Below are 57,671 nucleotides of genomic sequence, written 5' to 3'. Positions count from 1 at the left end.
GCCGATCGCTTTCATAACACTGATCTCCCGATAATCTTCTTCAATCGTAGCCAGCATCGTGAACCGTATACAACAGATTGCGATCACAATTAGAATTAAACTGACCATGATAATTACTGCTGCAACAACCCCGTCTGTCAGTGCATTCAGCAATTGAAACAAACTATAGGTGACTAGTGGCCCTGAATTGGGTAGACCTGCATGTTGATAAGTCTGAATGAATTCGTTCGTTTTACTCGGATCTAGAAGTCGAAATTCAATGAGATACTCCGTCTCTCCAGTATTATGTTGAATCATTTGAAAGTCATGAGTGCTAATCACAAACCGTTTGGAATGAATTATTGAAGGATTCATCTGTGCATCTCGAACAAAATCTACGATTCGGAAGGATCGGTTGAACGTACCGTTTTGAATAACGACATGGTCTCCAAGTTGTAGCTGTTTCTCCTGTAGGTAATACACCGGGACGGCAATCTCCCCGTTATTCACCTGAACCTTTTCATTGTTCATATTAAGTAAATAATCAAAGTCCTTATTTTGAACAACAAAATCCATATCCATAATGCTGCCCTTCTCGGACTCTGCTCCAAAGTAAACATGGGAACCATCGACATTAATCATGTCTACAATCTGATATTGATCCACGAGTTCATTTGCTTGCGTCCACTCATTAACCTTGTACCTATCCAATTCCCCAGAATGCATCTGCACCACATGCGGAGTTTTGGATTGCGTAAATAGATGTTCGATTGAATGGGTTAACTCGATGATCATTCGGGTGCCGGAAGCGACTAATATGGCCGCCAATAGAACAAAAATAAATAAAGTCAGCGTAATTCCTTTTTTTCGCCTAAATTCATTTTGCAGCATCCGTGCTAGCATGATTGTTCATTTCTCCTTTGCCTGATTTCACGTAGATACTCGTTCGGAGCATGATATGTAACTTCTACGTTTATTCGCTGAACCACCTCGTTCCATTTGTAGTTATTTTCCAGTGTATCAATAAGAAGGAGAATTGAAATCAGTCTCCAGTCCAGGTTGATGATCATGCCTGAGGATGGCGGAGCATTGATTCGTGGGGGATCAGCTGAAGTTTAATCTGGTGATGCTATACGTTGAAAAGGCTCTTCTTATTGAGCTTCGCTTCAATCCTATGCTAAGATAATGGACATTCCTATGCGATATCATTGATTATGACTAAAACCAAGCGATAGAGAGGACACTATGAATCTTTCATCTATACATGACATGTTACATTCAATCATTCCTGCACTAGACCTGAGAAGCTGTCTCGTCAGTGTACAGGGAGAATTGATCTATCAGCATTATCGTAACGAAGAAGCCAAGACGCGTATAGCCAAAATTAATTCCTGCACGAAGAGTGTGCTCTCCGCACTCGTCTGCATGGCGATGGATCAGGGTAAGATTCCGGACGCATCAACCCCGCTCTCGTTCTTCTTCCCAGAAGTTCAGACTGATGCAGATGCAAGAAAACCACAGATCACACTTGAACAATTATTAACGATGACCGCTGGATTCAACTGGGATGAGTTCGGAGGACAGAATTCGTTTCCACGTATGACAAGGACGGATCATTGGGTTCATTTTGCATTGGAACAGACCTTAAGCCATACACCAGGTACACACATGGAATATAATTCTGGCGTATCCCAGATCTTATCAGCGATTCTGATGCAGCAAACCGGTATGAGCGTTAATACATTTGCTGAACGTTATTTATTTGACCCACTGGAGATTACTGACTATGAATGGGAGAGTGATCCTCAAGGCGTGCACACCGGTGGCTTCGGTCTTAAGATGCTTCCTGCGGATTTACTTAAGTTCGGTCAATTGTTCCTGCAGAAAGGTCAGTGGAATGGGACAACCTTGATCACGCATGATCTAGTGAATCGCTCTACTACACCTGCGATCGCGGTCTCCCCTCCTAATCACGGATATTATGCCTGGCATTGGTGGGTAGATACCTGTTCGGCAGAGTCTGCTCGGTTCATCGAGGATGTGCTTCCTACAGACATACAATCAACGACAGCAATTGCTCCTTCAGACCTTGCATTACCATCGTTGAACTACTATTACGCTCGAGGATTTGGCGGTCAATTCGTATATATCGTGCCAGCGCTTGAACTGGTTGTAGTGCTGACCAACGATAAACGCAAAAAAGAGAAGCCTCCTTTGGATGTGTTTCCAAGGTTGATTGCTCCTCAATTGTTGCGATATCTATAGAGACTGTTTCAAATGTTACTTACCATACAAAGAACCCTCAATCTCGTTAGGAATGACCTACTGGGTTGAGGGCTCTTCTGCTAAGTATGATATATATACGTTTTAGAACGAAATGATTTCTACTCCTATTATGCTCTCCATCAAACTAATAGTGATTCTTCAATAGCCAGCGTGACTGGGTATGGCCCCCACTCTTGATTTGATAATACAACGAGTTGAATGCCTTGTACTGGGTACACAGAAGACATGAATGACACCCCGGGATCGAATCCCATGACATGATACTTGAAGATGTCTTCCCCTTTCTGATCAATCCAGATTCCCCGTCCGTAATATTCTTCATCCTCTTGATGCGAATACGGAATGAGAAGTTTCCGAGTACTCTCCTCTGTTAATAACTTGTATCCTAACAACGCATGCCAGAAATGAATCATATCCTGCGCTGTAATATACGCCCCGCCATCAGACCCACCTTGGATCGGGATCGAGAAAATGTTCGTATTCCACGTACCTTCTTCCTGATCAACATAACCAATGGCCGTGTTAGGAGGTAACTGATCCGTCCGAAAATAACCAGAATCCTTCATGCCGCTTGGTTTGAAAATATGTGACTCCACATATTCAGTGAAGGATTGTCCGGATTGTTGTTCAACAATGAGTCCTAGCACAATATAACCGGCATTATTATAGTGGAAGCGTTCGCCCGGTGCAGATTTCATCGCTAAGTTCTGGAACATTGGCAAAAAGTCACGTAATTGTTGCATCATATAGACCGGCCGTTCCTGCCATAGCTCCGCGAAATCCTCCATGACTTCTTCATCGAAGTAATCAGGGATGCCCGCAGTATGGGTCAATAACTGATGAACTGTAATCTCTTTATCCCACAAAGGAAATTCAATGTTAAGTACATCTACTAGTCGACTCTCGTAGGAGAATTTCCCCTGCTCAATTAACTGACATATACTTACCGCGGTAAAAACTTTACATCCAGAGGCGATTCCGAATCGGGTATCACTTGTATTCGAGATCTGTTCGCTACGATTGGCATATCCGCGAGCCTTCGAGAAGAGTGTTTTCCCGTTTTGCTGTAATAACACTACACCGGAAAAATCTTTTTTCTCCATGACTTCCTCCACCTTACGTGCTACATCCGTTATACTAGTCATTTCATCATCCTCCAATCATCCTTTTCACACTCCAACTGCATCTCATTCATTCAACTACTCTGTCGTGTAGTTCTTGTGTTAATCAGATAATACAGTGTTGCATAGATGGTCAGAATAAACACGCCAAAGAACATACAGAAGGCTAGGGATGGACGGCTTACACTTTCTTGCATCAATGCGATGAGTGCGGAACGGTTCGTTAACGCATCCCAACTGTTTAATCTGTATACTCGTCCAAGGAGTACACCATAGCTTCCCAACGCACACCCTGCCAATACAAAGATCCAAGAAGCCATCCGCCCAACTCTCTTATAGATCACTTCCTGTAGCTGATACATGGAGAGGAATCCAAGCAATAGTCCAACCCAGACAAACATGAGCACCACAATCAAGTCGTACCAATACGTGAAGTTCAGACCATTACCACCATAATATCGCGAGCTTCGTGCCGTCAGGTGAACGAGATCTGTTACGATATAAGATGAATTCGGGAAAAATAACAGCCATAATAGACCACTTGCAATGGCAAGCCAGATCGCACCTTTCCATTTCACATAGCTGAACACATATGCTACATAGGAGAAGATAAACGGAATCCAGCCCAAAAATAGATTCCAGATCAAAAACCGAAAATATCTCTGATCAAGCCAAGCTGCAGTAGCGTAATGCAAACCTACCGTCACAACAGTAACTATACTTAGATAAATAAATATTTTGATGTAGTTCAGTTCTCTCAATGATCTTCCTCCACTTGACATTCAACTAAAATTTCAGAACTCTTCCAACAATGATTATGATTCCTCCTACAATACATAATTTGGCTGGAAATAAACATAATAGAATCATACCATTTCCCAAAGGAGAATTAAATTCACATGAATCAAAATCAAATCAATCCTACAAATCATGCTAACCCAGGGTTTATCCCTGCATTAAACCATGGCGGACATGAATTGTTTGATGTGCATGAAGTGTTAACCTGTGCGATTAACGTTCTAGATCAATACATGATCTTCAGAACATTTGTATTGGATACCGAATTGCTCGATATATTGGATCGCCAATACAACTTTATGTTGTCACAGTACAACTTGACCGCAGAATGCTTCGCTACAGGACAGAAACCTTCCCAAGAGACCGCAACCTATATGATTCCTAATATGACTCCGCCTGTGTATGGACTTAAGCCATCTGCACCTAAGAAACCCAACCAGTCCCTAGCCGATGTGAAAGATGCTGGAATTAGCAGTCACATGTTAGGTCTTATTAAATCTCACGCTTCATTGCTGGCGATGTCTTCCTCTGAAATTACTAACCCAACGGTACGACGTGTAGTTGCATCACAGGTACAGCAATTTGTTGAAATGGCTTATGAGATTTTTATGTATCAGAACCAACGTGGTTACTATCAAGTGCCACAACTTAACGCAAACGATACACAGCAGATGCTTCAAGCTTATGTACCTGCAACTGGGGCTCCACAAATGCCTCGTAGTAACAACGCACCACTCCAATAAATAGATAAATAATTAAATAAATAAATAATCAAAAGATAATAGTACAAATAACGAAAGAGCAGTCCACACAACCTCTAAGGTTGTCCGAGGGCTGCTCTTTTGTCTCTTTTCAGAAACGAGATCGTAGGTATAAAGAGTACGCACTTGATTGGTTTACCAAAAACTGGTTTAATCAAAGAAAACCATAAGCACTGCTTGAAGATTTGCTCCCCCCTAAGGTTTCCATACACAAAAATCTCGTTATTCATTCACACAATTTTCATCATGGGAGGTATTAGAGTGAAATTAAACGCTTCAATTAAACTGGGTATTCTTGCGCTAACTTTAGGATGTACCACTGTGGGTGCAGTACTGTCTACTCCACAAGCCGCATGGGCAGCACCCGTCCCAGATTCCAAAGCAGTATACCATCAGTTCCAGAAATATTGGAAAAATGCTGTGAAGTCATCAGCCAGTCTAATTCAGGCACGTAAATATCTGCTTAATCATGTACATGAGGTTAATACAAGGCAGGCTACCTTGATGACGATGCAACTGGAATCGGTTCAGACTATTAAATTGGCGGAAATCGATGAGAAAATATACACTGTGCCTGTGCAAACGGCTATCTCAGAAGCGCATGAAAATATAGGATATGATAAGAAACTAACTTACAGCAGCTTGCTCAAAGAGATCAAAGACCCAGCGACCCGTAAGTTATTACAGGAAGCTTCTGATCTCGGTTACAAACTCGAGACTAGTGAAGGCATTTATTATCCGATTATTAATTATGAAGCTTACAAAAAACTTCAACCTTACGTAACTTCCGACATCGCTGCATATATTAATATCATGGCTACTGAATCGAATCAGGCTTCGACCTCAGATGCTGCCCTCATCATCCCTTGGGGCGAACTGATCCAGCGCACATTAGCCATGGAGGCCTTTTTGAATGCATACCCACAATCCAGCCGCACGACACCGGTTGAGAATTTGTTATATTTGTATGTACATTTTTTATTTTATGGAAGTGATAATACACCGGCATACGACTGGTTCACCGAGGATGAGATCCGCACATTGATCCCTGAAGTGAAACAGGCATATGAGAAAGCATTAGCGAAAAGGGAACCTAACACAAAAAGCGAAATACTCGATAGTTTAGAACAGGTGCTGTTTCTTCTGGAACAACATAATGACAGGCTTACGCCTGACATCCAAGCTACGATAGAATCCATCCTGGATCGATATTCTCCAGAGTAACTACACATGGTTTGATGTAAAAAAAAGCGGCATAGACTCCACTCCAATTAAAATGGGTGAGTTGCCGCTTTCTTCAAATTTACACACAAACTTTCCAAGGCAATATGCTACCATGCTATATTTCATGCGCCTTCACAACAATCGACCTCAGCTTGTCCGGATTCACCATCAGGTACACTCCCCTAATCCGTTCTCCATTCGAGTCAAGCTCCAGACACAGCACTTCTGTTATTTGTCCATCGTCCAGTAAAGCTAACTGTAGCTCTCCATTTATTTGTGTGGGAACCCATTGTCGTGAACGTAAACGAGTCAGCACTCTGCGCGAAGTGAGCAGTGCCAGTACACCTTTGTAAACCTTCATCGATCTCATGACTGTATGCACACGTCCACCGCCATCCGCAGTAAACACAGGCTCTTCAGCAAGCATTTCCATCATTGCATGAACATCATAATTGAGAAAAGCGGTAGTAAAACGTGCAAGCATCTGCTCTTGAGCCTTGTTCGTCGTCTGTACTCTTGTCACAGAGGATAGATCCTGTGGTAAATTTCGCTTCGCACGGCTGAAAATCTGACGGCAGTTGCTTTCACTTTTACCAAGCCAATCTGCAATGGTCTGATAGTCGTACTGGAATGCCTCACGAAGTACAAAAACCGCACGCTCTATTGGCGAAAGACACTCTAACATGACGAGGTATGCGTATGAGATCATCTCTTTCTGCTCCACTGCCATTTCTAAGCCAGTTCCCAGATCCGAAAGTGGCTCGGGTAACCATTCTCCAATATAACTTTCGCGTTGATTGCGAGCAGAATTCAATACATTTAAGCTCCGGTTCACCACGAGTTTGGCTATATACGACTTCGGATTATGAATTACCGTGGAAGGTTGACTTTGAAGGCCAGTGAAACAATCATGCACAATGTCTTCGGCCTCAACAACACTGCCAAGCATACGATACGCGACTGCGAATGCATAAGATTTGTAACGTGCATACAGTTCACCAACTTCCAGAGAAGACACTTCTGGTTCATTGGGGAGTGGATTGGAATTCATATGAACGGCCTCCTCTGGCGGATGGTTTCAATATTCAAGTATCTCGTTTTAATTAAAGCATCCTGGGTACATTCCGGTTGTAATTGCAATTCGGTTCCAGCTATTAATTGTATTAATTGCCATGATGAGATCCACTAGTTCTGCTTCACTGAAGTGTTCTCGGACTTTATTAATCAACTCTGTTGGCACACCTTGATGCGAAATCTCAGTCACCGTTTCAGCAAGCTCCAGCATAACACGTTCTTTTTCTGTAAACAAAGGCACTTCGCGCCATACACTTAAGAGCAGAATATGATCTGCATAATCCCCCAATTTCAACAGGTCTTTAGCGTGCATATCTAGGCAAAAGGAACAACCATTCAGTTGAGATACCCGGATTTTTAGCAACTCGTATAAAACCTTGTCCTCTATTTGACCAGATACATACTGTTCAAGTGCCATCATCGCTTTATACGCACTTGGGTTCACTTTTCTATAGTTCAATCTTAATTTCATGTCATTCGCCTCCGTAAATTGGTGTACAACCTGAAGACAAATGAAGAGCTAAATCTGTGACAAAATTCTCAGTTTTTTATCAAAATGATGTGATCAGTACCTCCAACCGTTACCAATCAACTGCCGTTGCATCGTATATGGCGTATAGTTCGAAGTCGGCAACATATAAGACGCATTGGGCAGATGTTCATATGCTGGGTTCACAGCATCTCCGTACGAATGCTCTCCGTGAAGAGAAGTCTGTAATTGGACATAAGGCTGGACATTTACGTGAGGCGGGTTGTTTGGTTGGTTGTTCGGTTGCCATACAGGGTTGGAAGAGGTAGAGACATCTGCTACGCAATCTGCGGGTGGGCCAATAAATACGGTCTTCTGGATTGGAGCCAAGGTTGCCTGGACTTGTGCCTCATCTAGACAATACGTATGAGCAAGTACACTCGGAGGTGTAAGGCGTAGAATATCTGAACCAAAAATAGCTTCAGGCACCGGTGCATCAAAAATCGCCAGTAAGTGTGTATCATCTACAGTCGCAATTTCGTAGTGCCACCAGCCTTGCGGTACATTCGCCACTTGACCGGGAGTAATCGGAAAATTCAACAATTCGTTCGTAAATGGATTGATGAGGGAGACAACAGCTGCACCACTAATACAATAGACCAGTTCAGTTGCATTCTGATGAACATGAGGCTCTACCACGTTGCTCGTACTGAGAAAAATATCTAACAATGAGGTATTGCCGAGGGTATTTAACTGTTGAATGGAGAGGGAATTAATATAATTTTGTTCGTCTTTCTTAAATAGTAAATTTCGGTTCACATCATAGGTGAATTCAGTATTCGGTGACGTGTAATCCATATTAGAGGTTGCCAACATTTAACGCCTGCCCTTCATTCTACGGTTAGGTGAAAACCTATACGCCAGCTTATGTCATCAGCCTATATTCGTGAGCCCAATTCTGTCCGTTGAATAGAAACGACAAAACCCTCTGAATAGAACACGTCTATCAGAGGGTAGTTATGTTACTCTATTTCTTCTTCAGTCAGCAGAGCTTCTTCACTCAGACCAAGAGAATGTCCACTCAAGCTCACATGTTCTAACCAGTGCATCCGAGACACGACATCAGGGGTTCCTTCAATCAGACTATTGGTGATATTTAACAACTTCAGCTTCTTGAGATTCTCAAGCTCTGGAGGCAGCTCCCGAATACCTGAATAACTTATGCTCAAACTCACTAACTCTGTCAGATTACCAATCTCAGCAGGTAAATGTCTTAGCTCCAGTTCATGCTTAGGCTTGGGCTTCCATCCAGGTTCGACATGAAATGCACTGCCACCATATATGGTAAGCTCCTTGAGCTGAGTAAGCTTCCCAATATCTTGCGGGATGCCCTTCAGATCTGCCGTCATAATGGTCAACTTCTCTAGTGCGGTCAGTTCGAAGAATGCCGGGGGCAGCTCACTCACATGTTGTTCAAAAACTTCGAGTTCCTTCAATTGTGTGAGCTCACGAATGCGATCTGGAATTTCGGATAACAGATAGCCGGTAATATTTAGACGATCCGTCTGGTGTTGAATGGCGTCATCTAGGAAGCAATCAAACTGCTCATGCCTTTGTAATTTGAAAAATAAGCCGGGAATGCGCTCCATTAACTTGCTCGCTTCTTCCTCCGTAATTCCCATGCCATACATTCCTTCATGTGCTACGGTATAAAAGTAATCGCTGCCATCTTCTTTAAGAAAACAGAGATCATCAGGTAATGACGGATACAACCAATCTCCAAATCGAGTAGCCTCTTGCTTAAGCACCTGCCCAGACTCTGGGGTGCATGAATATATGTAATAACTGCCGCTGGAGTACATCGCATGACTATCTATCTTATTATTGTACATGAAACGCTCTCTTACCATGGCCTCATCCATTGTGAAAACTTCAATTAGATAGGGCTCCAATTGTTCTAAAACTTGAGCAACCCGTTTAGGAGGATCATCTATTGCATACCCTCGATCTACGATCAAGAAGCGATCGGTCTTCTCTATTAATTCATCAATGATTTGATCATAGGTATTTTCTCTTGGATCGGTATATAGGGATACAGTTGTCATTCAATTCCTCCTCCATTTTTTTGCTCGTACTGAAGTTTATTTAGTGTCATGAGCATGCACTCAGGCATAGGCTGATATCATCATTTAATTATTGGGAGGCACAAAACATGGCATACGATCCACGCTCTGTTCAGTACCCTGCACCTACAGGTTATCCTTATCCTTATTATCCACCAACTCCGCCGCCACCTTATCCATATCCTTATCCGTACCCACCCTTCTTCCCCATTCCGCTCCCTTATCCAATCGGAGGCGGTCCATGGTGGCACGGTGGTTATCCAGGCGGTGGGTATCCGGGTGGTCCTCACGGTGGAGGACCAGGCGGAGGCTACCCAGGGGGGCCTCATGGTGGGGGACCGGGCGGCGGCTACCCAGGAGGCCCTCATGGTGGGGGACCAGGCGGTTTCTACCCAGGGGGCCCTCATGGTGGAGGACCGGGTGGCGGCTACCCAGGGGGTCCTCATGGTGGAGGACCGGGCGGAGGATTTCACGGTCACCGCTTCTTCCAGTGGTAAAATAACCGATCGCTCACAGACAGGAGCTACTTGATGTAGCTCCTGTCTTCGTTCGTCAATAATCGACTTCATCCTTCAAACTGAGATTTCGATTGGATGCTTCAAGCAGTTCTTCGAATGATTCGTTAAGATAATAGACAAAATCCGGATCATGCACATACATAATAATCTGACCATACTTCCCCTTCTCTGTGGGATCAAAATCCAGCATGATGTACAGTGAACCACCTGCCATCGTTGCAAAGGGTATCCATTGTTTATGGAATAAAAATGGTTTGATCTCCGGGTCAAGCTTGCGAATCTCTTCCTCAGAGTAAAACTCCTCCAACTTTTCATCCACTTCACAAAAGTACCGCTTGGTCTCACGAATTTCATCCAAGGACATTAGATAAAATGGAGTACTCCGCTGTTCATCTGCATCCCCAGGATACAACATATGAAATCCGTAACCACTGCCATTTTTACGTTCATAAAATGCACGAAAATCCGCAGGAAATTTAATACTAAAATCCGCTTCAAATGCCTCCAAACTCTGCTTGGAGTCACCATCGATCTGTTTATACTGTTGGTACAATTCATTAATCTCTTCATCCACCACTTTAACATCTAACAATTGATGCAAAGCATCCATTAACCCGTCGATCCTAGATTGTACGTCTAATTTCAACAGAAGTCCTCCTTCTTCGTCCTACCAGCGCAGCGGTTCTTCTCCTCGCCATAACACATAACGCTCGCGTTCACGAATCGTGCCTGTGCCGATGCCGTAATCGTCCATTGCTTCTGAAGTTAAATCAAGGATATGCAGCATGCCACTGTATGTACCTACTGCAAGCTTGGATTGATCAGGCGATACCACGATGGACGAGATCGTGCCGCCTACAAAATGACGCCATATTTCCTGTCCCTGATTATCCACACAACGCAGATAACCATATGCATCTCCAATCACAATGCCTTGGTGAGTCTCCGCAGAGGCATACACACGCGCATTTTCATCCACAATAGGCCAATCTTCTTTCTTCTCATTGACCTCCACCTCGTCTAGTTTAACCTGGATCGTAGCACCGTTATAAAAGTGACATGCATTAAACCAAACGTTACGGTTATCTTTAGTGAAGATAGCATGATGCGGGTAACTCATTTCCGGATATAACGAATACGTATGATTCTGTTGTCGATCCAGGAGCATGTGGTTACTTACCTGACTGCCAAAGGCAATCCAGCGACCATTCTCTGAAACTGCCGCATGACCCATGTCGATTTGAGTATCTTCCAATTCATATTCTTGAATTTCCGACGGATCAGGGTGCAGCAGGGATACTTGGGATTGTTCGATGAGATGAACACCATATGTGGACAAAATAAGAAGAGATTGTCCTTCGTTGAATGGAATTAGCTCTATAAGTGAACGTTCAGGATATTCGCAATCTGCCAGCGACTCGATCTGAGGCAGCGTGTTATGAAGGCTAGACTGAATATCTTCCCAACGATACATAGCAAGCTCTTGGCCTTGTAGCTGACGATCAGGGCTTCGAATGATTCGAATAACTGCTTCATCTGCTAATGCATAATCCATGCCATTCGGGGAGCATCCCGCAAAATGATAATGAGGAGATGCAACTAGTCCTTGTGAATCCGCGGTGTAAACGACGCCGTTCTGCGTATGAGCCCCAATATTAAATACAACGCCATCTTGCGCAATAAATCCAACAACTTGCACGGCCTGCATCACAGACTGAAATTGTTCACTCATAGGCCATGAAGCAGGAGGCAATTCAGATCGTAGACGTAGCACATCCCCTTGCGCATTAGCCTGTTTTACCATCTCCCAGACTTTAGTACTAAGACTGGATCGATCATCATTCTCAAGCTCAGATTCATCTGGACTCTCACCAGCCATACTTTTGCGTACAAATTCATTTACAAGTTGTGCATATCGTCTACCTTCTTGACGCCACTGTTGTGCAATCTTCTCATCTAACCAACTCAAATGATCATTCCTCCACTCCACCTATATGTATAGGGCGACAATGATGTGCGATTAAGAACAAATGCAGGTCATGGTCTCTGCCCTCTGACTCACCTGTTTCTTCATAGAACATGGCGACTTCTCTGCCATAGGCATAATTAAAACGCAGATAACCACCAATAGATACCATAAATAATATACATCTATGCTCATTCTCCACTACAGCATCCCATTTGAACTCCTTTTTGCAGCATTGCGCCAATTCCAATAAGGACTTACCTTGCTCACCATCCTCAAAATGATAAAATGTATGGTGCCGTAATTCATTCCATGGTTCAAAATAATGCGGGGTTAATGGCTTGTCTTGTTGATAATAACCACAGTATATACGATCCAACAGCTCACTTAATTCTGCACCATCACCCTCACAAGCCCACAACGTGATATGTTCATCATGACGCGGAAGCCAAAGCAATCCCTCGACCTGAGGGTGAACTGCCAAGAAATCTCCATCCACTGAACTTCCGATACTAACGCATTCCTGCAGTTGGTGCTGACTTATTGGTGTCTCTTCTGTATGAATCCAGAAGTCATATTCAACAAAAGGAGCTAGCACGTCTTGATCGGGCCGCTGTATATTCATCCAGCCGGTGTAAGTACCCTCTCCATATTGCTCAAGCCATCTGCGATAGGATGAAGGTAATGAGATGTTATGTTGTTCTTCGAAATGGTTCAGTTCTTCAGCAGATACAGGCTTCATTGCTTGAGATACAATGTACATATGATACATCTCCCTATCATCAGATCATGCTATTTACGTAATAACATCCTAGGCCAATTCTTCTTGAACAATCTCCGTTGAGACCCCTTTGCGGTTAGTAATCTGAATGGCAAACGCGTCATATCCATTACGCTTGACTAACTCAAAATTCATGCGTTCTCCCGTAATCAGTTCATAGGTTCCATCTTCATGAACATCTTCCCCAAACTCATCATCATATGGAACATTGTAGTATGCGGTTAAGTACACTTCAAAAATATCCTCTCCTTCTACGTCCAGATAAGGACGCAAAGGCCTATTTATAAGTTTATCCTCAGCATACGTCTCACATAGCATGGCATCATATCCATGTTTGGCAGCATCAAATAACAGATAACGTTCTCCAGTTACAGTATGCTCTGCATATACAAGTAATGGTGTCGAATCATGCCAACTTATCAGATCATCATCGATCAAGTCACCATAATAAAAAATATGAAACTTGTCGTGACCATCTGGCGTTTGTACTTTTCCATTCCATTCTACTTCATGAGCTTGTTCCTTCTTCAATGTCTGTACCAACCCTTCGAGATAGGCTGGCCCTTGTTGTACTCCTAATTCATTCATGATCTCGCCTCCGGTTTATTCATTCGAATGGAAACAATCTTACGTTCCTCATCCACGGTTAATTGAATATCAATATGAAGTTGATCCCGGAACAATGCCGTTATATTAAGATACGGGTCACGGGCTGCCTTACTGCTTCCATTTCCGTTCGATCGGGTCATGCCTTGATGAATAATGGACTGAACCAGCCTGCCATCGCCTTTGCCTGTTTTTTCATATGTATAGATCAGTTGACCATCGTGATTGAACACCTTCACTATAGGTATGAAGTCATTGGCATTATGATATTGCTGCTCTTCGTTGACATAATTCATTGCGTCAGATGAATAGTTTATTTGTCCCGCCAGATAAGGGTTTGTATCATTCGCCTCAATCTCATATTCTTGGTAGGCTAATTGAAACAAATTTTGAAGACCACTTGCATCAATACGATAGTAAAATTGACGGTTCTCCTCAGCTTTGTCCATCGCAGCATAACCATTAATTAGTGGCCAAGTCGCATAAGATTTGCCGTTCACTTCAATAGCTAAGGCATAATCTGACAGCACTTTCTCTTTCTGAAAAACACCATAACTTTGCATGATAAAAAATGCTGGAATACATAACATAGCAAAAATAAAAACAAAAATAGACAGTGATACTCTTTTTTTCATTAGTAAACCTCCACCACAATATCTCTTGCAAGTTATCCTGTTTTATACTGCAGCTTCGTTAGTGTTCGAACAACCTGCTCTCGATTCTTAGCATTTTTCATATAAGCAGGGATCGCATGCGAGGCCGTTTTCATAGGTGAATTGGCAGGTTTCACTCGCAAATCTGCAGAGATATAAGCAATGAGATAATTCAAATGCTCGCGATTGACTGCCCAAACGTGCTTGCCTCTTACCTGATCGAGAAAGTACAGCTCCATACCAAAGATCGATTCTCGCCCTTCCCGAATTTCTGGATAATACCCTCGATGTGTCTCTCGACGATACAACAGAGCTTGATTGCCTTTACCACAATGCGGACACTCCACATGCGCTGATTGGTGAGGTGTTCTTTTCTCATCCGTGACTTGCACATTGAACCATCGTTCACATAAGACACAAGTTCCCTTGGCATCATAACGATAGCTTGGTTCTTCCGCACCTTGAGCATAACAATTGGAACACGCCCACACCAACCGATCATCTGACTTAGAAATAACCGCATGCCCACCACATTCCTTACATTTAACGTCGATCTGCTTCCCCCGATGAAGTAGATAATAAAAATTGTACTTATATGCACCTTCATCTTCGAAACGTTTCATTTCATTTCCACCTTTCACCAATTCTCTATTTAAATTATATGTAACTCAACTACGTAGTACAAGAAACGCCCTCTTCTAATTCAACTTTTTCTCTTTCTATGACTCAAGTGTGTTTCGTATCACACCCGTCCTGATCACATTTATGTACTCTATATATAAAAGAAAAATAATACTTCAAATTTTGTGAATTAAATCACTAGGACGCGTCTGAACAATCCGAAGGACGCAGATTTCGCCGAATTTTTGTTCCAAGCAAGGAAGGTTTCTGCAGGCGTGCCGAGGCACGTTAAGGGAAACTGACGCGGCAGGGGGCGAAAAGGTGGTGAAAGATGCACTTCAGAGCGTTTTGAGACACGTCCTAAGATAAGGTCGTGTTCCCATGTTCTCTTTATTCCATGTAATGAAATTGTCTTTGGTATTTGTCATATTCACAGCTACCCTCGCCCACTGTAGTTCAGACTCCGTCAAGCCTGATCATCACGCTGTAGAAACGACAACTCGAATCAGTCAAGAACCTGTAGATCCAATAATTAGACGCGAAGGGACGAACGTATACATTGAGATGACTGCTCAAGTCACCGATATCGAAATTTCCAAAGGCGTTATGTACAATGCTTGGACATTCAACGGAACCGTACCTGGCCCTGTCCTCCGAGTAACCGAAGGAGATACACTGATTTTCACATTGAAAAATAAAGATGCCAGCATGCCACATTCCATGGATTTTCATGCTGTGCATGCTGCTCCGAGCAGTAAATTTATTGATGTAATGCCCGGTGAGGCAGGAACATTCACATATCCTACATCCTCCCCTGGTGTATTCATGTATCACTGCGGAACGCAACCGGTTCTCGCTCATATTGCGAACGGCATGTATGGCATGATTATTGTTGAACCGAAGGCGGGATATCCTTCTGATCATCTCGTAGATCGGGAATATACCCTGGTTCAGAGCGAGTGGTACAAAGAACACGACTATGATGCTTTTATGAATGCAGAACCTAATTATGTTGTATTTAATGGCAATGACTATGGGCTAAAAGAACAGCCTTTACTAGCTCAAGTTGGTGATACGGTTCGAATCTATGTAAGTAATGTTGGGCCAAACGAAGTCTCATCCTTCCATATTGTCGGTACCATGATGGATCGTGTCTACACAGACGGCAATCCACGCAATATTCAATATGGCATACAGACCGTTATGCTACCCGCCAGCGGAGGTGCTGTCGTCGAATTTACCGTAACTGAAGAAGGCGATTATCCTATTGTAACGCACCAATTCAACCATGTTGCCAAAGGGGCATCTGGGGTTCTCCGTGTGACGAAGGACGGTACAGACCATGGTGGACCAGCGATGACACATTGAAGCAAGACATTTCGAACCCATTCTAAACCAATCGAGGTGTTTCACAAAATGATATGTGCACACGAAGATCAGGATGCCTGTTTCTCCAAAGTATCCCTGTTCCAACATCTTGACCCGACGGATTCCGAATTGCTGCTCTCTCTACTTCACTCTCGGCAATATAACAAAGGGGATTATATCGTCCAGGAAGGTGAGCGTTCAGATACGCTATATGTGGTTCATCAGGGGTGTGTGAAACTATCTAAATATACGGAGAATGGCAAAGAGCATATTGTTCGTTTCCTTTTTCCCGGAGATTTCTTCGGACAAGATTCCCTTCTTCACCAGAAACCACATCCTGCAAATGCGGAGGTTCTAGAGCCCTCTTCCATCTGCTCGATGAACAAACATGACTTTGATCAATTGCTCGAACATGATCCAAAGCTTGCTTATCATTTTCTACTTGCCGTCTCTGAGCTGCTGCGTGATACAGATGAATGGAACATTTCTCTTAGCGCGCTGACAACTGAACAGAAGATCGCCAAGCTGCTGTTGTATTTTCATAGTCGGAATCATGCACAACATGAGATTCGTTTGCCTGTCTTCAAAAAAGATATGGCTCTGCTACTCGGGATTACCCCTGAGACGCTTAGTCGGAAGCTTACCGTTATGCAGACACAAGGGCTCTTGCAGGTTACAGGAAACTGCATTCTCATCCTTCAATTAGAACAGCTCAAGGAGAAGTTACTACACTGAATAATAGAAGATTTGCGATTCAAACAAGTAATCTATTTCACATGGAATGTGAGTAACGTCACAGTATGCAGTTGCATTCCATTATACAGTTAAGAAAAGATCAGGAGGTTGACCACATGAGTACAAATACTGTTGTAAAATTAGATAAACAGCTTATCATGCACAAAATGCAAGAGCTATGCTCACTTCTATTGCAGGACGAGGGCTACAAAGAAATGCGTGACATGATTGATGAGTTTGCCGCTGATGAACAAGCGACAACCCAATATGAACGTTTTATGGAGAAACATCAAGCATTGGAAGAGAAAGAACGGCAAAATATCGAATTGTTGGATTCCGAGATTAAGGTGTATGAAGAGGAAGAGCGTGCGCTGTACGATAACCCTCTCATTCGTCGATTTATCTATGCGCAACGTGAGTTCAGTCAATTGCATCAGCAGATCAGCAACTATTTTACAAAGTCTGTTGAATTGAACCGCTTGCCTGAATCGAAAGAACTCGGCAAAGAAGCTTGTGGCTGCGGCGGAAGCTGCTCTGGTCACTAATTTCCCGTTAGATTCGATCTGAATTAACCTGCAAAAAGAGTATCCAAAACTCAGAATGATTCTGAGAGGATACTCTTTTTTTTACTTGATTTAACGTATTAGAGTTTGACGGAAACTGAGCATTTACAGAGTTATATACCCAACAGCAAGGACACAAGCAATCCCATCGATGCGATCAACCCTACAATAGGGCCTCCTTCTTCAAAAGCCTCAGGCATCATCGTTGAGCAGAGCATGGCTATAATGCCTCCTCCAGCAAAAGCACCGATCGCTGCCCCCATCTCCTTCGGAAGCTGTTCCAGAAACAGATACCCGCCCATAGCGGCAAGTGCAGAGATTAGCAATACACCAAGCCACATCAATAGAATTTTCCCTTTGCTATACTCGCTGTTCTTCAGCCCCGCCGTACTGGATAATCCTTCAGGAATATTGCTGACAAAAATAGATACCACCAGCACCACACTGACACCGTTACCTGCCAGCAAACTGGCACCCAGCATGATCGATTCGGGAATCGCATCCATCACCGTACCAGCAAAAATCCCGAGTCCGCTTTGCTGACTTGAACCTTTCTTGCTGGAACGTTTCCGATCTGACCCACCCTTGGCCGAGATAAGCAAATCAAACAGTGTATATACCACGGCTCCTGCGGTAAAACCGAGCGCCGTTGGCAGTATACCTCCATCGTTCAATGCGTCTCCAAGAAGCTCAAACGTAGCAGCACCAATAAGCGTGCCCGTCCCGAAGGCCATAATCCAGCCGATGACCCTTTTCGGGATTTTCATAAATAATGCTGCAAGTGCACCAATCACAACCGCTGAGGCGGAGATGCCGCCCCACATCAATGCAGTCCACATCCGAGCTCGCCCCTCTCTTGTTCCAGATTGTTTTATCTCCCATTAACCCTGGCTGCCAGATCAAAAACAAACTACGGAACGTGTGGACTTCATTTTTAAATAACAATCCAATGACGGTGTGACCTATATCACCTGATGTGCACTTAAATCACGTTATGATAAAATGATGTGATTCACAGCAGGATGAACCAGAGCAGGAACTGTACCGCTCCAATAATTTCGATGATCCCCACCTTCATGGGACGCATTGTTTTACCTGCATATCGAAATGCTCGCACAGCGGAATAGACATAGGCCAGCCCCATCCATGGATACCCAACTGCAGCCGGAATGAACAGCAGTACAACATGGACAAGACGTGACAGCCTGATCCAGCGCGGATTGCTGCGTTCCCGAAAGACGGATTTCACAAAGAACGTACTTCCTGTAAAATGTAAAAAGGAAAACAACACAACGATGGCCATGCCGTAGTCCCATTCACCGCTGCCAATCAGATAAGCTGCCGCTCCGCCTAGAGAGAAGACCAGCATTGCACAAAGATCATTGGTCAATGACCTTTCGGCCTTATGTCTCACATGCCAGATGTTAACCAAGAGCAGTCCCACCAACATGGGGCCAAACCATAACAGCGATGATTGACCAATGACGGCTGGAATGAGACAGACTAAGGCTATCGTGGCGTATATGGCTGCCCATTTATATAAGCGCTGCCGATTCGCGTTTCTTTTGAGCGATTGCAGCAAAGGATAAGCGGTCAGATACAAGCCAAGCCAGGCAAAGAACAGCGGCAGATGTAGCCACTGGGGACTGCTTGCTGCCACACCAACGAGAAAAGGTACGCTGACCATCGCCCACCCACCATGTTCATGGGGAATTACGATTGGTTTAGCGTTTCTACTTCCATTGCTTTTCAATTCAATCACAACCTCCTATCAGGTTTATCAATACAAAAAGCTTCACAGAAAGGATGAACTTGTATGACCAGGATAAATAAAGAGAACGCAGCAGAATTTCTGCAGCAATTCCCTATTTTTCAGGATCTGAGCCCCGAAGAGTTAAAACAGGTTGAAGAAATTGCTATATCCCGAAGCATCAACAAAAAGACAGTGATCTTTAGTGAAGGCAGTGAAAAAGAAGCCGTGTTCTTCATTCGTACCGGTATTGTCAAAGCTTACAAAACGGATGAGAACGGACATGAACAGATCGTATCCTTTCTAAAAACAGGGGATATGTTTCCTCATACCGGATTCTTCAACGCGCATCCTTATCCCGCTACTGCAGTTGCGATCACGCCGTCAAGCCTGCTGGCGATACCCGTTAGACACTTTGAACGGCTCATGCTAAGCACACCTTCGATCGCCATCAAAATCATGCGTGTACTCGGCGATAAAATACGAGAATTACAAGATAAATTACAAGTGCTTTCCGGTCAGGATGTGCGTAATCGTGTGCTCTCCTTCCTTCTCATGCTTGCGGAGCAGCATGGTCAGCAGCAAGCGGATAAGATTGTCATCAATCTGCCCATGACACACCAGGAGTTTGCTAATTCGATCGGAACAACAAGGGAGACAGCCAATCGACTGCTGAACCAGCTCGCAAAAGATGAGTTACTTGAGGTTGATCGCAGCCGCATCATCATTCACAATCTGCAAGCCTTAAAAGAACAGCGAGACGCTTAAGCATAACGGCAAGATGGCTTCCTGCATCTTGCTTCTTTTTGCTGTTTCTTACTTCTTCTTTCTGTTATGCACAATCACAGCTCAGCGTTTAGCCACATTCATCAGGAAAGTTAATCGTATTCTCTGTGTATTAAAGCTGTCTCTTGTGCAAAAAGAGACCTTAACTACTGTAAATCAAGTTAAGGTCTCTTGCTGTATGTTGGATCACTTTTTTCAATAACTCTGTCTCTTTTACATGAATTGCTTAGGCAATCGTTAGATCAGGTTTACTCATATCACTGAACATACCCGCGTAATATTTGACTTCTCCAGCTTCATTACGAATCGCTGTAATACTGAGCCATTCCTTATAGACCTCACCGTTTTTCTTCCGATTCCAGATCTCACCCTGCCAATATCCTTTTTCACGCAGTTCCTGCCACAACTGATCATAGAACCTCTTATCCTGCTTGCCAGACTTCAACATGCTTGGCTTCTGTCCTACTGCTTCTTCAGCTGTGTAGCCTGTAACCGCCGTAAAGGCTGGGTTCACAGAACGAATAACACTGTTCGTATCCGTCACCAGAATCGCTTCAATGGTATTCTCCAAAATGCTAGCAGACAGTTGAAGCTTCTCTTGATAGAACATCCAGATAACCAGCACGAGACTTACCAGAGCAATCTGGGACAGCGCCATAAATCCAATCGCGTAATGACCCGTCATACTGTACAGCAACGTCAGCATCAATGGAGGGAAGAAACCGCCCAAACCACCCATTGCTGAGATCATCCCGTTAGCGATACCTGCTTGTTTGACGAAATACATCGGCACTAATTTGAAAATTGTACCGTTACCTGTTCCCGCGCAGAGCGCGACAGTCAGACAGCCAATCGTATAGATATAGAAGGATGGCGCGAACGATAATACAATCGCGGCAACGGTCAATCCGCCGAAAACAAACATCAATATTTTGAATGGGTTAAACTTGTCACCTAGCCATCCGCCAACCGGACGCATAATCGTTGCCACCAAGATGAACCCAGCTGTGCGAAGTCCCGCATCAACCTTATCCATCTGGAAGTTGGTAACGAGGAAGTTAGGCAGATATACTGTAAATGCAACAAATGAACCAAACGTTAGAAAATAGAACAAACATAGCAGCCACAGTTTATTGTTTCGCGATACCGCCTTTAGCTGCTGCATCAGGGGAACATTAACACGTGTTTCCTTTTTGTCCCCAAGAACAAAATTCAGTGCCGCCATCCCGAGTAACAAAATACTGTATAACAATACCGTCGTAGACCATCCCACACGATCTGCGATTAACGGTGCCCCGAATGCAGACAACGCCGTTCCGAGGTTACCAATACCGTAGATCCCATTAACAAAACCATGACGTTCTTTCGGATAATACTTTGGTAGCGAGGTTACTCCGACAGAGAACACGGCCCCACCAATCCCGAGGAAGAAGCCACCAATAACCAGATCACTGAATGATGTTGCACGACTAACCCACCATACCGGAGCAAGTAATAACACAAAGCTGATCATGAAAATGTTACGTGCCCCGTACCGGTTCGTCCAATAACCAATTGGAATACGAGCAATCGATCCGATCAAGACAGGAATAGCTGTCGCCCAAGCAAGCTGGGAAGAAGTAAGCGCGATATCCTCTTTGATAAACGGCATGAGGGATGACAAGATTACCCATACCATAAAGCCCAGAACAAGACTTGTCGTTTGCAAGGGCAGTTGAATTTTTCCTTTTTGCTGCATTTACATCGCCCTTTCCTTTTGTTGTTCCTGATTCGGATACACGGCTCCGTCTCTTCTGCGATACAGCACATAGCTACGTCTCAGATATCCGAGTGGCATGCTCAGCATGTGCACCAGACGTGTGAATGGAAATACACTGTACAGTACAAATGTGAGCAAGATATGAACCTTAAAGTTCATTGGCACCGTCTGCATCAGAGTTGGATCAGGCTGAAATACGAGCAGACCACGAATCCATGGATTAATTGTTGTACGATAATCAAATCCACTATGATTAACCGCATTAGCCGATGTTGCCAGAATCCCAGTTACAATGACAATGATTAACATAGCCAGTGCCACCCAATCCCCGACGCTGCTTGTTGCCCGCACTCTGCGAGCCGTGTATCGGCGTACCAACAGAATAACCAAACCGGTAAATGCGATAATACCAGCCGGTAATCCGCCGAACACAGCGCCCATATGGTACGCTTCGTCACTTAGACCGATCCAATGATAAAATTCAATCGGTACAAGCAGTCCCGCAATATGTCCACAGATGACGGCAAAAATGCCGATGTGGAAGAGTAAACTTCCCCATCGTAGCATACGTTTCTCCAGCATCTCACTAGATTTGGATGTCCAGCTAAACGGATTGGTTACATATCTCCAGATGGTCGCCGTGATACAAAACACAATGACCATGTACGGGAGAGCACCCCATAACATTAATTCCAGTGTACTCACCGATTGCCCCTCCTCATCAGCTCAACGATCTCGTTCAGACCGCCCAGCGGTTGTTTCTGTTCTTCTTTGCTTGGTTCAGGTACGTCCGAAACAGACGGCTCGGGCATCACCTGTAACATGAGCGTAAGGAGCGGTCCGTAAGGACTGTTTTGTCCTGCGATACTTTCGGTCATCGTGACCAGCGCTTTATGGCAGGTATCCAGAACTCCGATTGCATCTTTCTCTGGAGCCTCGGCAATGAATTCAAGCACCATTGGCAAATAATCCGGCAGCTCGCTGGCTTCCATATAGAAACCAGCCGCTTCATATCTACGCTTCAAATCAATCAGTGCCGGTCCGCGATCTCGCTCATCACCATGCAAAGCATAGGTGAGATAAAGATTTGATTTTTTATCAAAATCAAACGCACGTACATAAGAATCCTGCCACCTAATGGCATCTACAGCCTGTGCATCTCTCGTGAAGGTTAACACGATCCGCTTCACTTCTTCCTCAGAGATCGAAAGAACGGCTTCTTGCACCCCAGGTAGTCCCTCTCTCCACTCGGTATCAGGGTATTGCAGCAGATAGGAGATCAGTTTACAGACCATTCTTCTCATTTCCGGTTCATAAACCTGTTTCACGATCGTTTCTGTATTTGTATCCATTGTCATCGTTGTTGTCTCCTCTCCTATGAGAATACGCCGCAAGAACCTGGGCCGCCTGCAAAGTCAAGGCCACAGCTTCCTTGTTCACTGAATAGATCTGCCACTTCCTCACGGTGAGCTGGTGGGATCACAAAGCGGTCATCGTATTTGGCAATAGCGAGTAAACGATACATATCTTCAACTTCCTGCGCACTCATGCCAACCAGATCCAGCAATTCGGACTCACTCGCTTTACCGGTTTGCTGGTTACGCATGTGAATCCGCATCACAGCCATTTTGCGCAATACTTCACGAATACGTCCTGTATCTCCAGCAGTAAGCAGGTTCGCCAAGTATTCAACCGGAATACGCATGTTATCGATAGCTGGGAAGATATCATTAGCATCAAGCGAACTTCCTTGGCCTTCTACCCGGTTAGTGATCGGACTCAGCGGCGGAATGTACCATACCATCGGCATCGTGCGGTATTCAGGGTGAAGTGGAAGTGCGATTTTCCAGTCAATAACCATTTTATAGATTGGAGACTGCTGCGCCGCAATAATCCAGTCCTCCGGTATGCCTGCTGCACGTGCTTCACGAATCACTTCAGGATCATTCGGATCTAGGAAAACATCCATTTGTGATTCATACAAATCCTTTTCATTCTCTACCGAAGCCGCTGCTTCAATACGGTCTGCATCATAGAGCATCAGGCCGATATAACGGATACGTCCAACGCAAGTTTCAGAGCAGATCGTTGGTAGACCCGCTTCAATACGTGGGAAGCACAGTGTACATTTCTCAGCTTTGTTCGTCTGCCAGTTGAAATATACTTTTTTGTACGGGCAGCTCGACACACAGAATCTCCATGCTCGGCAAGCATTCTGGTCTACAAGTACAATGCCGTCCTCTTCCCGTTTGTACATGGCTCCTGATGGACAGGAAGACACACAGGACGGGTTCAGACAGTGTTCACAGATCCGCGGCAGGTACATCATAAATACCTGTTCAAAATCCATTTTGATGGATTCCTCGACACCCTTCATGTTCGGGTCTTCCATCCCTGTTATATGGGCACCGGCGAGATCATCTTCCCAGTTCGGACCCCATTCGAGATTCATATACTCTCCGGTAATTTGGGATTTTGGTCTTGCAACGGGTTGGTGTTTCTTCTCCGGACTATTGGTCAATTTTTCGTAATCATAGGTCCAAGGCTCATAGTAGTCGTCAATCGTTGGCTGATCCGGGTTATGAAAAATGTTAAGCAAACGTCTTGCACGTGTACCAGATTTCAGCTCCAGCTTGCCATTTTTCATCTCCCAGCCGCCGCGGTAACGCTCCTGATCCTCCCACTGTTTTGGATAACCGACACCTGGTTTTGTTTCGACATTGTTAAAATACATGTACTCTGCACCTGGACGATTCGTCCAGGTGTTTTTGCATGTTACGCTACATGTATGGCAGCCGATACATTTGTCCAGATTCATGACCATACTGACTTGTGCTTTAATCTTCAAGCCAATCCACCTCCTGCAGTTTTCTAATGATGACATTCAGGTCACGCTGGTTGCCTGTCGGGCCATAATAGTTAAAACCATAACTTAACTGAGCATATCCACCGATCATATGTGTTGGCTTCACGTGAATACGAGTCGGACTGTTATGTGTACCGCCGCGTGTCTGTGAAATTTTCGTCCCCGGAACGTTAATGTGGCGATCCTGGGCGTGATACATAAAGGCTACTCCGCGAGGAATACGATGTGTAACTACGGCTCTTGCCACAACGACCCCGTTACGGTTGAAACATTCGATCCAGTCGTTATCCACTAGACCCGCTTCCTCAGCATCCTCATGGTTCATCCAGATCGTTGGACCACCTCGGAACAAGGTCAACATCGGCTGTGCATCATAGTACATACTGTGGATGGACCACTTGTTATGCGGAGTCATGTAGTTCAGCACGATTTCCTTGCCGCCCTCAATCGGACGCTTACTGTTTGGATGGAACGGTGTATGTTTCAGCACGGGTTTGAAGGTAGCCAGTGTTTCACCGAACTCACGCAGCATCTCATGGTCGATGTAGAACTGCTGTCTGCCCGTTAATGTACGCCATGGAATCAATCGTTCTACGTTGGTCGTGAACGGTGAATACCGGCGTCCGCCTTTTTCCGATCCGCTGAATGCAGGCGAGGTGATGACCGTTTTCGGTTTGGAAGTAATCTCGTCAAAGGTAAAGCATTCCTCAGACCGTTCTTCAGCCAGATCTTTCAGATGCAACGCGGTTTTTTTCTCCAGTGATTCCCACGCTCGCACAGCCATTTTACCGTTCGTGGTTGTGGACAATGTCAGGATCGCCTCTGCAACATTTCGATCTGAGCTAAGATCTGGACATCCTTGTCCAACACCATCTTTACGGTTGACACCCAGGATACCTTTGAGTTTCTCGTACTCTTCACTCGCAGACCATGAGATCCCTTTCGTTCCAATCGGTTTATCCTTCACATTAGGCCCGAGACTGATCATTTTGTTATAGACGGCAGCATAGTCACGTTCAACCACTTGAATGTGCGGCATCGTTTTACCTGGAATGGCTTCACATTCACCTGCGCTCCAGTCTTTAATCTCACCATAAGGCTGAGCCAGCTCATCCGGTGAATCATGCAGTAGTGGTGTAGCCAGAATCTCCTTCTGCGGACCATCGAACTGCTGTTCTGCCATTTCGGAGAACACACGTGCAATCTCCTTGAACGTATCCCAGTCAGAACGGGATTCCCACTGCGTAGCTACCGCCGGGTTGAACGGATGCACAAACGGGTGCATATCCGTAGAGCTCAAATCGCTTTTTTCATACCATGTTGCTGCTGGCAGTACGATATCTGAATACATTGCCGTACCTGCCATGCGGAAATCCATATTGACCATAAGATCAAGCTTGCCTTCAGGAGCCTCATCTACCCACTCCACATGCTCTGGACGAAGTCCATGATCATCATCATTAAGCAATCCGTTTGTAGCACCAAGCAAATGCTTGAGGAAGTACTCATGTCCTTTGCCTGAGCTTGAGATCAGGTTTGCTCTCCAGACAAACAGCACACGTGGGAAGTTCGCTGGATCATCCGGCTGCTCAATCGAGAATTTAAGATTTTTATTTTGTAATTCCGTTGCCACATATGCGCCGATCTCTTCCTTCGTTGTTGCCCCAGCATCTAGTGCATCCTGATGCAAATCAATCGAGTTACGGTTAAATTGTGGATAAGATGGAAGCCAGCCCATGCGTGCAGCCATGACATTATAGTCGGCAACGTGCTGGAATCGCGGATCACCTTCAAGTGCAGAGGTTAGCTCTCCGACTTGAGTTTCCTCGTATCTCCATTGATCTGTTGCAAAGTAGAAGAACGATGTTCCGTTCTGCAGACGTGCAGGTCCAGCCCAGTCACGAGCAAAGGCAATCGTCTGCCAGCCTTCCGCAGGACGCAGCTTCTCTTGACCTACATAGTGAGCCCAGCCACCCCCGTTAACCCCCTGACAGCCTGTCATCAGAAGCAGGTTGATAATGGCACGATAAATGACATCGGAGTTGTACCAGTGGTTGATCCCGGCACCCATAATAATCATGGAGCGGCCTTGCGTATCAACTGCATTTTGTGCAAACTCACGTGCGATTTGAACGACGGTATTCCGGTCAACTCGGGTAATTTTCTCTTGCCAAGCTGGTGTAAATGGTTTGTCCTCTTCAGCTTCCAGAACGACTCCTGTTACGATTTCAGTAGAGTCTGCTGAACGTGTCATTTCACGATCAACACCATACTTCGCCAGCACGAGATCGTATACCGACGTAACGGTAATCCAGCGATCTTCAACCCAGATGCGGCGCACTGGGATTTGACGCTCCATTACATGACTTCCTTCATCATCGAAGTAAGGCAGATGCACGGTTACAAGATCATGATGCACTCCGAGCATGGATAGTCTTGGATCGATCGGCTCGCCGGTATCCACCTGTTCCATTTTGAGATTCCACGTGCCTTCTTCACCCCAACGGAAGCCCATGCTACCTTTTGGAATAGCATAAGTGCCGGAGTTTTCATCGTATACAAGGGTTTTCCATGCCATATTGTTGCCTTGGATGCCCAGGTCTTCACCAAGCAAGAATCGGCCTGCAATGTTTACGCCATCCTTCTCTTCGACAATCAACAAATTCGGGAAGTCCGTATATTGCTTCGCATAGGACATGAAGTAATCTGTAGGATGATCCAGATAAAATTCTTTCAGAATGATGTGCCCCATAGCCATTGCAAGAGCGCCATCTGTTCCTTGTTTCACGGACATCCATGTATCTGCAAACTTCACATATTCCGCATAATCCGGACTGATGGATACTACTTTTGTTCCCTTGTAACGTGCTTCTGCGAGGAAGTGAGCATCCGGTGTACGTGTCATTGGCAGGTTAGAACCCCAAACTAAAATATATCCAGAGTTATACCAATCACTGCTCTCCGGAACGTCCGTCTGATCTCCCCAGATTTGCGGGGATGCCGGCGGCAGATCCGCGTACCAGTCATAGAAACTAAGCAATGGTGAACCTACCAAAGATAGGAAACGTGATCCGGCAGCATAACTGACCATGGACATCGCTGGAATTGGGGAGAAACCAATGATACGGTCAGGGCCGTAATCTTTGATCGTATGAATCATGGAAGCAGCAATAATCTGTGTCACTTCGCCCCATGAAGCACGAACCAGTCCGCCTTTACCGCGTACCGACTTGTATCTTTTCACTTTGACTGGATCATTCGAAATACTTGACCATGCCTGTATGGGATCACCATAAGTCTTTAGAGCGTCACGCCACATTTCCAGAAGCGCACCACGCACGTATGGGTGCTTCACCCGTAATGGGCTGTATAGATACCAAGAGAAGCTTGCTCCACGCGGACATCCACGCGGTTCAAAATCAGGCATATCCGGCCCGGTAGATGGATAATCTGTCGCCTGCGTTTCCCATGTCACAATGCCATCTTTCACATAGATCTGCCAACTACATGAACCCGTGCAGTTAACGCCGTGTGTGGAACGTACCACTTTATCATGCTGCCAGCGGCGGCGATACACGTCTTCCCAGTCCCGGTTTACCGGGGACATCTCACTCCAGCCTTCCGCGTTTTTTTCACGTTTGGCAAAATACTTCAGTTTGCCCATCCAGGGCATGCTTTTGCTGCTCATTGTTGTCCTCCCACAAATGTGACCTGTTGATGCGATTTCGCACCTGAATTTGAGTCCGTAACCTAAACTGAATTCGAAGCTTCTCTTGTTATCCTCCGATCTGCGACATATGCCGCAGCGTAGGTGTTCCGTCAATCTGCTGCCCTTTTAAGGCTTTTACCATGTCATGAGTTTCAGGTTTAGAGCCGAGGGCCTTGTAGAACAGATCCTGTACCGCCTTGTCGTCGCCAACGAGCGGGCGAACATTGTACTCATCCGACCAATACAGACAAGGTTTAATGTTGCCGTCGGCTGTTAACCTGAGCCTGTTGCAGCTTCCACAGAAATGACTGCTGACCGGATGAATCAGACCAAACGTTCCAGCTGCTCCAGCGATTCGGTAACTATCTGCCGGACCATTGCCGTACACATCACCACAGCTTTCGTAGTTCCACTTGTCTCCACAAGTCTTCAGCACATGTTCAAGCGGCATATAACTTGACTTCCAGCTGCTCCCACTATCACCAATGGGCATGTACTCAATAAATCGAATATCAATCGGAGCCTCCAGTGTCATGCGCAGAAAATCCTCAACCTCATCGTCATTTACACCTTTCATCAGTACAACATTTAGCTTGATCGGCTGAAATCCAGCCCTTTGACTGGCTATGATACCATCCAGCACGCGATCTACCTTGCCGCCTCGTGTAATACGCGCGAATCGCTCCGGCTTGAGCGAATCCAAGCTAATGTTGACCCGAGTTAATCCCGCTGACTTGAGTCGATCTGCATAAGCTGCCAGATAGATGCCATTGGTTGTCAATGCGATATCTTCAATCCCTGGAATAGCGGATAACATCGCAATCAGTTGATCCAGCCCCTTACGAACCAGAGGTTCTCCCCCAGTCAAACGCAATTTCCGAATACCCAGTGGAGCAAGCGCCTTGACGATCGACGTGATTTCTTCATAAGACAGGATTCGTTCCGTCGGTTCAAACTGCATCCCTTCTTCTGGCATGCAATACACACAGCGCAGATTACAACGATCTGTAACCGAAATCCGCAAGTAGTCATGAACTCTGCCAAACGGATCCATTAATTTTGATTCCATACACGTACCTCCCTTCTCTAGGGTGCTGTCTTTATTAAGCTGAAGGAGGGAACTTGCTTCCTCTCATCAATTGTCATCTTGGTGCTAAATATAAGGATGTCTCGCTCGCCTAACTGTGCAAAATATCACAAGAAGTGAAACATAACGCACACTTGCACATTTATAAAATCGCCGCAACCCCTTTCCAAACAGGATTCTCTTTTAAATAAGGCAAGATTATGACAATAGGAAATGTGAGCCTGCTCACACAGCCCCTTCTTTTCGTTTTCTATAATCAAATTGCAGCACCACACTAACCCACTTGGAGGAATGAACCATGAACACATATGCAGCTACTATTAATGCTACTGAGTACCCACCTCATCTGAAACATAAAATCATTTTCGAAACTTTCGATCAATTGCAACCGGAAGAGGCGATGCTACTCATTAACGATCACGATCCGAAACCTTTGCGCTTCCAGTTCCAATCTACACACCCTGAAGGCTTTGATTGGGAGTACATTGAACAAGGACCTACCACGTTCCAGGTCAAGATCAGCAAACGATAGATTGGAGATGAGCAGCCATGCCGCAAGTTGATATCATAAATGACACTACACTTCGCATCACGCTTCGGCTGGAAGATGCGACGACCATGATTCAGATGGCGCAACAGAATCAAGCGGAATATGCACAAGAAATCATTACGATTTATGAAAAAATGCCAGTCTTTGAATATACACACTTTTGTTTTTACGCTTATGACAGTGCAAGACTTTTTGAGCGATTGTTAGATATGGATCCTAAGGCATATCTGTCCTTCTCTCTGGATGCGCCGGAGTCATTCTTTTATGCGCTGTACGGCGGAATGGCTGCTCTCTATGAGTCATCACAACACTTGCTCGAACAGGCCAATGTAGCGGGTACAGGATCGGATGTGAACGCACATGTCTCGAGCTGATGTCAATATTGTTGAATTGGATGTCCGGCCTCATTTAAGTAAAAAGCTGGAGCCCTTCCAACTCATTATGGATACGGTAAAAGGTCTTCAACCTGAGGATGTGTTTGTACTTCATGCCCCATTTAAGCCAACGCCGCTACTTGGCATTCTCAAATTGAAAGGGTACTCCAACTCCTCTGAACGAAAGAGCTCGGATCACTGGGTCACTACTTTCATTCACAAGAAAAATAAAAAAGGCGCAAAAGCATTATCCGCGCAGCAGCTTGAGTCTGATAAGCCAACTTTTGATATCTCGCTAGAATCAGACGAGGAAGCATGTCAAGGACGTCCTGAAGGGGCAACTGGCCTAATGGAAAGCGACAAACAGGCTAAAGCTGCAACAATAACGCTTGATAATCGCGGATTAGAACCGCCACAACCGATGATGCGTACGCTTGCTGCACTAGAGCGCTGCAAACCTGGAGATGTTGTTTTCATTCATAATGATCGCGTTCCCGTGTTCTTAATTGAAGAGTTAAACAATCTGGGTTGTCTATATGCGGTTGAGGATCAAGCGGATGGCACAGCAAAAGTGAGAATTGAAAAAGGGTAAGGAGGCGAGAGCCATGTCCAGGTTGCCGTTTCTTTTTATCATCACGGGCATCTTCGGATTTGTTATGTATCACGCCTTCTCCCTGCTATCGTTAACAGGCTGGCTTGGTGATGAATTAAGAGGACCTGAAGGCTGGTTTCACGCTCACCTCTTTGTTCTGGGGTGGGCAACCATGCTAGCCATGGGCGCGATATATCAGTTGATTCACGTTATTCTGCAATCTAATATCTACAGTTTACTTCTCGGCTACTGTCACTACTTCTTCTTCACCATCGGACTTACAGGCATGTTATACGGCTTCATCCGTGGTGATGTTCATTGGATTGCTGGCTCAGCAACGCTAGCATTGATCGGTATTTTATTGTTCGGATGGAATATGGCGGTAACGCTCTTCCGTGCTTCTCAGTGGAACCCGGTAACGGTTAGTGCCGCCTGTTCTTGTCTGTATCTCGTTCTGACTGGGCTTTCCGGTATGCTGATGGGATTGAATTTTGCTTTTGGACAATGGAATGGTCTACATGAGCGCTTATTCGGAGCACATATTTGGATGGGAACCCTTGGTTGGTTCGGGATGTTAATCACTGGGTTCAGCTACAAGATGTTACCCATGTTCTACCTGTCTCATGATTACTCCATCCGGTTGCAAAAGATCGTCTTGGTATTATGGAACGCAGCGGTAATCACAGGTGTAATTGCATTTCTAACAGGTATCAAAGACGGCTTACTCTGGTTTGCAATATTGCTTCTAAGTGCAGCAATGATCTGTTATGTGTATCACTTGGAACAGATTCAGGAGAAGCGGCATAAAAAAAATCCAGGGCCAGGTATTCGCTGGTCGGTATATGTAAGTCGTGCTTTTGCCGTATATGTTATAGCATTGCTAATCTATTCCGCACAAGGAACGGATCTGTTGCTTCATCCACGAGTAGTGCTTCTCTCTGGATGGGTATATCTCGGAGGCTGGGTTTCACTCACGATATTAGGTTATGCTTCCAAAATCGTACCGTTTCTATGGTGGACACATAAGTATGGGAAACAAGCTGGCAGACCAGGAGTGCCCCTTATGGCTGGCATGCTGAGTGAACGCTACGTACAATGGGGACTCATCGCCATGGTGGGTGGCAGTCTATTGCTGGTGAGTGGAATTTTAATAAATTTGGCAGAAGTAATGATGGTCGGAGGAACCATACTATCCCTGATTTCCATTGCTTATATCGTAAATATAGCCTTAGTGTTTAAACGTTAATTTGGAGGATTGGAGAGCGATAACCATGGAACAAACAACAGACTTGTTAGAATGTCTGAAGGAAGTATATGACCCTGAGTTAGGCGTGAACATTGTTGATCTTGGCCTTGTATATGAAGTACGTGAAGAACCTGAGCGTGTGCACGTACTAATGACTCTGACCACCCCTGGTTGCCCACTACATGATACGATTGTTGGCGCCGTGAAGTGGGTGTTACAAGAAAATACAGGCAAGACTGATATCGATGTACAAATTGTATGGGAGCCTCAATGGTCACCTCAGCTGATGTCTAAAGAAGCCAAAGAGATGTTAGGATATTTCTGACATCGACTGATGTATTCATATCACAAAGAAACGTACTTAAGCTCTGTTCCTACCAGAGATATAAGTACGCTTTTTGTTGTTTAACCGTTATCAAGTTCATGATTACATGCTACGATCTACAGGTGTAATTACACATTATTATAAAGTGTGAATTTGTTCTTTCTATATATTTTGCGCGTAGGATTCGTTAGGCACCTTATTTAGCGTCACAAATAAACGAGTTTCAGTGTTACCTGTATTATGGAAGGCGAATTCCGTCTCTCCTCCGCAGCAGATCACGTCCTCTTGCTTGACCTCCTGTTCAGCCCCATCTAGAATAATCGTTCCTGTGCCTTCAACCACTAGCAAGATAACATCTGTGCCTGGGTGTTTGTGTACCGGAAGCTGCTGACCTGGTAAAAAATGAAGTACAAATGTGACACCGCCATCGTGTCGGAATAACACCCGTTTAGTAAAGCGTTCTGCACTAAATTCTTTTACGGATTGCAATGATGTGATACTCATATTCATTCATCCTCCTCTGTAATCTGTGATTACACCCATCATAACGTGTCACAGCCTGAAAATCCTTGATCTAAATCAAGAAATCCCAGGCTATGTGAATGAATATCCCGATATTTAAGTCTGATCTTAGTGTAGGCATATAGAACTGAGACATTATACGACTAACTGCCCTCGTTTATCCGCAAGATTAATGGTCGCCTCCACACCTGAATTAAATTCAAGAAAATCCTGTTCAATGCCATCGCTGAAAATAACTCCATCTTCTGGCATCTGAGATACCATCCGTAAGGGTTGGTTCGCATGGATCTGTCCAAACACAACATTGGCAGCTGTTGTACGGCTAGGGAATGGCTCGCGCACGGTGAAGTAGAGGTAGGCTGCGTCCCAACCAAAATGCTTCATCCCTTTTTGCCCCCTATCCGTAGTCGTTAATTCATCGTTTGTGTTCATATGCTGCCAGACCTCCGAGTTTAGAATGCCAGTCGCACCTGCCAGCACACTTTTGAACCAGCCCGTAGAGCCCATCCCTGTGGATACGATCACACCACTAGAGGATTGCCGTTCTACGGCTGAACCAAATTGCACTTCATAACGAGCGGAAACATGTGTCTTCCGACCAATAAACAGATCGTTGACCCCATAGAGATACTGACCATCATTCAGTTCAACTTTGGCAATTGTGACTTCTTTCAGTGAACGCCGTCTACGCATCACATCAGGAATAATAAAGCGCAAATCCTCTACCGTAAAAGGAAGCAGCACCCCATCCCAACGCATTGGATCAGGATTAACCCCAATAAGCGGCTGCTCTGATAGATATTTGAGTGTATTCGCAACAAGACCGTCCTGACCTACAACGACGATAATATCCTGTTTACCAAATATAAAATTAGGCACATGCTCCCGATCTATCGTTTGAACTCTTCCGAGCGAACCAAGGATCTGTTGCGCTTGCTTCACGGACTCCCGATAACAAGCATCCTCTGTAATATAATCATTAAAGTCCGCCCCAAGACGTTCAATATAAAACTGTGCTTGCTGTACCGTATTATAACGAACGATCAACTCCTCCAGCCGTGTTCGTCGTTTAATCAAAATAAGTTTATGTTCCGTTAGTCGATGCTCTTCCGTCGCTGGCATGGATGCTGGCTTTTCGGTTGCCAATCGTCTCATCGTCCTCTACCCCCTTGCTCTCTATTCGAGTTAGACATCAAACCTTGCAGCAGATCAGGTGAGATATTCAGTTGTCCGATCTTACCTGCATTCTCCGCCAATTCTTGGAATGCAATTGCAATAAGTTTATCTGAATTCATCCCCATATTCGCCATGGCCTGCAGAACGGTCGGTTCTACATCCTGCAACGACTTCATCACAGCTGCCATTTCGTAAGCTTTGGCATCTGCTTCTGCATTCCGATTGGCAATCGTCAGCTCAATCAGCTGTTGTTTTCGTTCTTCCATCGCGGTATTGAATTGGAGTTGTTCCTGTTCCATCTCATTTTGCTTCTGTTTGATAGAACGCTCTGCCTGCAATTGCGTTTCTCGAATTTGCCGCTTTTTGGATTCAACTGCGATTTCCGTATTCAGTTCGTTTTCCTTCACCTTGCGCTCCTGCTCGATGGACGCATTACGACGCACATATAATGCTTCATCAGCCTGACGCAAAATTTCTTCCCGAGCCTGCGCTTCCAGCGCACGCATCGTCTCTTTGTTAGGCAAAATCGCCAAAATTGATAAACTCATTAGCTCTACGCCCAGTTTCTCCAGTTCTTGGCTCTGTGCAACCTCACGTTTCATACTCGTTACAAGCCGTTCACTGGATTGTATTGCTTCCTTCAATGGCATTTGTTCTAGATGCTTCTTGGTCAAGACTTTGGCAATCGTGATCACACGTTGATCAAGCTTACTGGGGTCATCGGAGATGTACTGATTTTTACGTAAGTTATACGTATAATTTAAGCTTTGTGTAATTTTCATGTAGTCCACAATACGGTAGCTAAGTTGCCCCTGAACCGTTACGGTCTGATAATCTGCAGTTATTTCTTCGAACATAAAAGGTACTTCTACAGAGGATACAGGTAAAACAACAACCGAAGTGGTCGGTTCATAATATGTGAAGGATAAACCTACGCCTTGACGCTGTACCTGACCGTTCTTCACTTTCATCACATATTCACTTGGCTGAAATTTTACAAATCGAAATCCGAACATGGTTCATTCCCCATTTCCAATATAGTCATAATGATATTATCGAAATGATAACAAACAAATTCGTTAATGTCAATATGACAATAATGAATTTTAATTTCTTTTTTGAGGTAAGAAAATACATCATAATAGAGATAGAGATACATTTTCTGGACAAAAAAAGATCGAGTCTTATGACCCGATCTCTCCTGCTTACATGTTATTATTCTGCATACAGCTGTTCCATCAGTCTCGCGACTGCAACAGCACCTTGTGCACGATTAGCTGTTTGTTTAGGCGCAAACGTACCATCTGACATGCCATTTAATAGTCCAAGTTGCTGCATCGACGCCACAGCTTCTCTCGCATACCCAGCAATGACTGTATGATCTTCAAATGTGTTCTCTTCTTGCGCCACAGGAGCTACTATATCCATTTCTTGCTTCAAAGATTGCAATGCGCGACTCAGCATAACCGCCATATCTTCTCTGGAAATAGGCTCATTTGCACCAAAGGTTCCATCTGCTCGGCCTTGGATAATATTCATCTGCAAACCGATTCGCACCGCATCAGCATACCATTGACCTTCCTTCACATCTGACGGAGTCTGCACACTTGCTTCTGGCAGGCTTGAAGTTCCGATTCCTTTGATGATCATTTGCAAAAATTGTGCACGCGTCAGATTACCATCTGGAACGAAGTTTGTGGCATTCATGCCTTTGATAATCCCTTTACCATAGAGATTCTGCACCTCTGGTTTCGCCCAATTATGATTTTGCAAATCGTTTAACGGAACTCGAACTTCAGTAATGACAAAGCTTCCGGATTGTGTAGGCTTGAACGCGATGGTTTCGTTCTTGTCAATCGTTACAGAGTACGTTACCGGCTTCATCTCACCATTCGCCGTTATCGATTGTACAATTCGAACAGTATCGCTTCCCTGAAGCTCGCCTTCATTGGGCATAACAACTTCAATCGATCTATCTGTCCAGACCATTGGCTTCCCATTCATCAATACATTGACGTTAAGGATGGATCGGTTACCGATGGTTGCTTTTTGTGATTCCGTTAAAGCTAGGCTGGATCCTTCAGATACCTCAACATCAAATGTTCCGGCAGTTTGTTCATCTTGTAGCGGAATAGATTTCAGTGGAATGCGAATTGAAGTCTGCCCTACAATTAGATCTAATGACTTAACCGCCTGTGAACGCACCCATTCTGCAAGTTGATTCGTGTTTAATTGGAACGATACGGCTTTGGAGTTGTCAGTTAGATTAGCAATGAGCTTTAATTGCTGCTCTCCTGCTCCCATCGATTGAACCGCTTCGTTTAATTGCTGTGCAGTCGGACGAATCGAATAGTTCCCATTACTTGTTAAGATACCCTCTACAGTAATCGCACCTTTCTCGGGTCGACTATTCGTGTCAGCCGGTGTTACAGCATTGGAATTTCCCGTTGATGGAACCGATCCTGAACTGGATGATTGTGACGGTTGTGATGGTTCACTTGGCTGTGATGGTTGAGTCGGCTGCGAAGGCTGCCCAGAGCCAGGAGTAGAGTCTTGCCGTTCGAGTTTATGCATCGCAGCCTTTAACTCTTCATTAGCAGCGCTAACATCTTGCACAGACGCTTCTTCATCTTGGATAATAGACTTCGCGTGTACAAGCGCCTTACTGAACTCATTCCAGCTTGCTAGTGTATAATCATTTTGTTGCAGTTTGGCTGCTGAATTCACGGTTGTTTCGAGAGCCGATTTATCTGCTGGGAACGTACCATATGCTTCAAAATCCATAAACCCAACCCATTCTGGTCCCGCTGTTATCGTAACCTTAATATAACGTGCTTGTGTCTGATCAGGGAGAACGTGTCTTGGCCCTGTTGAAACAATAACATCACTTGTTGTGTCCACGACTTTTACGTATTTACTACCATCTTTAGAGACCTCAATCTTGTACTTAATGCCACCACTCCACATCGACATTTCAATCGTGCGGACAGACGCAACCTCACCCAGGTCTACTTCCCACCAGACACCTGAGTCTATGCTATCATTTGTTCCCCATGATGTCGTTGTATTGCCATCAATCGCTCCTTCTGGTGAATTCGCTTGTCCTCCACCTGTTCCAGCACTTGATGAAGCTGTAGCTGTCTTATGGGTTGCTAGAGCTTGCAGGCGAACAAGACCTTGATTGGCCTGTTGCAATGTTTCCAAAGCTTGATTAACCTCAGATTGCACTGCACTTTGCTTATCTCTCACAACGATTGCAGCCTGCAACGCATCCATTAACGTCTTCCAGCTTCGATGGGTATACGATGATACATTCTGCTGCTGCATCTCACCAATCAGCAACGTTAATTTAGTTTTGTCTACATCAGATAGTCCGCTAATGGCTTCATGTAAACGTTTCTCCGCCGCATCTACGTCAGTCTGGGTCGCTCTAGGATCTGATAGAACCTGACTCGCATGTGCAAGCGCCTTAGTAAAAATCCCCCATGTGACCGCTGACCAATCCGATTCCTTGTATGTCCGGGCTTCTGTTACCTTAGCTTCGAGCAACGCTCGATTCGCAGGGATTACTTCCATTGAATCCATGACTTGCTTAAGGGACTCGGTTGCAGCATTCGTTTCTCCTTGCGTTACGCCTGCTGATGTATATGCCATACGGTATACAGACTTAGCAGCTTCAATCGCTGGTGCGAGTAATTGCCAGCTCTCTTCTTCGAAATCTGCGGCTACCAAACCTTGTGCGCGTGTAATTGCAGCCGATAAATGCTGACGATCTGCAGGAACATTCTGCATTCCGCGTTTATACACATCAAGGGATGGCAATGCACGTCCTTCTAAGGAATATCCTCCGTTCCCGGGGAATTCATCGTAGTCAAACATCGCTTGATTTTCCCAAGCATCCCCTTCGGAAGCAATCCAGCCCACTCCAGCAGGAATCCAGGCAGGCTCCCAATAGAAGAATCCCGCTCCACGACCTTCCGGCACTTCCGCAATCAAATCCATAATGCCAGCAATGGCGTCATATTGACCTTGCACTGTTGCTGGGAATGTCGCGCCTCCGATATTTAACTTGTCCGGGCCGCCAATAATATTGCCATGAGCATCACCATTTTTAAAGGAAAATGGATATGATGTTTCAGCAATAACGACGTCTTTTTTGTATTTCTGGGATACTCGGTTCATCGTTTCCTGTACATCTGCGAACGTACCGTGCCAGAACGGATAATAGGAGAGACCGATAACATCATAATCCAGTTTCCCTTTCTCCAATTCACCAAAGTAGGTATCGAACATATCCGCTTGTCCACCTTCAGCGAGATGGATCATAATCTGAACGTGCTGATCTCCTTCGAGGTCACGTACAGCATCAACACCACGCTGTAGCAGAGCCACATTTTCCGTCTGATTCACTGTACTTACGTATCCATTAAGCACACCGCTGTTAATCTCGTTACCAATCTGCACCATGTCTGGCATGGCACCTTCTTCTTTCATGTCACCAACAACCTCATACGTATAATCGTATACAGCCTGCTTCAACTGATCGAAGGTCAGATCTTCCCATGCTTTGGGACGTAGCTGTTGACCCGGATGCGCCCACTCATCCGAATAATGGAAATCGAGCAGGATTTTCATGCCCTTTTCTTTCACTCGCTTGGCTAAACGGATGACATCTTCTTTATCGTTATAGCCTCCTGATTTCTGTGGATCATTCCACAAACGAATACGGACATAATTCACACCACGGTCTTTAAGAATATCTAGCAAGTCCCTTTCGGTACCGTTACTGTCGAGGAATTTACCCTTCTTGTCTTCAATGGCCGTTAACGTGGAGATATCGACACCTCTGATAAAATCATCCTGATATCCCTGTACCGTTACCGAAGCGGTAGGTTGAATTGTTGCACCTTCCACATGACCGTTTACACTGAATGTGTTAGCCAACTGATATTGTTCAGGGTCAATATGATCCCAGACTACAGCTACATTCCCTGATTGATCCGCACCATATTGTGCCCGAATCTCTGTAGGTAAGACAGGCGCACCACCGATGATTGTCGTGATATTCACGGCATCATAAGCTGTAATATTTTCTGGCTCACGTCCTTCTTGTTGTCCAAAAACGCGAATCTCGGACAGCGTTGGCCATGCCCCCTGTTGATCATAAAATGGAATAGTCACTTTTACATATCGAACTAGATCGGTTTGAAAGTCAAAATTGAGCTGCTGTTCTGTTGTTTCTTCTCTATGAGTGGCTACTTGCTCCCAATTCTCTCCATCCAATGATACCTCAACATCAAGATGAATCTTCTTTTGTTCTTTCAATACAATCTCTGCCCCGTTTAAGTGAAACTCTCCGTCCAGATCAATTTCGATCCATTGAGGAGCCTCTTCCGTCGCTGTCTCATTTGCGGTCCAATGTGTATCCACCTTGCCATCTACCAAATGGCCTTTATTACTCCCATGTTCAAGATATTCCGATAATACAGTTACCTCTTTATTCAATGCTACATTAACCCTCGTTGCCGCGTCTGCCGGCTGAACCAACAAGCCTAGCTCGCAAAATAACATTAGCAATACAAGGCAGCTACTTATGTACCTCTTGTTCACTCTTGATCTCCCCCTTTTTATCGTTATAAATCGATCAATGAATGCGTTTAACCTTTTCCATTGTAAGCGCTTCAGGAGATTAGACGACACGGTATAAACCAAAGGAAACAGCAGTTATTTTAACAAATTATGTGTCGCAGCTGGTTCCGCACATCCTGGTCGCCTTGTTAGAATTAATAGACAGCAAAAAGAATCTGTTCCGCTACCCTGGGGTAGAACAGAACAGATTCGCTTTGTGCAATAGATGCATTTTCTTATTTCGTGAGTTTCAACTCCAACTGTAGCTTAATGTCATTCTCTGTTGAGAGAACAACGGAGTGAGGGTTTTCCATACCGAAGTCTTCGAACGTTACCATTGAAGTCGCAGACAACAACACCTGATCATTGTCATACGCAGCTTTTGCATCAAAAGTAACTTCTTTTTCAACACCTTTTACAGTCAATGTTCCATTCATTTTCACATCAACCGTCTGCCCCACTGGCCATTCCGCTGGTAAACCTTCAAATGAGGTAGCTGTAAACGTTGCTTGAGGGTATGTAGCAATATCGAAGAAGTCGGCTTGCTTCACATGTCCGTCACGTTGACCATTACCAGAGTCAATACCGTCCATCTCAATCTGTCCTTCTGCTTTCATCTGAGAAGCATCATCTACATTAATTGTCCATTTGCCAGATACCTGCTCGTCCACAAAATTGACGGTTTCCTGTGATGTTGTTACAGAGAAATATACTTTTGAGCCTTCGCTGATGTTCCAGTCTCCATTCAATTGCTCTGCGCCAACAACATTTGCTACAGGTGTTCCTGTGCTATCTACTGCTGTGGTTGATGTTGCTGTAATAGCAGGGAGCACTTGCTCAATTTCAACGTTATTGCCGAGGTAACTATTGGTGAGATAGTATCCTCCACCCCCGATAATAGCCACTGCGGCTACCCCTGTAATAATCCATGTTTTTGTCTTCTTGTTCATTTATTTTTCCTCCAGTACATTATTGGTTAGGTTACTTGTTGATATGGATAATATCAGCCCAATGTGTCAGGAAGAAGTCAAACAAGAACATGTTACATTTTTTTTTGAATCCTCTAATACAGGATTGGCATTATGCTCTTGCTCATGTAAAATCAGTACACAAGCTTCTGAAGTGAAAGGAGACCGCTTTTCTTGAAATCCATACTCATCGTCGAAGATGAGCAAGCCATTGCCCGGGTACTGGCTGCTTATCTGAGAAAAGCAGAATTCGAGGTGCATCATGCAGCAGATGGCTCCACTGCACTTACCCTTTTTGAATCCGTAAATCCTTCCCTTGTATTACTTGATGTAATGCTACCTGGAATGGACGGATGGGATCTGCTGCGCATTATTCGTGAAAAAAGTGCTTGTCCTGTGATCATGCTAACGGCACTGGATGACATTCGAGATCGTCTTAACGGATTAAATGCCGGTGCTGACGATTATATGAGCAAACCATTTGTTCCCGAAGAGGTGGTTGCCAGAGTTAATGCTGTACTGCGACGTAACCCTCATTATACTTCGGGTGGTGAAGATAAACGCTGTTACGGCAATCTCGTTATTGATCTCGCTGCCAAGCAAGTATTGCTTAACGGCGCTGAGGTTGCACTCACACCACGCGACCTATCATTACTTATATTTCTATCTGAGTATCCGAACCGTACATTTACAAGAGATCATCTGATCGAACAAGTGTGGGGCATGGACTATGATGGCAGTGATCGTGCTGTAGATTTATCAATTAAACGACTACGTCAGGCACTCTCTCACTGGTTGCCAGAGACTGGAGAAATTCGGACGTTGCGAGGAATGGGGTATCAATTTTGGATCGCAAACTGAGACGGAAAGGGCCGAGACGTTCAACATCCATTTTGTCCCACTGGACACTTCGTTATTTTCTAATCTTGTGCATTGGTTTCACCATAATTGTCGCAGGAGCACTCTACTGGATTCGTACAACCTCTATTGAGAAAAGTCTAAAAACCGCAGAGTTATTAGGGCTGGAGATTGCCGATCGAGTGACTATTGACAATAATAAGCTTCATGTACCACCCGATCTAGACACCATGGTAAGCAAGAGGGAGAAACTATTTAATACAGATCATTATTTCTGTGTCATGGTGTTGGATAACAACAATCAATTGATCTTTTCTCAGCCTAAAATGACACAAGAAGAGGTATTTTATCGACTGTCTGACGACTTTCGTGAACCAAGAAACAACAAATATGCAGGAGTAACCGTTAGTATTAATGAAGGCGATCAATCCCTTGGAAAAGTATGGGTGATGCAATCTAAGCAATCTCTTACATTCGGTCCAGAGACGATGTGGCTTGTTCTTTTAATTCTGGGCGGATTAATTCTATGTGGATGGTTTACGATCTATCTGCTATCTAATAAGTTGTCCCGACCTATTCGCCAAGTTGCTTATGCGGCTGAACAGATTCGTGGTGGCAATTACGACGTGAGCCTTGATATCAATACACGGGAGCGTGAGATTACGGAACTCGTGAGCTCTTTCCGAGATATGGCGACACGTCTAAGACAACTTGAGGAATGGCGTACCCTTTCATTAGCAGGCGTGAGCCATGAACTGAAGACACCTGTCACTTCTATCAAAGGGCTCGTTATGGCGGTACGCGACGACGTGGTCAGTCCTCAGGAAGGAAAAGAATTTTTGGATATCGCTTTGAAGGAATCGGAACGTATGGAGCGGATGATTGCAGATCTACTTGATTACAATGCCATGTCTGCTGGAAGCGTTGCTGTGCGCAAGGAACGAACAGATCTGAAGTTATTGGTTGGCGAGATCATCTATCAGTGGAAGATTGCGTACGAAGATAAAACACCTGAGGTTGAACTACATGCACCTGTAGGTCCACTATACACCGTTGGTGATACCCTGCGAATTCAGCAAATCATCGTTAATTTACTGAATAATGGGCTTCAAGCTACTCCTTCGGGTCAAACGGCCAAATTCGATATTGAATTGCGGGCAGAAGAAGACCATCTATTCATTGATGTACAGGATTATGGCTCAGGTATATCGGAAGCTGATCAATCCAAAATATTTGAACGCTTCTACCGCGGAGAGATTAAAAAACGTAGAAATCGTGGCTTGGGTCTCGGTCTGACCTACAGCAGACTGCTGGCCAACGCCCAAAACGGTGAACTGTCTCTTGCCTCAAGCACGCCTAATGGAAGTAAGTTCACGTTAAGATTGCCACGTTGGAAGATACCTAAACATGTTACTAAAGAACAAACGTATCCTTCACCAGTTAAAGCTTAGCTATCCATTTAGAGTTACATCAAAAGTTAACACCTGCTTGTCTCACCTACGGACTAAATGAAGCGAGTGACAAGCTACCAACGCGCACCGATGATCCATCGGTGCGCGTTTTATTTATTTCATAAGGTTGAATTGTGCAAAAGTCTCTAACTTCTCTGACTATTTGCGCCAAAAAGTAGTGCAATCTGCCTTATCTTTAATGTTAAACTCAATGATTCTTTCAAGTAACGAATAATCAATCGGCAGTTTCCACTTCATACGAATGAGCTGATTGGTATGCTCATAACCCGCCTGAACGATTTCTTCTGAGAACTGATCAATGACTACTTTCTCTGGAGCAACAGCTAGATGCTGCTTCGACACGCTAAAACCGATAATAAAGGTCTCATGGTCGGTAAACATCGGCTGATTCCAAGCAATTTTGGTTTTCAAACTTGGGAACTTCTCCGTAATCCATTTCAGAACCTCTTCGGTTCGTTCCTTATGCTCCGGGTTATCAATGCTTGCTAAATATTCTGCAAAAGCCTCCATCATCTTCCTCCCCCTTTTACTCCAATCCATTCTATCATGAATACGGAGTTTCTAATTACCTTTTAATCAAAACGCACCATTACTGCTGCTTTTAGTATAATCCATGTCTCAAGCAACTAAACAACCTGATGCATCACTGCGTTCAATCGAACTAATGAATAGCATTTGCCAACACAGTCCCTAATAGCAAACACAGTTACATACTTGTACAAGCAAAGAGAGCAAAAAAAGCAGTAACCACGAAGGTTATCTGCTTTTTAGTATACCTGCTCTATTACGTGCTAATATACGTGCGCTAATCAATGACGATTAGGTAGTTATTATCGAATGGATTCTATTAAATCGTGCTCGTATCAATAACAAAGCGATATTTCACATCTGAAGCCAGTACACGTTTGTAAGCTTCGTCAATCTGGTCAGCTGAAATAACTTCAATGTTCGGAGCGATATTATGTTCTGCACAGAAGTCGAGCATTTCCTGTGTCTCACGAATACCACCAATCATTGAACCCGCGAACGAACGACGGTGACCAATAAGTGAAAATACTTGTACGGGCAATGGTTCTGCTGGCGCACCAACGTTAACGATTGTACCATCCAGCGTGAGCAGAGACAGGTATGCATTAATGTCAATACTGGCACTTACTGTATTAATCATCAGGTCAAAGGAACCCGCTAGTTTCTCAAACGTTTCCGGTTCACTTGTCGCATAATAATGGGCAGCGCCAAATTGCAAGCCGTCTTCTTTTTTGCTTAGTGATTGGGATAATACGGTAACTTCCGCACCCATCGCGTGTGCAATTTTAACTGCCATATGACCAAGTCCACCCATACCTACAACCGCTACTTTTTTGCCTGGGCCAGCTCCCCAGTGATGTAGTGGTGAATACGTCGTAATACCTGCGCACAGCAATGGTGCAGCGGCATCAAGCGTAATGTTATCAGGGATTCGAACAACGAAGTTCTCGGTTACAACGATATGTGTAGAATAACCACCTTGCGTAGGCTCACCATATTTGTCTACCCCAGCATAGGTCTGAATATTTCCTTTGAGACAGTATTGCTCTTCACCTTTGCGGCAATTGTCACACTCGCCACAAGAATCCACCATACATCCAACACCTACGCGGTCGCCTACTTTATATTTGGATACACCTGTACCTACATCCGTTACAATGCCAGCAATCTCGTGTCCAGGAACGAGTGGATAGTTCACAGGACCCCAGTCACCGTGTGCAGTATGAATGTCAGAATGGCAAATGCCCGCATATTTAATCTCGATCAGTACATCACTGGTATCAAGATCCCGTCGTTTGATTTCGGCACTTCGAAATTGTTGGTCTGGTCCGTCAACTGCTCTCGCTTTAGCTATAATCAATGTAAAAAACCTCCTATTCATTTCGAATACAGCATTATCGTACCCCCTACAGTTAACTCTAGGTCAAATACTTTTTTTATTTAAACCCAACTTTGACATCTAATCGTAGAACATGGTAGTATTCACTCGGATCAATCCTATAGTTAACTCTAAGTCTATCCTTAATGGAAAGGAACATCATATACATGACATATTCGATTGGCGAGGTAGCCAAAAAATTAGACCTTACTGTATATACATTGCGCTACTACGATCGAGAAGGACTCATGCCTTTTGTTGAACGAACTTCTAGTGGAACTCGGCTATTCAAAGAATCAGACATTGATTTTCTAAAGATTATTCAATGTCTCAAAGCAACCGGGATGCCCATCAAAGATATCAAGGACTTCATTGCCTGGTGCTCTGAAGGGGACTCCACGTTGAAACAAAGACACGAAATGTTTATGGAGCGCAGAGCTAGCGTGGAAGCTCAGATTGCGGAGCTACAGAAGACGATGGAAGTGATCGATCATAAATGCGCGTATTATGAGTGTGCACTGAATGCGGGAACAGAAGAAATACACAAAGCGAATAATGGTAACCCCATCACCAATTAACACCTGTTTAGCTAACTTCTATTACTGTCGACTTAACCTGTGAAGTAACACTAACATCTAATACCTTCAACTTCTATCCATTACTAGTTCATTTGCAGTCTATCATTCAGCTCAACTCCTATTACACATATAAAAATAAGACCTCCGTGACTTAGACGGAAGTCTTATTTTTATTTGTATCCTTTATTTATTTCTTCTGCAGATTACTTCGCTGACAATAGGCTGTCAGAGATAAACTTCAGTTGGCCCTCCAGCGTTACCGGATCATTGTATGTATCCGAGGTAGGATCAAGTTGGAACACATGATTCGCTTTAACTGCAGGAAGGCTCTTCCATAGGTTGTGCTCGTAGACTTTCGAAGCATCATTTGTATCACCAGACCATGGGCTAGTGAAGATAATATCTCCCGCATATTCAGGTAAAACCTCCATGGAGATGGAAGCCCATCCTGTTCCACTGTCGATTGCTTCCGTCTGAGCCTTGGTTGGTGCTTTGAGCCCAAACTCGCCATAGATGATTTCACCACCACGGCCGTAATTATGACCGAAGACATATAATCCTTTGTCATAAGGGTTCAGGATGGAAACGGTACGGTCACCTACAGCCTCTTTCACTTTAGGCTTTAACTCATTAACCTGCTTTTCCCAATTGCTTATCCAAGCTTGTGCTTTGTCTTCTCTATTGGTCAGCTTGCCTAATTCCAGTAACAGTTCTCTGAAAGGACGTTTACCATATTCAAGCTGTACTACAGGTGCAATGAGTGACAATTGATCAATTCCCTCTGTACCTGTGTATACGATAAATAAATCAGGTTTTAAACTAACCAATTGCTCAGGTGTGGGCACTTCACCCAGATCAGTAACTCCTGCTGCTGTCAGTTGATCCTTGATATACTTATTGTTCATTGCACCGGTTAAAGCCCCAACAATTGGAGCATCCAGAGCAACAAAATAACCAGTTGTGAACGCAGTTAAGTCAATAATTCGTTTCGGATCTTTAGGCACCTGAACTTCTCCTGCATCGGATTGGAATGTGACTAACTCCTCTTCTGCAGTTGCAGAGCCAGCTGACGTTGCATCCTGATCTGTCTTCGTTTCTGACTCTGCTGCTACGTTAATGTCCTCATCTGTTGAAGCATTAGTGGCTACAGATTGTCCGCACGCACTTAGTATGAGCAGTACTGCAAGTGCCATCATTAGCCATATAGAAGTTTTCCCTTTACGCAAAATAAATTCACCTCGTATTTGATATTGATAATCATTATCAAATACTATCATGCTATGAAACAACTTACAAGCATATTTCATATGTCTTAAAGTAACGAGGCATCCCCATGACTTCAACATTGAGCGAGGTCATGGTTCGGGCGTAAACAGCCCATTACACCCCATTACGTACACGTGTGAATGATTTTATTTTCAACTTCTTACGAAATTGAAACTTGCAAGTCAGTAAGCTAAACCACTATCATCAATAGAGTAGGATACCTTATAAGAGAAAAAGAAATGATCATTGGCATCTCCAATGATACGTATATTCAAGGAGGACAAGATGGAAGACATTATATTGTGGTTAAAGTATTTATTATTAGGGATCGTACAAGGTGCGACAGAGCCGATTCCGGTTTCCTCTAGTGGACATCTAATCATTGCCCAACGACTTATGGGGTTGAAGCAGAACGGTTTGTCCTTTGAGATTCTGACCAACACGGCGTCTTTACTCGCGATTGTTTTTATTTTCCGTGAAGATATTAAAAAACTAATTATCGGTGCATTAGGATATCTGCGAACGCGAAAACAAGAATATAAAGCAGACTTTATGTTTTGCTTATACATAGTCATCGGTACAGTTCCTGCTGCTATCGCTGCAGTTCTGTTTAAAGACCAGATCGAAGAAATTTTCTCGTCCGTATACACTGTTGCCATCGCGCTATTAATTACTGGGGTTGCCCTCTGGCTGATTCGTAATCTTCGTGGACGCAAGCAGGACGGGGATCTCTCCACTAAGGATGCACTGTTGGTTGGTCTTGCTCAGGCCGTTGCGCTCATTCCAGGCATAAGCCGTTCTGGTGCTACGGTTATTGCTTCCATTGCTGTTGGGATGAAACAGGAAACCGCCTTAAAGTTCTCGTTTATGCTCTATATCCCAATTAGTATCGGCGGACTCATCCTGGGTGTATCTGACATCGCCAACGATCCAAACCGGGGGCAACTCGCCATTCCTTATCTAATTGCATTCATTACAACCCTTTTCGTCACCTATTTCTCCATGAGATGGTTTATGGGAATTATGGCGAAAGGTAACCTCAAATATTTCTCATATTACTGTTTTGCAGCCGGGACATTATTGCTTATCTTTTTATAAAAACAAACACCAAAAAGGAACAACTGGCCTATCGCCAGATTGTTCCTTTTTTCATTTCATACACGAGATAAGTTGAAATCCTTAATCTTATTCTCAATATTAATTTCATTCTCATTTTCAATTATAACTACCTATTGTCCGTTTATTTCTAACGTCTGATCGAAGTCTATACATTAGGTTCCTAGTAACCGTGGCATATATTCATCATAGGCATCTGAGATCAATTGCTCGTGCAGAGGGCTGCTCGTTATAATCGCTTTTCTTTTGGCTTTGAGTATAATCTGCTCCACATCGGCGAAGCTGCATCCTTCTAACCGCTGACACATATAATGTTGCACATCAGCCTGGTGTTCAAACTGACCAACCAGTTTGCTGATATAGAGTTGCCTGCTCTGAACATCTGGCATAGCGTAATTCATTTTGGTATCAAACCTGCGCCAGATCGCATGATCCAATTGTGTTTCGAGGTTGGTTGCAGCAATACATATACTGTCTCCTTCGAACTCATCTAGGCATTGCAACAACGTATTCACAACTCTAGCCATCTCTTTAACCTCATCGTTACTTTCTCTTGTGCGCGCAATCGCATCGAACTCATCCAAGAAGAGCACGCAAGGATTCACTCTCGCATATTCAAACAATTTACGCACATTGGTACTCGTTTCCCCGAGGTGACTATGAATGATCGCATCCAGACGTACAAGCACTAACGGCAAGTTCAGACGATCTGCTACATACGATGCGGTTAACGTTTTACCTGTGCCTGGCGGCCCAAACATGACTAATTTATTCGGAATCGGAACCTCGTGTTCTGCAAAACGATCCTTCATCCCGAGAATCGTTAGAAACTCTTCAATGATGCGTTCGTTCTCTGCCGAAAATACAATATGTTTGGCTTTACGTGCACATTCCTTGGGTGAATAGAATGCAGCCATATCAATACCTTTTGCTCGTGGGATACGATTTATATGATTGGTTTTACTCATTACGCTAACTCTCCTTCAACGCTAATCAAGTAGTATTCATTAATTGTTGATGATCTATAAATAAGTATGATCCGTTGCTTGTTTTTTATTCGTAATAATTACTATTAAAAGATATCACACAAACTCCTTTTTGCCAACACTATAGAGATTTTCGGGATAAAAAGCACCCAAGTAGTCTTGTCCTGTTGCAAGCCGAGACATTATTTGCTATTCTAAATATGCATCGTTGTGTGTAACGCAAAAAAGCCCTCTAGTATCAGAGAGCAATAAATTCCAGATTAGCAAGCGGCAACTTGTAAAATCTGGTTATGTCTTATACCAACGAATGTAATCCCACTACAAAGCGAGGTTATTAATCATGGCAAAAGACGTATTGTGCGAAGTAAATTCATGTGTGCACTGGGCTCAAGAGAACAAATGTAATGCAAGCTCCATTTATATCGTAAGCCACAGCTCCAAAAAAGCAGTTGAGTCTGCGGAAACAGACTGTAAAACTTTTGAAGTAAAATAAGTAACTTATGATTTGAAGTTAAAGGAGCCCTAGCCGGTTCCTTTTTCTTTTTGTATTGTAACAAGAATGATAATTATTATCAAGCCCCTCTTACAAAAAAACGTTATTCCCTTATCGCTCTCGGATGCACACTGGACGTTCTTCACACGTAAACTACGAAAGCAGTGCGTATGCCCATGAACGATTAGATCCAAGAGGTGAATAACGATGCCCGTTAAAAATGGCAAACAGTATATCGATCGTATCAATGCTCAAACGGTACCCGTGTGGTACAAAGGAAAATTAGTGACCGGAAACCGTTCAGACCACCTTGCTTTTGCTGGCCTAATGGAGACTCAAGCCAAAATGTATGATATGCAGCACGACCCCTTGCTTGCAACTAAGATGACCTATGCTTCCCCAGTCGATGGCAAACCAGTAGGCCTTTCCTTTCTGCCACCCAAAAGCGTGGATGATCTTGAGAGACGCCGTATCTCCATCAATCTATGGTCTAATATGCATCATGGCTTCTTAGGTCGCTCTCCGGATTACATGAATTCTGCAATCATGGCGTTTTACACAGCTGCAGACCTACTGAGCGACTTATCACCACAATATGCCGAGAATTTAAAAAACTACTACGCTTATTGCCGTGATAATGATATCACTCTCTCTCATGCGTTCATTCAGCCCCATGCCAGCAAAATATCTGGACAGATTGACGCAACCGAAGATGCCATTGCGGCTAAGATCGTAGATCGAACACCTGATGGCTTAATCATTAATGGTGCATTCATGATGGCGACCCAGGGTGCCACTTGTGATGAGATTTTCGTATATCCTTCCCCTTCTCCCGCACCATTCGATGATGAGAATCCCTTTGCCTTCGCCTTTGCCGTCCCTAATGATCTGCCAGGCATCAGTATGATCTGCCGAGATACGTATGCTGCAGATTCACTTTATAATTATCCGCTTAGTTCCAGATATGAAGAGATGGATAACATCGTCATTTTTGACCATGTATTGGTGCCTCATGAACGAGTCTTCTTCGCAGGAGATGAAGAAATGTCCTCACGTTTATTCAGCGGAAGTCATTTCCACATCTACGCAGGACATCAGGTATTGTGTCGGTATATTGCCAAGACAGAATTTATTTTGGGAACAATACAGTTACTTACGGAGACACTGGATCAGGTCTCTGAAGCACATGTCATTGAGAAAACAGCTCGTATATTAGCAGGGCTTGAAACGCTAAAGGCGTTGGCGATTGCAGCAGAAACCAATGCTATACCCGATGGCAGAGGATTCTTACTACCCGCTCCCAAACCTCTGATGGCAGCGAACATCTTGTATCCGAAACTCTATCCTGACATGATCGATACCATGCAGTTATTAGCATCTAGCGGCATGATTATGATCCCACAAGAAGAGGAGTTCCAATCCGATGTAGCTGCTCACCTCAATACGTATCTTAAGGGTACAGATTCGACACCCTTAGAACGTACTGCACTGTTTCGTCTGATCTGGGAGCTGGGCTCAGGTTCCTTCGGTGGAAGACAGACTCAGTTTGAACGGTTCTTCTTCGGCAATTCGATAACGGTATCGAATCGGCTATATGCCGCCTACTCAAAGGATCAGACTTACCGTGAACTCGTTCGCAGTTTCATCGCAGGCGCAGAATGACGACATCTGTAACGTTTACATCATTTAAACAAGATGATCGTACACCGTCATAAGCTCAGAAGCGGGTCTACCATAGTCAACATGCCTGAACGCTGGCTGGTCTCCGTACCCGATGTGAAACACACCCAACACTTTCTCTTCGGGGGTTAGACCCATCAGATTCATAAACACAGGATGATGTTGATAATCGTTCATCTTCCATACAGCATGCAAACCTTTTTCTGCTGCCAGTAATGAGAATCGTCTACTCCACGCCTTCGCTGGTAACGATTGATCCTCTCTGGCAGCAAATGGGGCTACGACGACTAAATGGGCTGGGATCGCCTCAGTGTACTGATACGTAGCCCAATCCCCATAACGATCAGCCAAGTGAGGAGGATAGCTCTGTCTAACTGCCTCCAAGTATAACTGGCGGCCTTCCCCAGCGAACAACATAAAGCGCCACGGCTCTGAACTCATTACATATAATGACGGATCTGCTTCATCCAACAGTTGTCCAATGACCGCTTTGGGTACAGGGAGTGGACTAAATTCACAGCTGCCAGCTTGACTTCTCACATTACCCATCTCATGTTTCGTATGGCTAGACATGGTATCAATCCTCCTTCATCTCACTTTAGCTTCTCTACATTAACCAGGTTTTCTTCGTGTCTAATTCATTTCTACGTCGATCAGCTTCTTCATGGATGCGAGCTTTGTCACGTGCACTGAATTGATCTGATTCTACGTCTTCAGCTTGCGGTACACTGTCTCGGATCAAATGAATAAAATCCATAGACCGAGCAAGGGACTGGCGCCCAGGCATAAAACGAACTTTGCGTCCTTCCAACAAACAATACACTTCAATCATGCCAGGCAGTTTGCCAAAGGCCTCATAACAAAACACACTTGCCATGTGCTGAAAAGCTTCAACGACATTGGGGTCATATACCACCATATATTTCTGGATTAACAGCGAGTCCCAGCCTTCAGGCTGCCAAGCGGCGTGAAAGATCATCGACAATTCCATGGATAAAGAAGGTATCTCTGTTTTCCACTGTTCGAACAAAATTGAAGGATGCTGCAGGTCTTCATTGGTCCGAATGATACGTGATAACTCATCTATGACTTTATTTTTCACTTCCCAGTAATGGAGCACTGAGTCAAATCCCGTTGTTTTCTTAGGCCACCACTTCTCCAGCATGTATTGTACAGGCACTTCTTTACGCACTTCCGGATCCATACTATAAAAGGCATTCACTGCGTGACTGACTGCGTATTGGACTCGATGTCTCCATAGGAGTTGAGATGTCTGCGTGATCTCCGGTTCTGGGCGAATGAACCGGTGTGGGCTGCGCAGCATCTCCTCTAATTTGTAATCTTCAAGCAATCGTGTTGAGGTCCCTGACACCCCCAAAGGAACGCTTGCTTGAACATGTTGTTTTAGCATCTTCTCTAGGATACCTGTAGTCCGGCAGCAATGAATTTTTTGCCAAAGTCACGGCAAGTATCCTTCTCCTGCTCAAGCGGACTATATTCGATTTTAAGCATCTCTGGATATACTTCCGCCCCACGCTCCTGCAACTTCTCTGCAGCCAGATCAACCGCTCCGCAGTACTGCTCATAGGAAGTATCACCACTACCAAATACTGCAGCTCTTTTCCCGGTCAGATCTAACTCATCCAGCTCTTCATAGAAATCTAGAAACTCATCGGGTAGCTCTCCGTCTCCCCAGGTATATACCCCAATTAGAAATCCATCATAATCCAGCACATCCGCTGCATTACAATCAGTTACAGACTTGAGATCAGCCTCATGACCGCTCTGCTTGATTCCTTCCACAATCAATTCAGCAATCTCTTCTGTATTCCCTGTCATACTTGCATAAGCCACTAACAATTTAGCCATCTATTATTCCCTCACTTTATTTAATCATGGATATTGATTTTCGAATGAAGTAACGTTTGAATTATCAAAATCATATGTGATAATGATTATCATTGTCAAATTAATTTTTCCAATGTAATCAATTTTAGTATACGGAGCAAACTCAAAAACAACACTAAAAGGCATATCGGTATGAAACTATACATTGTGGTATGGAGCAACCTACCTCACAAGCTTGTTCCCTTATAGGTCTTGCGCCCCCCTAACTGGCGTATATGTCTATTTTTGTTGTACAATAGTATCCAAATGACTTTTGAAGGATGGATAAATGAATATGTACGTAGCTAATCAATGGAAGGATTATGAAGTAATTGATACAGGAGGCGGCGAGAAGCTGGAGCGTTGGGGCGATGTCATTTTGCGTAGACCCGATCCACAGATTATCTGGCCACTTAAACAAGAAACAAATGAATGGCGTCAGGTGCATGGTCATTATCATCGTAGTTCTTCTGGTGGCGGCAACTGGGATATGAAAAAGCCGATTCCAGAACGCTGGACAATCGGTTATGAGAATCTTAAGTTTCATATTAAACCAACTAGCTTTAAGCATACCGGTCTGTTTCCTGAACAAGCCGCTAACTGGAGCTGGATGATGGATAAAATTAAGAATGCAGGTCGCCCGATCTCCGTATTGAACCTGTTTGCATACACAGGCGGAGCAACAGTTGCTGCTGCCTATGCTGGCGCTTCTGTTGTGCACGTAGATGCAGCCAAAGGCATGGTGCAATGGGCGAAGGAAAATGTGCAGTTATCTGGGCTGGCAGATCGTCCTGTTCGCTTCATTACAGATGATGTATTCAAATTCGTACAACGGGAAGAACGTCGAGGTAACCGTTACGATGCGATTATTATGGATCCTCCTTCCTATGGTCGAGGACCCAATGGAGAGACTTGGAAGCTGGAACAGAACTTGTACCCGTTCCTTAAGTCCTGCATGAACATTTTGTCGGATAATCCGTTGTTCTTGCTTATTAACTCATACACCACTGGTATCTCTCCAACGGTGTTGCGTAACATGCTTACGATGACGATGTCCGCTCAATATGGAGGCAACATTACCGCAGGTGAGATCGGCTTGCCGATTACACGTAGTGGTCTTGACCTGCCTTGCGGCATTTTGGGCCGCTGGGAGTCCTAGTCATGTCTGATCATTCACACCGTACGGTAGATATACCTATTTTGTTTGAGGATAATCACTTGCTTGGAATTGTTAAACCTGTGAACGTTCCAACACAGGAAGATGCCTCTGGAGATCCAGATCTGCTCACACTGCTTAAACAGGATCTGAAGGAACGCTACAACAAACCGGGCAATGTGTATCTCGGTCTCGTTCATCGACTTGATCGGCCTGTCGGTGGAGCCATGATTTTTGCCAAAACATCCAAAGCGGCTTCTCGTTTGTCTGAGACTGTTCGAGGACGAGATTTCCGTAAAATATATACAGCTGTTGTGCATGGCAAGCCACCAGCTCAGCGTGGTACGTTGAAGCATACGTTGCTGAAGGATGCCCGCACTAATACGGTTACCGTCGTGCCCCCAGGCACAGCTGGCGGTAAAGATGCCGTATTAGACTACCAAGTGCTCGGCCAGAATGACCGATACAGCCTTGTGCGTGTTGAACTGCATACAGGCAGATCCCATCAGATTCGGGTACAGATGCAAGCCATCCATTGCCCTCTGTTCGGGGATCAGAAGTATGGCGCTGGAGTGAATAAACCAGGGCAGCAGATCGCCCTCTGGTCTACTATTGCAGGTTTTCCCCACCCAGTAACCAAAGAAGAGATTACGCTAAAATCACTTCCTCCGCGGGAATTCCCTTGGGCTGAATGGCCAGTACATGTTTACGAGCAGGCTTTTCAGAATTAGTACAATAACCGTGTATCCCGCTTAGACATGGGTACACGGTTTTATTCTTATGTGAAAGGAAACTTCATTCTTATGACACCATTCACACAAAATGTCGTCTCCATCATATCTTCTATTCCCGAAGGCAAAGTCATGACCTATGGACAAATTGCTGCTCATGCAGGAAGTCCACGAGCTGCAAGACAGGTTGTACGTATTCTGCACTCCATGAGCCGGAAGGAACGTCTCCCTTGGCACCGTGTCGTGAACGCCAAAGGTGAAATTGCCATTCCAGATGAACATTCACGGCTGATTCAAGAAACTGAGCTAATCAGCGAAGGTGTTGAATTCAAGCTCGATGGAACCATTGATCTTGAGATATTTGGTTACCAGCCTGAGCCTGAATAACAAAACAGAGCCTAGACAGATTAATCTGTCTAGGCTCTGTTTTTTGTACGTTTTAATTTTACGTGATACATGGTGCATTATGCTGTTGCGTTAACTTCGGACGATTCCTTAGGTGTCGGTTCGACAGCCGGCTTCGTTTTGCGAATAAAGAACGCCATCAGCATGGCCACAATCGTCATACCAGTCGCTACTGTAAATGCATAGTTAACACCATAGATCGTAGCGTCTGCGGTCGCACGCAGCATTGCCGCTTGGTCATCCGGGTTAATCTGTCCTTGAGCAAGTGTATCTGCCAGATGAGACTTCAACTTACTACTCATAATAGTGACCAGGATAGCCGTACCAATCGCACCTGCTACAGTACGAAGTGTGTTAGACATTGCCGTACCATGTGCATTGAGACGCTGAGGCAGCTGGTTCAGACCAGCTGTCTGAATTGGCATCATCAGCATGGACATCCCGAACATACGAGCTGTGTAGATAAACATCATATAGCCATATGTTGTATCAATTGCTAAACGACTAAGTCCCCAGGTTGTAACAGCTGTAATCGCGAGACCCGCGACGGACAACCAACGCGCCCCTACTTTATCGAAAATACGACCAGTAATCGGGGACATAATTCCCATCAAGATTGCACCTGGCATCATCAGGAGCCCTGATTCAATTGGTGAGAACCCACGAATATTTTGCAAGAAAATAGGTAACAGGATCATACCTGCAAACATAGCCATCGTTACAAGCATATTAATAATCGTTGTTAGTGTGTACATGTTGTATTTGAAAATACGGAACTCTAGAAGCGGATGATCTGTTGTCAATTGACGAATAACGAATAGAATCAGGGAAAGTGCACCTACAATCAGGCAACTGATAACAATTGCGCTGCCCCATCCATCTGTACCTGCATCACTGAAACCATACAATAAGCTACCGAATCCAAGTGTGGATAGGATGACGCCTGGGTAATCCAATTTCGGTTTAGATTGACGTGTTACATTTTTGACAAATGCAATACCGATCCCTGTTGCAATAATAGAGAATGGCAGAATGATGTAGAACAACAGTCTCCAAGAATAGTGCTCTACCACGTAACCTGACAATGTAGGCCCGATCGCTGGAGCCAAAATCATCGCAATCCCCATTGTACCCATGGCTTGACCACGTTTCTCAATCGGGAAGATTGTCAGGAAAACAACAGTCATCAGCGGCATTAGGATACCTGCGCCCGCTGCTTGAATAACACGACCGACCATGAGGATCGCGAAGGTAGGACTAATCCCACAGACCAGTGTTCCTAATGTAAAAAGCGTCATAGCCGTAATAAAAATCTGACGTGTAGAAAATTTGGCAATGAGATATGCCGTAACGGGAATCAGTACACCATTGACGAGCATATAACCAGTTGTAAGCCATTGGGCCTTATTCGCGTTAATCGCGAGGTCTTCCATGATCTTAGGAAGAGCTACGTTCATCAGGGTTTGATTCAAGAAGGCTACAAAAGCACCGATTAACAAAGCGGCAACGATTGGCCCTTTCTTGATGTTGTCCATCCCTACGGATGGCGCTGTAGCGGTTGTACTCATTGGTTGTTCATCTCTCTTCCTTCTAACTTTTCAATCATTTGAGTATGGATTCTTAGCAGATGATCAAGATCTTTCTTCGGAATATCCAGAATAGGCGATACTCTTTCCATCCATAGGTGATGTGTCTCCTGCTGCGCCTTCTCCCCTTTATCCGTAATCTGCAACATGACGGATCGGCGGTCAGCATGCGAACGAGTCCGGATGAGGTATTCACCTTTGACAAGACGTTCGATCACGGCGCTCATAGAGCTACTTCCCATATGGCAAAGTTCTGCCACTTCGTTGACTCCGATTGAAGGACGCTCCTTCAGAATGGACAATACCATAAACTGAATAGAGGTCAATTCGATCTGCTTGTTTTCATTCCAGAATGCTCGGAAGAGCATTTGATTCACCTGTCGGAACGAATTAATAATATAGAATACTTCATACGTATCAGTCATTGTTTCACCCGTTTACTTTTGGAATATAATATTTCGCACACGAAATATCAGGGGAACAATTACTTATTATAACAAAAATATTTACATAGTCAACTCTTTACATATGATTTTTAAAATAATATTAGAACATATTATATTTGAT

The 57,671-nt window shown here is 44.4% G+C and carries 57 protein-coding genes (1 of these 57 running past the window's edge); 22 read left to right on the top strand and 35 right to left on the bottom strand.

Going from position 1 to position 57,671, the window contains the following annotated elements:
• Window positions 1-882, bottom strand: partial view of an ABC transporter permease gene (locus tag ASD24_RS00280; protein WP_056689768.1) — the start only. The gene continues 1,455 nt to the left of window position 1, outside the view; the window shows 882 of its 2,337 coding nt (coding positions 1-882); the start codon lies at window positions 880-882; its stop codon lies off the left edge, out of view.
• Between the two features lie 366 nt (window positions 883-1,248).
• Between ASD24_RS00280 and ASD24_RS00275 the strand changes: the two genes are divergently transcribed.
• Window positions 1,249-2,244, top strand: a complete 996-nt coding sequence (locus ASD24_RS00275; RefSeq protein ID WP_235540244.1) for a serine hydrolase domain-containing protein — start codon at window positions 1,249-1,251, stop codon at window positions 2,242-2,244.
• A 140-nt stretch (window positions 2,245-2,384) separates the two neighbouring features.
• Here ASD24_RS00275 and ASD24_RS00270 read toward each other — a convergent pair whose 3' ends face one another.
• Window positions 2,385-3,410, bottom strand: a complete 1,026-nt coding sequence (locus ASD24_RS00270; protein ID WP_056689762.1) for a serine hydrolase domain-containing protein — start codon at window positions 3,408-3,410, stop codon at window positions 2,385-2,387.
• Window positions 3,411-3,460: 50 nt separating this feature from the next.
• Window positions 3,461-4,147 carry a DUF1361 domain-containing protein gene (locus ASD24_RS00265; RefSeq protein ID WP_056689759.1) on the bottom strand — a complete coding sequence of 229 codons (687 nt, stop codon included), beginning with the start codon at window positions 4,145-4,147 and terminating at the stop codon, window positions 3,461-3,463.
• A 138-nt stretch (window positions 4,148-4,285) separates the two neighbouring features.
• On the opposite strand from ASD24_RS00265, the gene ASD24_RS00260 reads away from it, so the two are divergent.
• Together ASD24_RS00260 and ASD24_RS00255 are read left to right on the top strand one after the other, a co-directional pair.
• Complete coding sequence (locus ASD24_RS00260) at window positions 4,286-4,927, top strand: spore coat protein (protein ID WP_056689757.1); 642 nt, start codon at window positions 4,286-4,288, stop codon at window positions 4,925-4,927.
• A gap of 279 nt (window positions 4,928-5,206) precedes the next feature.
• On the top strand, window positions 5,207-6,169 hold the full coding sequence (locus tag ASD24_RS00255; RefSeq protein WP_056689754.1) for a hypothetical protein: 963 nt from the start codon (window positions 5,207-5,209) through the stop codon (window positions 6,167-6,169).
• A gap of 115 nt (window positions 6,170-6,284) precedes the next feature.
• Here the strand turns inward: ASD24_RS00255 and ASD24_RS00250 are convergent, their stop codons facing one another.
• The 4 genes from ASD24_RS00250 to ASD24_RS00235 all read right to left on the bottom strand — a co-directional run bounded on the left by ASD24_RS00250 (window position 6,285) and on the right by ASD24_RS00235 (window position 9,817).
• Window positions 6,285-7,220 (bottom strand): sigma-70 family RNA polymerase sigma factor, encoded by a 936-nt coding sequence (locus ASD24_RS00250; RefSeq protein ID WP_056689751.1) that lies wholly within the window; start codon window positions 7,218-7,220, stop codon window positions 6,285-6,287.
• Between the two features lie 48 nt (window positions 7,221-7,268).
• The gene (locus ASD24_RS00245; RefSeq protein WP_056689748.1) at window positions 7,269-7,715 is read right to left on the bottom strand and encodes a carboxymuconolactone decarboxylase family protein; all 447 of its coding nucleotides are present in this window, start codon (window positions 7,713-7,715) and stop codon (window positions 7,269-7,271) included.
• A gap of 93 nt (window positions 7,716-7,808) precedes the next feature.
• Window positions 7,809-8,588 carry a cupin domain-containing protein gene (locus ASD24_RS00240; RefSeq protein WP_235540242.1) on the bottom strand — a complete coding sequence of 260 codons (780 nt, stop codon included), beginning with the start codon at window positions 8,586-8,588 and terminating at the stop codon, window positions 7,809-7,811.
• 146 nt (window positions 8,589-8,734) lie between these two features.
• Window positions 8,735-9,817 (bottom strand): leucine-rich repeat domain-containing protein, encoded by a 1,083-nt coding sequence (locus ASD24_RS00235; protein ID WP_056689745.1) that lies wholly within the window; start codon window positions 9,815-9,817, stop codon window positions 8,735-8,737.
• Between the two features lie 107 nt (window positions 9,818-9,924).
• Here ASD24_RS00235 and ASD24_RS30640 point away from each other — a divergent pair, with 107 nt between their 5' ends.
• A complete protein-coding gene (locus ASD24_RS30640) occupies window positions 9,925-10,332 on the top strand; it encodes a hypothetical protein (RefSeq protein WP_056689742.1) in 408 nt (135 codons plus the stop codon).
• A 55-nt stretch (window positions 10,333-10,387) separates the two neighbouring features.
• On the opposite strand, the gene ASD24_RS00225 is transcribed toward ASD24_RS30640, so the two are convergent.
• Genes ASD24_RS00225 through ASD24_RS00200 form a run of 6 tightly spaced genes read right to left on the bottom strand, consistent with a single transcriptional unit; the run spans window position 10,388 to window position 14,982 of the window.
• The gene (locus tag ASD24_RS00225) at window positions 10,388-10,999 is read right to left on the bottom strand and encodes an SMI1/KNR4 family protein (protein WP_235540240.1); all 612 of its coding nucleotides are present in this window, start codon (window positions 10,997-10,999) and stop codon (window positions 10,388-10,390) included.
• A gap of 21 nt (window positions 11,000-11,020) precedes the next feature.
• Window positions 11,021-12,322, bottom strand: a complete 1,302-nt coding sequence (locus tag ASD24_RS00220) for a hypothetical protein (protein ID WP_056689739.1) — start codon at window positions 12,320-12,322, stop codon at window positions 11,021-11,023.
• 4 nt (window positions 12,323-12,326) lie between these two features.
• A complete protein-coding gene (locus ASD24_RS00215; protein WP_056689736.1) occupies window positions 12,327-13,082 on the bottom strand; it encodes an SMI1/KNR4 family protein in 756 nt (251 codons plus the stop codon).
• A gap of 48 nt (window positions 13,083-13,130) precedes the next feature.
• Window positions 13,131-13,688 (bottom strand): hypothetical protein, encoded by a 558-nt coding sequence (locus ASD24_RS00210; protein WP_056689733.1) that lies wholly within the window; start codon window positions 13,686-13,688, stop codon window positions 13,131-13,133.
• Complete coding sequence (locus ASD24_RS00205) at window positions 13,685-14,341, bottom strand: hypothetical protein (protein WP_056689730.1); 657 nt, start codon at window positions 14,339-14,341, stop codon at window positions 13,685-13,687. The genes ASD24_RS00210 and ASD24_RS00205 overlap by 4 nt, the downstream gene beginning before the upstream one ends.
• Window positions 14,342-14,373: 32 nt before the next feature.
• The gene (locus ASD24_RS00200; RefSeq protein ID WP_056689727.1) at window positions 14,374-14,982 is read right to left on the bottom strand and encodes a hypothetical protein; all 609 of its coding nucleotides are present in this window, start codon (window positions 14,980-14,982) and stop codon (window positions 14,374-14,376) included.
• A gap of 400 nt (window positions 14,983-15,382) precedes the next feature.
• Between ASD24_RS00200 and ASD24_RS00195 the strand changes: the two genes are divergently transcribed.
• The 3 genes from ASD24_RS00195 to ASD24_RS00185 all read left to right on the top strand — a co-directional run bounded on the left by ASD24_RS00195 (window position 15,383) and on the right by ASD24_RS00185 (window position 17,628).
• The gene (locus ASD24_RS00195; RefSeq protein ID WP_056692411.1) at window positions 15,383-16,348 is read left to right on the top strand and encodes a multicopper oxidase domain-containing protein; all 966 of its coding nucleotides are present in this window, start codon (window positions 15,383-15,385) and stop codon (window positions 16,346-16,348) included.
• 48 nt (window positions 16,349-16,396) lie between these two features.
• On the top strand, window positions 16,397-17,083 hold the full coding sequence (locus ASD24_RS00190; protein WP_056689724.1) for a Crp/Fnr family transcriptional regulator: 687 nt from the start codon (window positions 16,397-16,399) through the stop codon (window positions 17,081-17,083).
• 116 nt (window positions 17,084-17,199) lie between these two features.
• Window positions 17,200-17,628 (top strand): YlbF family regulator, encoded by a 429-nt coding sequence (locus ASD24_RS00185; protein ID WP_056689722.1) that lies wholly within the window; start codon window positions 17,200-17,202, stop codon window positions 17,626-17,628.
• Window positions 17,629-17,759: 131 nt separating this feature from the next.
• Here the strand turns inward: ASD24_RS00185 and ASD24_RS00180 are convergent, their stop codons facing one another.
• Window positions 17,760-18,485 (bottom strand): ZIP family metal transporter, encoded by a 726-nt coding sequence (locus ASD24_RS00180; RefSeq protein ID WP_056689719.1) that lies wholly within the window; start codon window positions 18,483-18,485, stop codon window positions 17,760-17,762.
• Between the two features lie 173 nt (window positions 18,486-18,658).
• A complete protein-coding gene (locus tag ASD24_RS00175) occupies window positions 18,659-19,408 on the bottom strand; it encodes a YwiC-like family protein (RefSeq protein ID WP_268795301.1) in 750 nt (249 codons plus the stop codon).
• A 54-nt stretch (window positions 19,409-19,462) separates the two neighbouring features.
• Between ASD24_RS00175 and ASD24_RS00170 the strand changes: the two genes are divergently transcribed.
• Complete coding sequence (locus tag ASD24_RS00170; RefSeq protein ID WP_056689716.1) at window positions 19,463-20,164, top strand: Crp/Fnr family transcriptional regulator; 702 nt, start codon at window positions 19,463-19,465, stop codon at window positions 20,162-20,164.
• Between the two features lie 244 nt (window positions 20,165-20,408).
• On the opposite strand, the gene ASD24_RS00165 is transcribed toward ASD24_RS00170, so the two are convergent.
• The 6 genes from ASD24_RS00165 to moaA form a co-directional block, all read right to left on the bottom strand.
• On the bottom strand, window positions 20,409-21,920 hold the full coding sequence (locus ASD24_RS00165; RefSeq protein ID WP_056689713.1) for a nitrate/nitrite transporter: 1,512 nt from the start codon (window positions 21,918-21,920) through the stop codon (window positions 20,409-20,411).
• Window positions 21,921-22,628, bottom strand: coding sequence for a respiratory nitrate reductase subunit gamma (gene narI / locus ASD24_RS00160; protein ID WP_056692405.1), 708 nt, complete (start codon window positions 22,626-22,628; stop codon window positions 21,921-21,923).
• Window positions 22,629-22,642: 14 nt separating this feature from the next.
• Window positions 22,643-23,299 (bottom strand): nitrate reductase molybdenum cofactor assembly chaperone, encoded by a 657-nt coding sequence (narJ, locus tag ASD24_RS00155; RefSeq protein ID WP_056689710.1) that lies wholly within the window; start codon window positions 23,297-23,299, stop codon window positions 22,643-22,645.
• Between the two features lie 17 nt (window positions 23,300-23,316).
• Window positions 23,317-24,789, bottom strand: a complete 1,473-nt coding sequence (narH, locus tag ASD24_RS00150; RefSeq protein WP_056689708.1) for a nitrate reductase subunit beta — start codon at window positions 24,787-24,789, stop codon at window positions 23,317-23,319.
• Window positions 24,779-28,495 carry a nitrate reductase subunit alpha gene (locus tag ASD24_RS00145; RefSeq protein ID WP_056689705.1) on the bottom strand — a complete coding sequence of 1,239 codons (3,717 nt, stop codon included), beginning with the start codon at window positions 28,493-28,495 and terminating at the stop codon, window positions 24,779-24,781. Before ASD24_RS00145 ends, narH begins: the two co-directional genes overlap by 11 nt.
• An 88-nt stretch (window positions 28,496-28,583) precedes the next feature.
• Window positions 28,584-29,585 (bottom strand): GTP 3',8-cyclase MoaA, encoded by a 1,002-nt coding sequence (moaA, locus tag ASD24_RS00140; RefSeq protein ID WP_056689702.1) that lies wholly within the window; start codon window positions 29,583-29,585, stop codon window positions 28,584-28,586.
• Window positions 29,586-29,901: 316 nt separating this feature from the next.
• Here moaA and ASD24_RS00135 point away from each other — a divergent pair, with 316 nt between their 5' ends.
• Genes ASD24_RS00135 through ASD24_RS00115 form a run of 5 tightly spaced genes read left to right on the top strand, consistent with a single transcriptional unit; the run spans window position 29,902 to window position 32,690 of the window.
• Entirely contained in the window at window positions 29,902-30,135 is a 234-nt protein-coding gene (locus ASD24_RS00135; protein ID WP_056689699.1) for a DUF2249 domain-containing protein, read from the top strand.
• Window positions 30,136-30,152: 17 nt separating this feature from the next.
• On the top strand, window positions 30,153-30,527 hold the full coding sequence (locus tag ASD24_RS00130) for a hypothetical protein (RefSeq protein ID WP_200956114.1): 375 nt from the start codon (window positions 30,153-30,155) through the stop codon (window positions 30,525-30,527).
• On the top strand, window positions 30,514-31,119 hold the full coding sequence (locus tag ASD24_RS00125) for a DUF2249 domain-containing protein (protein ID WP_056689696.1): 606 nt from the start codon (window positions 30,514-30,516) through the stop codon (window positions 31,117-31,119). The genes ASD24_RS00130 and ASD24_RS00125 overlap by 14 nt, the downstream gene beginning before the upstream one ends.
• A gap of 13 nt (window positions 31,120-31,132) precedes the next feature.
• Complete coding sequence (locus tag ASD24_RS00120; RefSeq protein WP_056689693.1) at window positions 31,133-32,365, top strand: hypothetical protein; 1,233 nt, start codon at window positions 31,133-31,135, stop codon at window positions 32,363-32,365.
• Window positions 32,366-32,390: 25 nt separating this feature from the next.
• Complete coding sequence (locus ASD24_RS00115; RefSeq protein WP_056689690.1) at window positions 32,391-32,690, top strand: metal-sulfur cluster assembly factor; 300 nt, start codon at window positions 32,391-32,393, stop codon at window positions 32,688-32,690.
• Between the two features lie 162 nt (window positions 32,691-32,852).
• On the opposite strand, the gene ASD24_RS00110 is transcribed toward ASD24_RS00115, so the two are convergent.
• The 5 genes from ASD24_RS00110 to ASD24_RS00090 form a co-directional block, all read right to left on the bottom strand.
• Complete coding sequence (locus ASD24_RS00110) at window positions 32,853-33,194, bottom strand: cupin domain-containing protein (RefSeq protein WP_056689687.1); 342 nt, start codon at window positions 33,192-33,194, stop codon at window positions 32,853-32,855.
• Window positions 33,195-33,347: 153 nt separating this feature from the next.
• Window positions 33,348-34,367, bottom strand: a complete 1,020-nt coding sequence (locus ASD24_RS00105; protein WP_235540238.1) for a sugar kinase — start codon at window positions 34,365-34,367, stop codon at window positions 33,348-33,350.
• On the bottom strand, window positions 34,364-35,404 hold the full coding sequence (locus tag ASD24_RS00100; RefSeq protein WP_056689684.1) for an SPFH domain-containing protein: 1,041 nt from the start codon (window positions 35,402-35,404) through the stop codon (window positions 34,364-34,366). Before ASD24_RS00100 ends, ASD24_RS00105 begins: the two co-directional genes overlap by 4 nt.
• Before the next feature lie 199 nt (window positions 35,405-35,603).
• Window positions 35,604-39,998, bottom strand: a complete 4,395-nt coding sequence (locus ASD24_RS00095; RefSeq protein WP_156395275.1) for a glycosyl hydrolase 53 family protein — start codon at window positions 39,996-39,998, stop codon at window positions 35,604-35,606.
• 254 nt (window positions 39,999-40,252) lie between these two features.
• The gene (locus tag ASD24_RS00090; RefSeq protein WP_056689679.1) at window positions 40,253-40,966 is read right to left on the bottom strand and encodes a YceI family protein; all 714 of its coding nucleotides are present in this window, start codon (window positions 40,964-40,966) and stop codon (window positions 40,253-40,255) included.
• Between the two features lie 192 nt (window positions 40,967-41,158).
• On the opposite strand from ASD24_RS00090, the gene ASD24_RS00085 reads away from it, so the two are divergent.
• Together ASD24_RS00085 and ASD24_RS00080 are read left to right on the top strand one after the other, a co-directional pair.
• Window positions 41,159-41,845: a response regulator transcription factor gene (locus ASD24_RS00085; RefSeq protein ID WP_056689677.1), complete on the top strand. Its 687-nt coding sequence runs from the start codon at window positions 41,159-41,161 to the stop codon at window positions 41,843-41,845.
• Complete coding sequence (locus ASD24_RS00080; RefSeq protein ID WP_056689674.1) at window positions 41,830-43,293, top strand: HAMP domain-containing sensor histidine kinase; 1,464 nt, start codon at window positions 41,830-41,832, stop codon at window positions 43,291-43,293. The genes ASD24_RS00085 and ASD24_RS00080 overlap by 16 nt, the downstream gene beginning before the upstream one ends.
• Window positions 43,294-43,452: 159 nt before the next feature.
• Here the strand turns inward: ASD24_RS00080 and ASD24_RS00075 are convergent, their stop codons facing one another.
• Window positions 43,453-43,824, bottom strand: a complete 372-nt coding sequence (locus tag ASD24_RS00075) for an iron chaperone (RefSeq protein WP_056692399.1) — start codon at window positions 43,822-43,824, stop codon at window positions 43,453-43,455.
• Between the two features lie 337 nt (window positions 43,825-44,161).
• A complete protein-coding gene (locus tag ASD24_RS00070) occupies window positions 44,162-45,202 on the bottom strand; it encodes an NAD(P)-dependent alcohol dehydrogenase (protein WP_056689670.1) in 1,041 nt (346 codons plus the stop codon).
• Window positions 45,203-45,387: 185 nt separating this feature from the next.
• On the opposite strand from ASD24_RS00070, the gene ASD24_RS00065 reads away from it, so the two are divergent.
• Entirely contained in the window at window positions 45,388-45,798 is a 411-nt protein-coding gene (locus ASD24_RS00065) for a MerR family transcriptional regulator (protein WP_056689667.1), read from the top strand.
• A 203-nt stretch (window positions 45,799-46,001) separates the two neighbouring features.
• Here the strand turns inward: ASD24_RS00065 and ASD24_RS00060 are convergent, their stop codons facing one another.
• On the bottom strand, window positions 46,002-47,024 hold the full coding sequence (locus tag ASD24_RS00060) for an ABC transporter substrate-binding protein (RefSeq protein ID WP_056689664.1): 1,023 nt from the start codon (window positions 47,022-47,024) through the stop codon (window positions 46,002-46,004).
• Between the two features lie 325 nt (window positions 47,025-47,349).
• Here ASD24_RS00060 and ASD24_RS00055 point away from each other — a divergent pair, with 325 nt between their 5' ends.
• Complete coding sequence (locus ASD24_RS00055) at window positions 47,350-48,162, top strand: undecaprenyl-diphosphate phosphatase (RefSeq protein ID WP_056689661.1); 813 nt, start codon at window positions 47,350-47,352, stop codon at window positions 48,160-48,162.
• Between the two features lie 173 nt (window positions 48,163-48,335).
• On the opposite strand, the gene ASD24_RS00050 is transcribed toward ASD24_RS00055, so the two are convergent.
• A complete protein-coding gene (locus tag ASD24_RS00050; RefSeq protein WP_056689658.1) occupies window positions 48,336-49,148 on the bottom strand; it encodes an AAA family ATPase in 813 nt (270 codons plus the stop codon).
• A 358-nt stretch (window positions 49,149-49,506) separates the two neighbouring features.
• Here ASD24_RS00050 and ASD24_RS29770 point away from each other — a divergent pair, with 358 nt between their 5' ends.
• Both ASD24_RS29770 and ASD24_RS00045 read left to right on the top strand, forming a co-directional pair.
• Window positions 49,507-49,659, top strand: coding sequence for a DUF1540 domain-containing protein (locus ASD24_RS29770; RefSeq protein ID WP_082560211.1), 153 nt, complete (start codon window positions 49,507-49,509; stop codon window positions 49,657-49,659).
• A gap of 207 nt (window positions 49,660-49,866) precedes the next feature.
• Window positions 49,867-51,321 (top strand): 4-hydroxyphenylacetate 3-hydroxylase family protein, encoded by a 1,455-nt coding sequence (locus tag ASD24_RS00045; RefSeq protein ID WP_056689655.1) that lies wholly within the window; start codon window positions 49,867-49,869, stop codon window positions 51,319-51,321.
• 24 nt (window positions 51,322-51,345) lie between these two features.
• Here the strand turns inward: ASD24_RS00045 and ASD24_RS00040 are convergent, their stop codons facing one another.
• Genes ASD24_RS00040 through ASD24_RS00030 form a run of 3 tightly spaced genes read right to left on the bottom strand, consistent with a single transcriptional unit; the run spans window position 51,346 to window position 53,208 of the window.
• Window positions 51,346-51,912 carry a nitroreductase family protein gene (locus tag ASD24_RS00040; protein ID WP_056689652.1) on the bottom strand — a complete coding sequence of 189 codons (567 nt, stop codon included), beginning with the start codon at window positions 51,910-51,912 and terminating at the stop codon, window positions 51,346-51,348.
• Window positions 51,913-51,946: 34 nt separating this feature from the next.
• The gene (locus ASD24_RS00035) at window positions 51,947-52,750 is read right to left on the bottom strand and encodes a hypothetical protein (protein ID WP_056689649.1); all 804 of its coding nucleotides are present in this window, start codon (window positions 52,748-52,750) and stop codon (window positions 51,947-51,949) included.
• 5 nt (window positions 52,751-52,755) lie between these two features.
• The gene (locus tag ASD24_RS00030; RefSeq protein ID WP_056689646.1) at window positions 52,756-53,208 is read right to left on the bottom strand and encodes a flavodoxin; all 453 of its coding nucleotides are present in this window, start codon (window positions 53,206-53,208) and stop codon (window positions 52,756-52,758) included.
• Window positions 53,209-53,521: 313 nt separating this feature from the next.
• On the opposite strand from ASD24_RS00030, the gene ASD24_RS00025 reads away from it, so the two are divergent.
• The 3 genes from ASD24_RS00025 (at window position 53,522) to ASD24_RS00015 (ending at window position 55,500) form a co-directional block, all read left to right on the top strand.
• Window positions 53,522-54,385 (top strand): class I SAM-dependent methyltransferase, encoded by an 864-nt coding sequence (locus tag ASD24_RS00025; protein WP_056689643.1) that lies wholly within the window; start codon window positions 53,522-53,524, stop codon window positions 54,383-54,385.
• 2 nt (window positions 54,386-54,387) lie between these two features.
• Entirely contained in the window at window positions 54,388-55,113 is a 726-nt protein-coding gene (locus tag ASD24_RS00020; protein WP_056689640.1) for an RluA family pseudouridine synthase, read from the top strand.
• Window positions 55,114-55,185: 72 nt separating this feature from the next.
• Complete coding sequence (locus ASD24_RS00015; protein WP_056689637.1) at window positions 55,186-55,500, top strand: MGMT family protein; 315 nt, start codon at window positions 55,186-55,188, stop codon at window positions 55,498-55,500.
• A 77-nt stretch (window positions 55,501-55,577) separates the two neighbouring features.
• Here the strand turns inward: ASD24_RS00015 and ASD24_RS00010 are convergent, their stop codons facing one another.
• On the bottom strand, window positions 55,578-57,086 hold the full coding sequence (locus ASD24_RS00010; RefSeq protein ID WP_056689634.1) for a DHA2 family efflux MFS transporter permease subunit: 1,509 nt from the start codon (window positions 57,084-57,086) through the stop codon (window positions 55,578-55,580).
• Entirely contained in the window at window positions 57,083-57,529 is a 447-nt protein-coding gene (locus ASD24_RS00005; RefSeq protein WP_056689628.1) for a MarR family winged helix-turn-helix transcriptional regulator, read from the bottom strand. The genes ASD24_RS00010 and ASD24_RS00005 overlap by 4 nt, the downstream gene beginning before the upstream one ends.
• Window positions 57,530-57,671 lie beyond the last annotated feature (142 nt).

The sequence above is a fragment of the Paenibacillus sp. Root52 genome (assembly GCF_001426865.1).
Classification (GTDB): domain Bacteria; phylum Bacillota; class Bacilli; order Paenibacillales; family Paenibacillaceae; genus Paenibacillus.
The sequence above is the reverse complement of the archived record's forward strand: the minus strand, read 5'-3'. Positions and strand labels throughout refer to the sequence as shown.

What these genes read in the sequence shown, in the direction of transcription:
- ASD24_RS30640 (WP_056689742.1), top strand. Translation starts at nt 9,925, where the DNA reads ATGGCATACGATCCACGCTCTGTTCAGTACCCTGCACCTACAGGTTAT.
- ASD24_RS00245 (WP_056689748.1), bottom strand. Translation starts at nt 7,715, where the DNA reads ATGAAATTAAGATTGAACTATAGAAAAGTGAACCCAAGTGCGTATAAA.
- ASD24_RS00210 (WP_056689733.1), bottom strand. Translation starts at nt 13,688, where the DNA reads ATGAATGAATTAGGAGTACAACAAGGGCCAGCCTATCTCGAAGGGTTG.
- ASD24_RS00240 (WP_235540242.1), bottom strand. Translation starts at nt 8,588, where the DNA reads ATGTTGGCAACCTCTAATATGGATTACACGTCACCGAATACTGAATTC.
- narI (WP_056692405.1), bottom strand. Translation starts at nt 22,628, where the DNA reads ATGTTATGGGGTGCTCTCCCGTACATGGTCATTGTGTTTTGTATCACG.
- ASD24_RS00015 (WP_056689637.1), top strand. Translation starts at nt 55,186, where the DNA reads ATGACACCATTCACACAAAATGTCGTCTCCATCATATCTTCTATTCCC.
- ASD24_RS00110 (WP_056689687.1), bottom strand. Translation starts at nt 33,194, where the DNA reads ATGAGTATCACATCATTGCAATCCGTAAAAGAATTTAGTGCAGAACGC.
- ASD24_RS00270 (WP_056689762.1), bottom strand. Translation starts at nt 3,410, where the DNA reads ATGACTAGTATAACGGATGTAGCACGTAAGGTGGAGGAAGTCATGGAG.
- ASD24_RS00100 (WP_056689684.1), bottom strand. Translation starts at nt 35,404, where the DNA reads ATGTTCGGATTTCGATTTGTAAAATTTCAGCCAAGTGAATATGTGATG.
- ASD24_RS00165 (WP_056689713.1), bottom strand. Translation starts at nt 21,920, where the DNA reads ATGCAGCAAAAAGGAAAAATTCAACTGCCCTTGCAAACGACAAGTCTT.
- ASD24_RS00125 (WP_056689696.1), top strand. Translation starts at nt 30,514, where the DNA reads ATGTCTCGAGCTGATGTCAATATTGTTGAATTGGATGTCCGGCCTCAT.
- ASD24_RS00205 (WP_056689730.1), bottom strand. Translation starts at nt 14,341, where the DNA reads ATGAAAAAAAGAGTATCACTGTCTATTTTTGTTTTTATTTTTGCTATG.
- ASD24_RS00145 (WP_056689705.1), bottom strand. Translation starts at nt 28,495, where the DNA reads ATGAGCAGCAAAAGCATGCCCTGGATGGGCAAACTGAAGTATTTTGCC.
- ASD24_RS00075 (WP_056692399.1), bottom strand. Translation starts at nt 43,824, where the DNA reads ATGGAGGCTTTTGCAGAATATTTAGCAAGCATTGATAACCCGGAGCAT.
- ASD24_RS00180 (WP_056689719.1), bottom strand. Translation starts at nt 18,485, where the DNA reads ATGTGGACTGCATTGATGTGGGGCGGCATCTCCGCCTCAGCGGTTGTG.
- ASD24_RS00250 (WP_056689751.1), bottom strand. Translation starts at nt 7,220, where the DNA reads ATGAATTCCAATCCACTCCCCAATGAACCAGAAGTGTCTTCTCTGGAA.
- ASD24_RS00010 (WP_056689634.1), bottom strand. Translation starts at nt 57,086, where the DNA reads ATGAGTACAACCGCTACAGCGCCATCCGTAGGGATGGACAACATCAAG.
- ASD24_RS00050 (WP_056689658.1), bottom strand. Translation starts at nt 49,148, where the DNA reads ATGAGTAAAACCAATCATATAAATCGTATCCCACGAGCAAAAGGTATT.
- ASD24_RS00090 (WP_056689679.1), bottom strand. Translation starts at nt 40,966, where the DNA reads ATGAACAAGAAGACAAAAACATGGATTATTACAGGGGTAGCCGCAGTG.
- ASD24_RS00115 (WP_056689690.1), top strand. Translation starts at nt 32,391, where the DNA reads ATGGAACAAACAACAGACTTGTTAGAATGTCTGAAGGAAGTATATGAC.
- ASD24_RS00170 (WP_056689716.1), top strand. Translation starts at nt 19,463, where the DNA reads ATGACCAGGATAAATAAAGAGAACGCAGCAGAATTTCTGCAGCAATTC.
- ASD24_RS00005 (WP_056689628.1), bottom strand. Translation starts at nt 57,529, where the DNA reads ATGACTGATACGTATGAAGTATTCTATATTATTAATTCGTTCCGACAG.
- ASD24_RS00135 (WP_056689699.1), top strand. Translation starts at nt 29,902, where the DNA reads ATGAACACATATGCAGCTACTATTAATGCTACTGAGTACCCACCTCAT.
- ASD24_RS00045 (WP_056689655.1), top strand. Translation starts at nt 49,867, where the DNA reads ATGCCCGTTAAAAATGGCAAACAGTATATCGATCGTATCAATGCTCAA.
- ASD24_RS00030 (WP_056689646.1), bottom strand. Translation starts at nt 53,208, where the DNA reads ATGGCTAAATTGTTAGTGGCTTATGCAAGTATGACAGGGAATACAGAA.
- ASD24_RS00260 (WP_056689757.1), top strand. Translation starts at nt 4,286, where the DNA reads ATGAATCAAAATCAAATCAATCCTACAAATCATGCTAACCCAGGGTTT.
- ASD24_RS00025 (WP_056689643.1), top strand. Translation starts at nt 53,522, where the DNA reads ATGTACGTAGCTAATCAATGGAAGGATTATGAAGTAATTGATACAGGA.
- ASD24_RS00105 (WP_235540238.1), bottom strand. Translation starts at nt 34,367, where the DNA reads ATGAGACGATTGGCAACCGAAAAGCCAGCATCCATGCCAGCGACGGAA.
- ASD24_RS00035 (WP_056689649.1), bottom strand. Translation starts at nt 52,750, where the DNA reads ATGCTAAAACAACATGTTCAAGCAAGCGTTCCTTTGGGGGTGTCAGGG.
- ASD24_RS00185 (WP_056689722.1), top strand. Translation starts at nt 17,200, where the DNA reads ATGAGTACAAATACTGTTGTAAAATTAGATAAACAGCTTATCATGCAC.
- ASD24_RS00020 (WP_056689640.1), top strand. Translation starts at nt 54,388, where the DNA reads ATGTCTGATCATTCACACCGTACGGTAGATATACCTATTTTGTTTGAG.
- ASD24_RS00130 (WP_200956114.1), top strand. Translation starts at nt 30,153, where the DNA reads ATGCCGCAAGTTGATATCATAAATGACACTACACTTCGCATCACGCTT.
- ASD24_RS00275 (WP_235540244.1), top strand. Translation starts at nt 1,249, where the DNA reads ATGTTACATTCAATCATTCCTGCACTAGACCTGAGAAGCTGTCTCGTC.
- ASD24_RS00200 (WP_056689727.1), bottom strand. Translation starts at nt 14,982, where the DNA reads ATGAAACGTTTCGAAGATGAAGGTGCATATAAGTACAATTTTTATTAT.
- ASD24_RS00120 (WP_056689693.1), top strand. Translation starts at nt 31,133, where the DNA reads ATGTCCAGGTTGCCGTTTCTTTTTATCATCACGGGCATCTTCGGATTT.
- narJ (WP_056689710.1), bottom strand. Translation starts at nt 23,299, where the DNA reads ATGACAATGGATACAAATACAGAAACGATCGTGAAACAGGTTTATGAA.
- ASD24_RS00040 (WP_056689652.1), bottom strand. Translation starts at nt 51,912, where the DNA reads ATGTCTAGCCATACGAAACATGAGATGGGTAATGTGAGAAGTCAAGCT.
- ASD24_RS00065 (WP_056689667.1), top strand. Translation starts at nt 45,388, where the DNA reads ATGACATATTCGATTGGCGAGGTAGCCAAAAAATTAGACCTTACTGTA.
- ASD24_RS00190 (WP_056689724.1), top strand. Translation starts at nt 16,397, where the DNA reads ATGATATGTGCACACGAAGATCAGGATGCCTGTTTCTCCAAAGTATCC.
- ASD24_RS00195 (WP_056692411.1), top strand. Translation starts at nt 15,383, where the DNA reads ATGAAATTGTCTTTGGTATTTGTCATATTCACAGCTACCCTCGCCCAC.
- ASD24_RS00235 (WP_056689745.1), bottom strand. Translation starts at nt 9,817, where the DNA reads ATGACAACTGTATCCCTATATACCGATCCAAGAGAAAATACCTATGAT.
- ASD24_RS29770 (WP_082560211.1), top strand. Translation starts at nt 49,507, where the DNA reads ATGGCAAAAGACGTATTGTGCGAAGTAAATTCATGTGTGCACTGGGCT.
- ASD24_RS00055 (WP_056689661.1), top strand. Translation starts at nt 47,350, where the DNA reads ATGGAAGACATTATATTGTGGTTAAAGTATTTATTATTAGGGATCGTA.
- moaA (WP_056689702.1), bottom strand. Translation starts at nt 29,585, where the DNA reads ATGGAATCAAAATTAATGGATCCGTTTGGCAGAGTTCATGACTACTTG.
- ASD24_RS00215 (WP_056689736.1), bottom strand. Translation starts at nt 13,082, where the DNA reads ATGTACATTGTATCTCAAGCAATGAAGCCTGTATCTGCTGAAGAACTG.